The organism is Conexibacter sp. CPCC 206217, assembly GCF_030646165.1.
Lineage (GTDB): Bacteria > Actinomycetota > Thermoleophilia > Solirubrobacterales > Solirubrobacteraceae > Conexibacter.
On the sequence record NZ_JAUTDO010000005.1, the window covers coordinates 56,470 to 114,140 of the forward strand.

At 71.6% G+C, this 57,671-nt stretch carries 42 protein-coding genes and 1 tRNA gene (2 of these 43 only partly in view); 32 read left to right on the top strand and 11 right to left on the bottom strand.

Features of this window, described 5'->3' with window-relative positions; genetic code table 11:
- Positions 1-1,279, bottom strand: the 5' portion of a protein-coding gene (locus Q7L65_RS14445; RefSeq protein WP_304722162.1) for a cytochrome P450. 167 nt of this gene lie to the left of the window's left edge; the window shows 1,279 of its 1,446 coding nt (coding positions 1-1,279); its start codon is at positions 1,277-1,279; its stop codon lies off the left edge, out of view.
- Between the two features lie 113 nt (positions 1,280-1,392).
- Between Q7L65_RS14445 and Q7L65_RS14450 the strand changes: the two genes are divergently transcribed.
- Positions 1,393-1,466: transfer RNA gene (locus tag Q7L65_RS14450), tRNA-Asp, on the top strand.
- A gap of 242 nt (positions 1,467-1,708) precedes the next feature.
- Complete coding sequence (locus Q7L65_RS14455) at positions 1,709-1,993, top strand: AAA family ATPase (RefSeq protein WP_304722163.1); 285 nt, start codon at positions 1,709-1,711, stop codon at positions 1,991-1,993.
- A gap of 390 nt (positions 1,994-2,383) precedes the next feature.
- Here Q7L65_RS14455 and Q7L65_RS14460 read toward each other — a convergent pair whose 3' ends face one another.
- The 5 genes from Q7L65_RS14460 to Q7L65_RS14480 all read right to left on the bottom strand — a co-directional run bounded on the left by Q7L65_RS14460 (position 2,384) and on the right by Q7L65_RS14480 (position 4,623).
- Positions 2,384-2,620, bottom strand: a complete 237-nt coding sequence (locus Q7L65_RS14460) for a hypothetical protein (protein ID WP_304722165.1) — start codon at positions 2,618-2,620, stop codon at positions 2,384-2,386.
- Positions 2,605-2,868: a hypothetical protein gene (locus Q7L65_RS14465; protein ID WP_304722166.1), complete on the bottom strand. Its 264-nt coding sequence runs from the start codon at positions 2,866-2,868 to the stop codon at positions 2,605-2,607. Before Q7L65_RS14465 ends, Q7L65_RS14460 begins: the two co-directional genes overlap by 16 nt.
- A gap of 47 nt (positions 2,869-2,915) precedes the next feature.
- Complete coding sequence (locus tag Q7L65_RS14470) at positions 2,916-3,164, bottom strand: hypothetical protein (protein ID WP_304722167.1); 249 nt, start codon at positions 3,162-3,164, stop codon at positions 2,916-2,918.
- A gap of 120 nt (positions 3,165-3,284) precedes the next feature.
- Positions 3,285-3,683: a hypothetical protein gene (locus tag Q7L65_RS14475; RefSeq protein WP_304722169.1), complete on the bottom strand. Its 399-nt coding sequence runs from the start codon at positions 3,681-3,683 to the stop codon at positions 3,285-3,287.
- A gap of 55 nt (positions 3,684-3,738) precedes the next feature.
- Positions 3,739-4,623: a LysR family transcriptional regulator gene (locus Q7L65_RS14480; RefSeq protein WP_304722170.1), complete on the bottom strand. Its 885-nt coding sequence runs from the start codon at positions 4,621-4,623 to the stop codon at positions 3,739-3,741.
- 306 nt (positions 4,624-4,929) lie between these two features.
- On the opposite strand from Q7L65_RS14480, the gene Q7L65_RS14485 reads away from it, so the two are divergent.
- The 12 genes from Q7L65_RS14485 (at position 4,930) to Q7L65_RS14540 (ending at position 26,749) form a co-directional block, all read left to right on the top strand.
- Positions 4,930-8,514, top strand: coding sequence for a lamin tail domain-containing protein (locus tag Q7L65_RS14485; protein ID WP_304722171.1), 3,585 nt, complete (start codon positions 4,930-4,932; stop codon positions 8,512-8,514).
- A 5-nt stretch (positions 8,515-8,519) separates the two neighbouring features.
- Positions 8,520-11,861, top strand: coding sequence for a hypothetical protein (locus Q7L65_RS14490; RefSeq protein ID WP_304722172.1), 3,342 nt, complete (start codon positions 8,520-8,522; stop codon positions 11,859-11,861).
- Positions 11,861-13,081, top strand: coding sequence for a hypothetical protein (locus tag Q7L65_RS14495; protein ID WP_304722173.1), 1,221 nt, complete (start codon positions 11,861-11,863; stop codon positions 13,079-13,081). Before Q7L65_RS14490 ends, Q7L65_RS14495 begins: the two co-directional genes overlap by 1 nt.
- Positions 13,060-14,427 (top strand): hypothetical protein, encoded by a 1,368-nt coding sequence (locus tag Q7L65_RS14500; protein ID WP_304722174.1) that lies wholly within the window; start codon positions 13,060-13,062, stop codon positions 14,425-14,427. Before Q7L65_RS14495 ends, Q7L65_RS14500 begins: the two co-directional genes overlap by 22 nt.
- Positions 14,424-16,202 (top strand): hypothetical protein, encoded by a 1,779-nt coding sequence (locus Q7L65_RS14505; RefSeq protein ID WP_304722175.1) that lies wholly within the window; start codon positions 14,424-14,426, stop codon positions 16,200-16,202. Before Q7L65_RS14500 ends, Q7L65_RS14505 begins: the two co-directional genes overlap by 4 nt.
- Positions 16,203-16,475: 273 nt before the next feature.
- Positions 16,476-18,305: a dicarboxylate/amino acid:cation symporter gene (locus Q7L65_RS14510; RefSeq protein WP_304722176.1), complete on the top strand. Its 1,830-nt coding sequence runs from the start codon at positions 16,476-16,478 to the stop codon at positions 18,303-18,305.
- Positions 18,306-18,494: 189 nt separating this feature from the next.
- Positions 18,495-19,583: a hypothetical protein gene (locus tag Q7L65_RS14515; RefSeq protein WP_304722177.1), complete on the top strand. Its 1,089-nt coding sequence runs from the start codon at positions 18,495-18,497 to the stop codon at positions 19,581-19,583.
- A 79-nt stretch (positions 19,584-19,662) separates the two neighbouring features.
- Positions 19,663-22,410: an Ig-like domain-containing protein gene (locus tag Q7L65_RS14520; protein ID WP_304722179.1), complete on the top strand. Its 2,748-nt coding sequence runs from the start codon at positions 19,663-19,665 to the stop codon at positions 22,408-22,410.
- 27 nt (positions 22,411-22,437) lie between these two features.
- A complete protein-coding gene (locus Q7L65_RS14525) occupies positions 22,438-23,814 on the top strand; it encodes an aminotransferase class V-fold PLP-dependent enzyme (RefSeq protein ID WP_304722180.1) in 1,377 nt (458 codons plus the stop codon).
- Positions 23,815-23,924: 110 nt separating this feature from the next.
- The gene (ppk2, locus tag Q7L65_RS14530; RefSeq protein WP_304722182.1) at positions 23,925-24,722 is read left to right on the top strand and encodes a polyphosphate kinase 2; all 798 of its coding nucleotides are present in this window, start codon (positions 23,925-23,927) and stop codon (positions 24,720-24,722) included.
- 165 nt (positions 24,723-24,887) lie between these two features.
- Positions 24,888-25,895, top strand: a complete 1,008-nt coding sequence (locus Q7L65_RS14535; protein WP_304722183.1) for an ATP-binding cassette domain-containing protein — start codon at positions 24,888-24,890, stop codon at positions 25,893-25,895.
- Positions 25,892-26,749 (top strand): ABC transporter permease, encoded by an 858-nt coding sequence (locus Q7L65_RS14540; protein ID WP_304722184.1) that lies wholly within the window; start codon positions 25,892-25,894, stop codon positions 26,747-26,749. The genes Q7L65_RS14535 and Q7L65_RS14540 overlap by 4 nt, the downstream gene beginning before the upstream one ends.
- A gap of 51 nt (positions 26,750-26,800) precedes the next feature.
- Here Q7L65_RS14540 and Q7L65_RS14545 read toward each other — a convergent pair whose 3' ends face one another.
- Entirely contained in the window at positions 26,801-30,043 is a 3,243-nt protein-coding gene (locus tag Q7L65_RS14545) for a BTAD domain-containing putative transcriptional regulator (RefSeq protein WP_304722185.1), read from the bottom strand.
- 63 nt (positions 30,044-30,106) lie between these two features.
- Positions 30,107-31,096 (bottom strand): aldo/keto reductase, encoded by a 990-nt coding sequence (locus Q7L65_RS14550; protein WP_304722186.1) that lies wholly within the window; start codon positions 31,094-31,096, stop codon positions 30,107-30,109.
- Between the two features lie 102 nt (positions 31,097-31,198).
- Here Q7L65_RS14550 and Q7L65_RS14555 point away from each other — a divergent pair, with 102 nt between their 5' ends.
- A complete protein-coding gene (locus tag Q7L65_RS14555) occupies positions 31,199-31,780 on the top strand; it encodes a TetR family transcriptional regulator (protein WP_304722187.1) in 582 nt (193 codons plus the stop codon).
- 32 nt (positions 31,781-31,812) lie between these two features.
- Here Q7L65_RS14555 and Q7L65_RS14560 read toward each other — a convergent pair whose 3' ends face one another.
- Positions 31,813-32,685 (bottom strand): hypothetical protein, encoded by an 873-nt coding sequence (locus Q7L65_RS14560; protein ID WP_304722188.1) that lies wholly within the window; start codon positions 32,683-32,685, stop codon positions 31,813-31,815.
- Positions 32,686-32,809: 124 nt separating this feature from the next.
- Here Q7L65_RS14560 and Q7L65_RS14565 point away from each other — a divergent pair, with 124 nt between their 5' ends.
- Both Q7L65_RS14565 and Q7L65_RS14570 read left to right on the top strand, forming a co-directional pair.
- Positions 32,810-33,361: a hypothetical protein gene (locus tag Q7L65_RS14565; RefSeq protein WP_304722189.1), complete on the top strand. Its 552-nt coding sequence runs from the start codon at positions 32,810-32,812 to the stop codon at positions 33,359-33,361.
- 145 nt (positions 33,362-33,506) lie between these two features.
- A complete protein-coding gene (locus tag Q7L65_RS14570) occupies positions 33,507-35,345 on the top strand; it encodes a hypothetical protein (protein WP_304722190.1) in 1,839 nt (612 codons plus the stop codon).
- Positions 35,346-35,366: 21 nt separating this feature from the next.
- On the opposite strand, the gene Q7L65_RS14575 is transcribed toward Q7L65_RS14570, so the two are convergent.
- The gene (locus Q7L65_RS14575) at positions 35,367-37,007 is read right to left on the bottom strand and encodes a chitinase (protein WP_304722191.1); all 1,641 of its coding nucleotides are present in this window, start codon (positions 37,005-37,007) and stop codon (positions 35,367-35,369) included.
- The gene (locus Q7L65_RS14580) at positions 37,004-39,505 is read right to left on the bottom strand and encodes a glycosyltransferase family 2 protein (RefSeq protein WP_304722192.1); all 2,502 of its coding nucleotides are present in this window, start codon (positions 39,503-39,505) and stop codon (positions 37,004-37,006) included. The genes Q7L65_RS14575 and Q7L65_RS14580 overlap by 4 nt, the downstream gene beginning before the upstream one ends.
- Positions 39,506-39,782: 277 nt before the next feature.
- Here Q7L65_RS14580 and Q7L65_RS14585 point away from each other — a divergent pair, with 277 nt between their 5' ends.
- The 15 genes from Q7L65_RS14585 to Q7L65_RS14655 all read left to right on the top strand — a co-directional run.
- Entirely contained in the window at positions 39,783-41,024 is a 1,242-nt protein-coding gene (locus Q7L65_RS14585) for a CaiB/BaiF CoA-transferase family protein (RefSeq protein WP_304722193.1), read from the top strand.
- Positions 41,021-43,261 (top strand): hydantoinase/oxoprolinase family protein, encoded by a 2,241-nt coding sequence (locus Q7L65_RS14590; RefSeq protein ID WP_304722194.1) that lies wholly within the window; start codon positions 41,021-41,023, stop codon positions 43,259-43,261. Before Q7L65_RS14585 ends, Q7L65_RS14590 begins: the two co-directional genes overlap by 4 nt.
- 17 nt (positions 43,262-43,278) lie before the next feature.
- Positions 43,279-45,699 (top strand): hydantoinase B/oxoprolinase family protein, encoded by a 2,421-nt coding sequence (locus Q7L65_RS14595; protein WP_304722195.1) that lies wholly within the window; start codon positions 43,279-43,281, stop codon positions 45,697-45,699.
- A gap of 90 nt (positions 45,700-45,789) precedes the next feature.
- Entirely contained in the window at positions 45,790-46,926 is a 1,137-nt protein-coding gene (locus tag Q7L65_RS14600) for a substrate-binding domain-containing protein (RefSeq protein ID WP_304722196.1), read from the top strand.
- Entirely contained in the window at positions 46,923-48,527 is a 1,605-nt protein-coding gene (locus Q7L65_RS14605) for a sugar ABC transporter ATP-binding protein (protein WP_304722197.1), read from the top strand. The genes Q7L65_RS14600 and Q7L65_RS14605 overlap by 4 nt, the downstream gene beginning before the upstream one ends.
- Positions 48,524-49,561: an ABC transporter permease gene (locus Q7L65_RS14610; protein ID WP_304722198.1), complete on the top strand. Its 1,038-nt coding sequence runs from the start codon at positions 48,524-48,526 to the stop codon at positions 49,559-49,561. The genes Q7L65_RS14605 and Q7L65_RS14610 overlap by 4 nt, the downstream gene beginning before the upstream one ends.
- Positions 49,558-50,544: an SMP-30/gluconolactonase/LRE family protein gene (locus tag Q7L65_RS14615; RefSeq protein WP_304722199.1), complete on the top strand. Its 987-nt coding sequence runs from the start codon at positions 49,558-49,560 to the stop codon at positions 50,542-50,544. The genes Q7L65_RS14610 and Q7L65_RS14615 overlap by 4 nt, the downstream gene beginning before the upstream one ends.
- Positions 50,544-51,878 (top strand): acyclic terpene utilization AtuA family protein, encoded by a 1,335-nt coding sequence (locus Q7L65_RS14620; protein ID WP_304722200.1) that lies wholly within the window; start codon positions 50,544-50,546, stop codon positions 51,876-51,878. The genes Q7L65_RS14615 and Q7L65_RS14620 overlap by 1 nt, the downstream gene beginning before the upstream one ends.
- Entirely contained in the window at positions 51,875-52,237 is a 363-nt protein-coding gene (locus Q7L65_RS14625) for a hypothetical protein (protein ID WP_304722201.1), read from the top strand. Before Q7L65_RS14620 ends, Q7L65_RS14625 begins: the two co-directional genes overlap by 4 nt.
- Positions 52,234-53,172: a phosphate acyltransferase gene (locus tag Q7L65_RS14630; RefSeq protein WP_304722202.1), complete on the top strand. Its 939-nt coding sequence runs from the start codon at positions 52,234-52,236 to the stop codon at positions 53,170-53,172. The genes Q7L65_RS14625 and Q7L65_RS14630 overlap by 4 nt, the downstream gene beginning before the upstream one ends.
- Complete coding sequence (locus Q7L65_RS14635; protein WP_304722203.1) at positions 53,172-54,278, top strand: Zn-dependent alcohol dehydrogenase; 1,107 nt, start codon at positions 53,172-53,174, stop codon at positions 54,276-54,278. The genes Q7L65_RS14630 and Q7L65_RS14635 overlap by 1 nt, the downstream gene beginning before the upstream one ends.
- Before the next feature lie 11 nt (positions 54,279-54,289).
- Complete coding sequence (locus Q7L65_RS14640; protein ID WP_304722204.1) at positions 54,290-55,096, top strand: SDR family NAD(P)-dependent oxidoreductase; 807 nt, start codon at positions 54,290-54,292, stop codon at positions 55,094-55,096.
- 49 nt (positions 55,097-55,145) lie between these two features.
- Positions 55,146-55,853: a GntR family transcriptional regulator gene (locus tag Q7L65_RS14645; RefSeq protein ID WP_304722205.1), complete on the top strand. Its 708-nt coding sequence runs from the start codon at positions 55,146-55,148 to the stop codon at positions 55,851-55,853.
- A 21-nt stretch (positions 55,854-55,874) separates the two neighbouring features.
- Positions 55,875-56,885 carry an MBL fold metallo-hydrolase gene (locus Q7L65_RS14650; protein WP_304722206.1) on the top strand — a complete coding sequence of 337 codons (1,011 nt, stop codon included), beginning with the start codon at positions 55,875-55,877 and terminating at the stop codon, positions 56,883-56,885.
- A 27-nt stretch (positions 56,886-56,912) separates the two neighbouring features.
- Positions 56,913-57,671, top strand: partial view of an NADH:flavin oxidoreductase/NADH oxidase gene (locus tag Q7L65_RS14655; RefSeq protein ID WP_304722207.1) — the 5' portion only. 306 nt of this gene lie beyond the right edge of the window; only the first 759 of its 1,065 coding nucleotides appear in the window; the start codon lies at positions 56,913-56,915; its stop codon lies beyond the right edge, outside the window.

A 57,671-nucleotide genomic window follows, 5' to 3' on the forward strand; every position in this document is an offset into this window, starting at 1 on the left:
GGCCGAAGCGCATCCCGATGCAGGTGCGCGAGCCGCCGCCGAACGGTATGTAGGCGCCCTTCGGCAGCGCGGCCTTTGAGGCGGGCGCGAAGCGCTCAGGCACGAACGCCTCCGGCTCGGGCCAGACGTCGGGCAGGCGGTGACTGGCCCAGGAGGAGTAGTTGACGTAGGAGCCGGCCGGGACGGTGTGCCCGCCGAACTCGAACGTCTCGACGTTGCGGCGCGGGCCGACCCAGGCGGCGGGATAGAGCCGCAGCGTCTCGTCGAGCACCATCTCCAGCTCGGGCAGCGTGCCGCCGGTGAGGTCGGCGGCGGTCGGCGTGCGGCCGGCGAGGACGCGGTCCTGCTCGTCCAGCAGCTTCTGCAGCGCGGCCGGGTGGCGGGCCAGCTCGTAGAGCATGAAGGAGACGGTCGAGGTGGTCGTGTCGTGGCCGGCGAAGAGGAGGGTCATGACCTGGTCGCGGACCTCGCGGTCGGTCAGCGGCTCCTCGCCGTCGGCGTCGCGCGCGTCGAGCAGGAGGGACATCACGTCGCTGCGCTCGGGGTCGGGGTCGCGCCGGCGGCGGGCGATCTCGGCGTAGACGATCTCGTCGAGCGTGCGGCGGGCGTGCTGCATCCGGTGCCACGGGGTGTGCGGCCCGCGCAGCACGCGCATCGCGAAGTCCTCGCCGTAGAAGGAGAGCGCGCGCTCGAAGTCGACCGCGGCGCGCTGGCCGGCGCCCCGCTGGTCGGGATCGAGCCCGAAGAGGGCTTTCATCGCGACGCGCAGGGCCAGCTCGCGCGCCCAGTGGTAGACGTCGACGAGTCTGCCGGGCTCCCAGTCGTCAAGCGCCCGCAGCGTTTCGGCGACCATCGTGTCGCCGGCCGCGGCGATCCGCTCGCGATGGAACGCCGGCAGCATGATCTTGCGCGCGCGGCGGTGGTAGGCGCCGTCGATCGTCAGCATCCCGTCGCCGAGCAGCGGGATCAGGTCCCCGAAGCTGCCCTCGCGCCAGTGGAAGTTGTCCGCGTGGGAGACGGTGATGTAGTGGTTCGCCGCCGGCCCGAGCATGAACACGACGCGCCCGTGGAACAGCCGCATGCTGAAGATCGGCCCATATTGCTGGTACGCGGGCAGCAGGATCGGCAGCGGATCGCGCACGAAGCGGAAGGTCCGCTGGATGTTGAAATCGCCCGGCCCCGGCGGAAACGGCACGTCCGCCGTCCGCTCCTCGTAGAGGTCGACCAGGATCCGCCGAAGCGGGTTGCTGGAGAGCTGATCCGGCGCTGTGACGGACATGCGCCCACCTTACTGGCCAGCCAGCCAGTTTGCGACCGCCAACCCGGCGGCGATCCCTCCGGGAGACGAGCAAGCACCGATCCCACCCCTCGTGGCATACTTCCTCACCCCGAGGGGGCGTAGCTCAGTTGGTTAGAGCGCCGGCCTGTCACGCCGGAGGTCGCGGGTTCGAGTCCCGTCGCTCCCGCCTTTTACACCCGGATCTCCGATCGGTGTTTCAGGCATTTCCCCGATCGCTTGGGTGTGCGCGACAGTGGCGAAGTACCGCGCGAGGGGTGCGCGGGGTCTTACGGCGATGATGACGCCGCCGCCTTATCAGCCCTGGTCGAGCAACTCGCCGAGCGTTCTGCTCGCTGGGGTCGTTCTCGATCTCCCGGAACCCTGGCGGCCGAGGGCCGGCTCAGCAAAGCGGTCCGACGGGCCTTCGGAGTGCCGATCCATGTCAATCGGGCCGGCGGATCCCAACTGCATTTGCACTTGGGCGCGCCAGACATCCAACCGCGGCTTGACAGCGTTGAATATCTGAACGCGCTCGATGGGCTGCCTCTCGTGCCGGACCAGGGCGACGGCATGCGCTCGTTCATCGGGCTGCTGCTGACCATCCTCAGCTCATCTCATCCGCTGATTCTCGTCGACGAGCCGGAAGCGTTCCTGCACCCGCCGCAGGCCGTGAGCTGGGGCGGCAGCTTGCCGCGCCGGAGGGGCAGCAGCTGATCGCCGCGATCCATTCCGTCGAAGTGCTGCTGGGGCTCCTCGACCGCGCCAGATCGGTCACTGTGATTCGGCTGACGCGTGATGGCGATCGCCTCGCGGGGACGGAAACGAAGTGGCGAGACGCCTGATTGCCGCACTTGCCGCGATCGGGCTGTTCGTCGTCGACGTGGGGGCGCTGGAGGGTTGGGCACCGGACCTCGGCGGCCATGGCCCCTGATTCGTCGACCGCGCCCTGAAAGAGGGACGGCACGTCACGCACATGCCGTTGAGCAACTTCGTCGCATCGGTGGCGGCGTTCGTCCGCTCCGCCGAGACGACCGAGGAGGAGGCATTGCCAAGAGTCGGGCAACCGCCGACGAGTCAGGACGCCAGCGCGGAGGAAGCAACGGCCTAGGCCGCTGGTGCCTGCTCGGCGAGGATGCGTTCGCGGCCGTCGGGGGAGACGAGGACGATGGCGTAGCCGTCGTCGAGCGCGGCGGTGATCTCGCGGCCGGCGTGGGGTTCGTCGGCGTCGATGAAGGCAACGCGCTCGGGGTAGTGCGATCTGCGTCCGGCGAGGTCGTCCGCGATCGCGCGCTCCATCGCGGTTGCGCTGGGCGATGTGGGGGTGTTCAGCTTGCGCGCCATCCGTCGATCATCTCGCGGTAGTTGGACTGGATCGCGAGTATCGCGATCCGCATGCCTTCGGCGAGTGTACCGCCATGGAATCGCTCTGCCGGTGCTTTGCCGCGGCTTCGGGCGTGGCGGTGCATGTCGTTGACGCCGTGTGCTCCGTCGTAGACGCGAACCGTCTGTTTGGACCCGCCGTGCTGGACGACGAGTACGACCGCGTAGTCGACGACCTCGCCCGAGTCGTGCGCGTAGCTGACGATCATGCGGGCGCCGAGCTCATAGTCGAGCACACGCCGCCAACCACGCGTTGTCATCTGATCCCGAACTCGGCCTTGAGGTCTTCGAGCGGTATCGACTCGATACCTCGCTCACGATCGGCGAGGGCTTCCGCGATCGCTTGGCGCTCATCGTCTGTCAGGGGCTCATCGTCGGGCGGGACGTGGTCAAGCATCCACTTGAAGGCATCGCCGGATGCTTCGGCGAGTGTGACGAGCGCGGCCGCAGCTTCGTCTTCGGTCATGACGTCGACCGCGTGACGCAGGCGTTCCTTCGCATTCATCGGTCGACCGTATCGCTGGCGCGCCAGCGGTACGCCAGACCGAAAGACGGGTGTGGTGCGCTCAAAGCCGGATATTGATCCGAGGTGTAAATCGCGGGTTCGAGTCCCGTCGCTCCCGCCTTAGGGAAGCCCTGCTCCGGCAGGGCTCTTGTCTTTCTTGGGGCGGATGCCGCGCTGGTTGTCGCGCTCGGCGGCAACGGCGGCCTCCGCGCGCTCGCGCTCGACCTGCTCGACCATCTCGCCGGCCGCGACATGGACGGTGCGCTCGTCGAGCGAGCCGACCGGCGTGCGGCCTCTGGGTATGAGACGCCTGAAGCCGTAGATGATTCGGTATGGCCCCGCCCAATTCGGAATGTCCACGGCGACGCTGACGGGCGCGCCCGCGTGGGACGACCAGGAGAACTGGTCGACGACTCTGCGAAGAGCGATGTCGTTGGGGCCGTGGCGCTTGACGCCGGCGACGTTGCCGATCGGCGATCTGTACGTGTAATTGACCGTGACCTGCTTGTACCACAACACGCGGTGCGGCTTCGCACCCGTCGCTCGCGCTCGAACAGCGACGTGAGAGGCTCGCCTAGGTCGCGGGCAGGCCGAGCAGATGATTCACGAGGGAGGTCAGCAGTTCGTTCGGGAGGCCGGGTCGGCCGATCACCGTGACGGGCAATAGGAGGGGTGGGTCCATCGGCAGGGCGGCGAGGCCGGCGGTGTCGATCGGTTTGAGGTCGCGGGACAGGACGACGGCGGCCGCGCCTTGCAGGCGCGCTGTGTGGAGGAGGCCGGCGCGGATGGTGCCGATGCGGGGCGCGACGACGTACGGCAGGTCGGCATCGCCGTGCAGTCGCTCGACCGCCGCGCGGTGGTGATCGGTGCGGCCGATTTCGCTGACGACGACGGGAAGGTCGCGCAGGTCGCCGGCGCGGACGGTCTCCTGTCCCGCGGCGGGGTGCGTGTCGGGGAAGACGACGACGGTGGGCTCGTGTCCGACGAGCACGCTGCGTGGCTCGTCCTCGCCGATTCCCACGAGCAGGACCAGGTCCAGCCGCCCGGCGCGGACGAGTGACAACGCCTCGTCGGGCGCGCGCCGTTCGAGCACCGCCACGCCGGCGCGCTCGCGCAGCCACGCGTCGATCCCGGCGTCCCATTCGGTCGTCAGGTCGGTGCTGATGCCGATCGACATCCGTCCAACGGTGGTGGCGCGCTGCACGGCCCGCACGGCCTCGTCCATCGCGTCGAGGACGGAGACGGCACGCACGCGCAGTTCCGCGCCCGCCTGTGTGAGCTCGATGCGACGGGTCGTGCGCATCAGCAGCGGCGTCGCGAGCTGACCCTCCAGGCGTCCTATCCGCTTCGAGAGCGTGTGGCGCGAGATGCCCAGCCGCTGCGCGGCGATGCCGAAGTGCAACTCGTCGGCGAGGACGAGAAAGCTCGGTACGAGATGCCACGACAGCGTCGCGATCACCGCTGGCGACCCGTCGTGGTCGTCGTGAACGTCAAGGGGTCAGCGTCGCCGCCAGCGACTTCGGTGCTCGCCTCCATCCGGCGCAAGCTACGGCACGTGCACGGTTGTCGTTCCGGGTTTTCACAGCATGGATACGTGGAGGGCCGATTGGGTCTGTGAGCGTCACCGTTTGAGCCGAAATTCGCCCAAGTTGGATACGTGATGGTCACGGAATCGGTTGTTGTGCCGCCGACAATTCGCCGGCTCGGGGTCCACGCGTTGCTCGTTTCGGCACGTGTCGCGCCCCCCAACGAACCCAGGAGTCCCGTGTCACACCGATCGCTTCGCTGGCCGTCACGGGCCGGCGTCACACCGTCCTCGCGCAGCCCGCGCGGTCACCGCGCCCGCACCCGACTGCCGTCGCAGGCGCGTCGTCTGGCGTCGGCGCTGCTGGCGCTCGTGCTGCTCGCCGTGGCGCTGACCGCCACCAGCGGGACGGCGTTCGCTGCCCCGACCGATCCGGTCACGGTTCCGGACGCGAGCTTCAAAGCGGTGATGAACAAGGCGATCGCGTCAGCGACGAGCACCACGCGCACGCCGGAGCAGACGATCACCGAGGCGGATGCGGAAACGGTCACGACGCTCGACGACCAGGACTATGACGCGCCGACGATCTCGGACTTCACGGGCGCCGAGGCGCTGAAGAACGTCACGAGCTTCTCCCTGGCGCGCCCCTCCGGCTCGGCGTCGTCGTTGCAGCCGTTCGCGGGCCTCACCAGGTTGACGCAGCTGACGATCGTCGGCTCGGAGATCTCGGACCTGGGCCCGCTCGGCGGGCTCGCGAGCCTCACCAGCCTCATTCTCCCCGTCGGGAGGTTGACCACGCTGCAAGGGATCGAAGGGCTCACGAACCTCACCTACGTCGAATTCGCGGCCAACGAGCTGACGGACGTGGCGGCGCTGGCGACGCTGCCGAACCTCTCCTACGTGGGCCTCTCGACCAACCGGATCACGGATCTGTCGCCGCTCGCCGGTCTGACCAAGCTCGAGAACGTCGTCGCGGACGAGAACCGGCTGACCAGCATCGACTTCATCCTGAACCTCAAGCTGCTCACGAGCCTGTCCGTCTACAACAACCGCATCTCCGACGTGTCGGTGTTCGAGCAGATCCCCACGTTTGCGCAGTCCGGTCACCGGATCCGCTCGGTCAACTCGTCGATCAACCTGATGGGGAACCGGATCCGCGACCTGAGCGCGCTCGGCATCTATCCCGGGTCCAGACAGCAGGACAACGGGGCCAACATCCAGGCGTACGAGGACATCTACGTCGGCCCGTACCAGGCTGGCGGGATCACGCTGGACCCGAAGCTCCTGGGCTTCACGACCATCTCCGGAACGAAGCCCTCACCGAACATCGGCACGCCCGGAACGGGCACCTACTCAGAGGACGGGCAGCTGACGCTGACCAATCCGGCCGCGCCGTTCATCGAGCTGCGCTCCGGCACGATCAACTGGACGGTGCACTTCTCGGAGGATCCGGCGAAGCTCGCCGATCTGAAGATCAACGAGGTGGAGTCCAACGGGGACGCCGTCAACGGAGACTGGCTGGAGCTGTACAACCCGTCGAGCACGGCGGTGGACGTGTCGGGCCTGGTCCTGTCCGACAGCGACGACACACACAAGCTGACGCTCCCCGCGGGCAGCAGCGTGCCGGCGAGAGGGTACGCGGCGTTCCGCACGGACGACCCGGCGGTGACCGGGAACTTCGGGCTGGGGGCCGCGGATTCGGTGCGGGTGTTCGCGCCGGGGACGACGGACCTGGCGTCGGCGACGGCGATCGACTCGTACTCGTGGACGTCGCACGCGACGACGACGTATGGTCGGACGGCGCCGGGCGTCGGAGCGTGGGCAACGACGGATCACGGCACGTTCGCGGCGGAGAACGTGTTCCCGCTGCCGGTGTCGATCCCGACGGTCACTGTCTCGGGCGATGCGGCGAGCACGGATGGCCGGCCGAGCTTGACGGCGACGGTGCGCAAGCCGGGCGGCAGCGACGTCGCCACGGATGCGACGGGCACGGTCGTGTTCAGCGTCGACGGGCAGGCGGTCAGCGGCCCAGTCACTGTGAGCAACGGGGTGGCGAGATGGACGCCGTCGGCGGCGCTGACGGGCTCCCCGTCGGGGACGGCGCATGCGGTCACGGCGAGATACGTCTCGGCGGGTGACAGCGATCCGTATGACGATTCGGCGGGTGCGAGCGATCCGTTCACCGTCACGGTCACGATCCTGGAGTTCGGCAACGCGACCATCGAGCTCTCCACGCAGACGCCGCACATGTGCCAGTCGGTCCAGACGACCATCTCGGGCTGGGGAGCGACCGCGCCTGACACGATCACCTACCAGTGGCAGATTCAGAGTCGGGACACGCTGCAGTGGAGCATGGCGCCCGGGGCCGGCAAGACCCAGGCGGCGTTCACTCCCTCGTATGAGTCGTACGACCAGCCGCTGCGCGCGTTGCGTGGCGACTTCGGGACCTACCGGCTGCAGGCCACGGGCGTCAAGGCGGGGTACGCGCCCAAGATCGTGATCGGGCCGACCGTCACCGTCAACGCGCAGACGCAGTTCACCGCGACGCCGGCGGCCACGCTGGACGTCACGGCGCCGAAGGTCGGGCAGAGAGTGACCGCGACGCATCCTGCCTGGTCGTCGTGCCTGCCGAGCAACTACGACGGGGTGAAGTACGACTACCAGTGGTTGCGTGATGGGCAGCCGATCGCGGATGCGACTGACACGATCACGGGCGATCCGAAGCAGGTCTCCTACACCGCGACCGTGGCCGACGCCGGGCACGTGCTCTCGCTGCGGGTGTCCGTGTCGGCACATCAGTTCCTCGAGAACACCTCGGTGACGTCGGCGGAGACGGCGAGAGTCGCCGACGGCGCGTTCACCGCGGCACCGGTGCCGACGCTCGACAACCTCTCCCCGAAGGTCGGGGAGACGCTGAGAGCGTCGGCCGGCACCTGGGCGCCGGCCGCCGCGTTCGCGTACCAGTGGCTGCGTGACGGTCAGCCGATCACGGGCGCAACCGACACGACCTACACCACGGTCGCGGCCGACGGCGGCCACGTGGTGAGTGTGAAGGTCACCGGCAGCGCGACGGGCTATGTGGCGACTGCGAAGGAGAGCGCGGCGACGGCGAGAGTCGCCGACGGCGCGTTCACCACGACGCCCGTGCCGACGCTCGACAACGCCGCGCCGAGAGTCGGGGAGACGCTGAGAGCGTCGGCCGGCACCTGGGCGCCGGTCGCCAGCCTGGAGTACCAGTGGCTGCGTGACGGCCAGCCGATCGCCGGCGCGACCAGCGCCACCTACACGGTGGTCGCGGCCGACGTCGACCACACGATCAGCGTGCAGGTCACCGGACGCGCCACCGGCTACGCGACGGTGGTCAAGGTGAGCACGGCGACCGGCAAGGTCCCCGCGCTCCCCGTCGATCCCCCCAAGCAGGACCCGCCGGTGGAGAACCCGCCCGTGGTCAACCCGCCGGTCGTGAACCCGCCGCCGGCAGCGGACGGCGGCGGCAAGAAGGACGACACGCCGAAGGCCTCGTCGGTGCGCCCGTCGATCAGGGTCGCTGCTGTCAAGGGCGCCAAGGTGCAGGTGACGGTGTCGGTCAAGGGGCTCGCGAAGTCCCTCATCAGCCAGCGCGTCACGGTGAAGATCGCCGGCATCAAGGGCTCCTTCACGGTCGCGCTCAAGCAGGGCACCGCCACGTTCAAGCTGCCGGCAAAGGCCCGCACAGCCAAGAAGGCGAGACTCACCGTCTCACTGACGAAGTTCACCAAGCGGGCGGGCGGGAAGACCTACCTCGTCCGCGCGGCCACCAAGACGGCGACCGTCGGCGTCCGGTAGCCGTGATGCCTCTCCTCGCACGCTCACGCGGCGACCGTCCGGTTCGGGCGGTCGCCGCCGCGCTCGCCGCGGCGCTGCTGCTCGCCCTTCCGGCGGCGGTCGTCCCGCAGGCGGCGCATGCGGCCGACGGTGACGCCGTTCGGATCCCCGACGCGCCGCTGAAGGCCGCGATCAACGCCGCGCTGGGCGCCGGGCGCGCCGCCGACCAGGACGTGACGGTCGCCGAGGCGCGGACGATCACGTCGCTGACGGTGTCCGGCGACGACGGCGTCTCCAGCCTCGTCGGTGCCCAGGCGCTGACCGGGCTCAAGAGCCTGATCGTCTCCGCCGACCGCGGGCTGACGGACGTCAGCCCGCTCGCGGGGCTCGGCCTGACGCGGCTGACGATCGCCGGCGGCGCATTGCAGGGAACGCTGGAGCGCATCGGCACGCTGAGCGCCTTGACGACGCTGGAGCTGACCGACGATCGCGTGCAGGACGCCGCGCCGTTGCGAGGACTGGCAAAGCTGGAGATCCTCGCTCTCTCGGACAACGAGATCGCCGACGTGGCGCCGCTCAACGACCTGAGACTCCTCACGTCGCTCAACCTGCGGGCCAACCGCGTCGCGAGCATCAGCGCGCTGACCGGCCTGTCGAGACTGGCCAACCTCGACGTCTCGGGCAACAGGATCGAGGACATCTCGGTGCTGTCGCGCTACACGTCCCAGCTCGGGTTCTCGAGCCTGGCGAACAACCGGATCAGCGACTTCTCGGTCCTCCTGCCCGCCCGCGTGCTGCCGGCCAGCACCGGGCAGCAGGTGTACGTCGGCCCGTACCAGGCCGGCGGGATGCACGTGCCGCTGGAGCGCGCCGAGGGCATCCCCCTGACGATGAACCCGGCCGAGGGCAGCTACGACTCGGCGACGGACACGCTGACGCTGAGAGACCCGACGGCGCCGAGCGCCGCGGTGCAGCCGAACTGGACGGTCAACTTCGCCACGCCGCCGGTCGACCCGAGCATCACCGGCACGGCCGAGGTCGGCCGGACGCTGGGCGCCGAGCTCGGCAGCCTCGCCAAGCCCGGCTGCCTGGCGCGCTACCAGTGGCGCCGCGAGGGCGTCGACATCGCCGGTGCGACCGCCGCGACCTACGTCCTGGCCGCGAGCGACATCGGCAGCCGGATCAGCGTCCTGGTCGGCTGCGGGGACGCGCAGGCGGTCACGTCGTCGACCGCGTCGGTGGTCGGGGCGCCCGACGCGACGCCGATGATCGAGCTCAGCGCCAGAGTGCAGACCGGGGTGGTGGGCGATCCGACCAACCCGGGCGTGACGGTGCGGGTCGGGCAGACCGACCTGGACGGCCAGCGCGTCGCACCGTCGAGGCTGCAGGTGACCGCGAACGTCACCGGCAGCACAGCGGTGATCGACAACGCCGGGGTGCGCATCACCGGCGCCGGCCCGACGCGGACGGTGTCGCTGGAGCCCAGCCAGCGCGGGATCTCCTCGGTGACGTTCACGGTGACCGCCCCGAGCGGCAAGACCGCGACCGTGCCGATGGACTACTACTCGTCGATCAGAACGACGCCGACGAGCCGCGTCCTGATCGGGCAGGGCGACTCCTCGACCGCGATCCCCGCCGGCGACGGCCACCTGCTGGTGGCCGACGACGAGCGCGGCGAGATCGGCCTCTACGACCCGCGCGTGTCGGGGCCGGCGATCACGGAGTTCCCCTCGCCGCAGGACAGCGAGATCGACTACGAGTCCTCGGCACGGCTCGGCGACTCGATCTTCTGGTTCGGCTCGCACGGCAACAAGAAGGACGGCGAGATCCAGAGCAGCCGCTACTTCGTGTTCGAGAACACGGTGACCGGCAGAGGCCGCGACACGAAGCTGACGCCGACCGGCGCCCCGTACCGCGGGCTGCGCTCCGACCTCGTCACGTGGGATCGCGCCAACGGCGACCGGCTCGGGTTCTTCGCGGCGACGCGGGAGGGCGTGCAGCCCGATCTGGCGACCGGCTTCAACCTCGAGGGCGCGGAGTTCTCGCCCGACGACAGCGAGCTGTACCTCGCCTTCCGCTCCCCGGCCGTCAGAGTCGACGGGCAGGTCCGCGCGGTGATCGTGCCGGTGCAGAACCTCCCGGCGCTCACCCAGGGCAAAGCGTCCAGAGCTCGCTTCGGCGAGCCGATCCTGCTCGACCTCGGCGGGATGAGCATCCGTGAGATCCGCAAGAACGCCGCCGGCCAGTACCTGATCATCGGCGGCACGCCCGGGATGTGGACCGGCGCGAGCGCGCAGGCGCTGTTCGCGTGGACGGGCTTCCGCGAGGACCCGGCCGTGCGGCTCGACACGACGCTGCCGCCCGACCTGGAGCCGATGCACACCGACAACGCCGGCGCCTGGGAGGGCATCGGGGAGCTGCCCGAGGACCTGGCGGACGGATCGCAGGTGCGGCTGATCATGGACCAGGGCTACGACGTGCTGTACAGCAACAGCGACAACGAGAACAAGAAGTTCCAGCTCGCGGCGCGCAAGGCGCGCACCGACACGTTCACGCTGACGGGCAACCTCGGGCTGAAGGGCGAGGTCTCGGCGATCGGGGCGTTCGGAGCCCAGGCGGCCAACACGATCGGGGCTCCGCAGACGGTCACGATCACCAGCACCGGCTCCGAGCGGGTGCGCGTGAGCAAGGCGTACGTCACCAGCGCCAGCGGTCAGGCCGACGACTTCCTGATCAGCACCAACAGCTGCGCGTATGCCGACCCGGGGCCGGGCGCGTCGTGCGCGATCAGCGTGCGCTTCGCGCCGACGCAGCCGGCCACCAGCTCGACAGCGCAGCTCGTGATCGAGAGCAACCTGCCGGGCGGCAACCGCACGATCGCGCTGACCGGCACCTCCACGACCCTGCCCAGGGGCGAGACCGGCACCGACGGCAGAGACGGTCCGCAGGGACCGGCCGGTCCGCTGGGTCCCGTCGGTCCGTTGGGTCCGGTGGGTCCGTCGGGTTCGGTAGGTCCGGTGGGGCCGGCGGGCGCGGACGGCAAGCCGGGGACGTTCACGTTCGCGGCGGTCAGCTCCAAGGTCTCGGTTCGCCGCGGCCGGTCGGTGAGCATCGCGCTGCGGCTCGCCAACGACACCGCGCAGGCGGTCGGCGCATCGACCGCGACAGCCAGAGCGCCGCAGGCGCTGCGGGTCTCCGGCAAGCGGTCGCTCAAGGTCGCGTCGCTGCGCGCGGGGCAGGCCACGACCGTGCGGCTGCGGCTGCGGGTCGGACGCACGGCGAAGGTCGGCGCGCACCGCGTCGCCGTCTCGCTGAAGGTCGGCGGTCGGACCGTGACGCGCACCGTCACGGTCCGGGTGACCCGCTGATGCCCGGCCAGCGCACGCTCGGCGCGCTGCTGGGCGCCGCGATCCTGGCCGCGGGCGCGACGTCGGCCCGTGCGGCCGACGTCGCTCCGACGCTCGCCGGCCCGCTGCAGGTCGGCACCTACGTCGACCGCGTGGGTGGGTGCAGCGGGCCGCAGCGATGGCTGCGCGACGGTGACGCGATCGATCGCGCGACGCAGGCGTCGTACATGCTCAAGGCCGCGGACCTCGGCCACCACATCACCGTCCGGGTGACGTGCACGGACAGCGGGGGCACCGTGCAAGCGACGTCCAGCGGCGTCGTGACGAGCACCGCCCCGGAGCTGCCGGTGATCGAGTGGACGCAGACGCCGCCCCTGGGCGGCAACCTCTTCTACCTCGCGCAGTCCAGCGTGCTGGGGGATCCGACCGATCCGGGCATCGGGCTCAACGTCGGGCAGCTCGGGGCCGACAACGCCACGCCGGTCGATCCGACCGAGCTGCAGATCGGCGTCGCGGTGCAGTCGAACGGCAGAGACGTCGTGCCGATCGATGCCGCTGGGGTCGAGATCATCGGCAGCGGCAACGCGCGGCGGGTCGTGTTCCATCCGCAACGGCAGGGCGTCGCCAGGCTGGTCTTCACGGTGACCGGGACGACCGGCAAGACGGCGTCGTTCGGGCTGGACTACTTCGCGTCGACGGCGACGACGCCGACCAGCCGGGTGCTGCAGATGGCCAGCGACGCGTCGACGGCGATCGGCGTCGGCGACGGCTACATCATGGTCGCCGACGACGAGCGCGGCCCGATCGGGCTGTACGACGAGAACAGGTCGGGCGCTCCGCTGGCGTACTTCAACGTCGGCACCGGTGCCGGCGAGGTGGACTTCGAGTCCTCCGCCCGCAACGGCGACGCGGTCTTCTGGCTCGGCTCGCACGGCAACTCCAAGAAGGGCGTGATCGAGACCAGCCGCCATACGGTCTACGAGTCCAGACTCGAAGGCTCCGGCGCCAACGCGACGCTGACGGCGGTCGGCTCCTACGCGAACCTGCGCAGGGACCTGCTGACGTGGGACCAGGAGAACGGCAACCGCTTCGGGCTGGTCGCGGCCGCCGCGGCGGGCATGGCACCCGACGGGGTCGACCGCTTCACATCGAGGGCGCGGAGTTCTCGCCCGACGGCCGCGAGCTGTACCTCGGGTTCCGGGCGCCGCTGGCGCCTCGCGTGCCGGGCGGCAAGGCGCTGATCGTGCCGGTGGAGAACATCCAGGCGCTGACCCGGGGGCAGGCGACGAAGGCGCAGTTCGGCGAGCCGATCGAGCTGGCGCTCGGCGGGCACAGCATCCGCGAGCTGCGCCGCAACGACGCCGGCGAATACCTCATCCTCGCCGGCGACGCCGTCCCGGACGCGAGATCGGTCGACCAGTCGCTGTGGTACTGGGACGGTCGCCGCGAGACCGCGCCGCAGCGGCTCACGACGGAGCTGCCGCACGACATCGAGCCGTGCACCTTGCAGACCGGGGCGTGGGAGGGCATCGGCGAGCTGCCCGACCGCCTCGATCCCGGCGCGCAGGTGCGGCTGATCATGGACCAGGGCTACGACTGCATGTACGCGCCGCCGAATCTCCCGGGCCAGCCGGTCACCGACGGGACCCGCACGGAGAACAAGGACGTCACCCAGGAGCTCGTGCGCAAGTCGCGCACCGACACGGTGACGCTGTCCGGCGCGCTGGGCTTCGAGGCCGGCATCCGCGCGCCTGATGTGTTCGTCGATCAGCTGGTGGGCACGGTCTCCGCGCCGCGGCAGGTGACCGTGACCAATACCGGCATCAAGCCGCTGGTGCTCGGCGATGTCTCCCTGGTCGACGAGGGCGCCCGCTCCGCCGCCGAGTTCCGGCTCGGGGACGGCACCTGCGAGGGCACGACGCTCGCGGTCGACGCGTCGTGCACGATTGACGTGCGCTTCGCGCCCACGCAGGCGAATGCGACCTCGAGCGCGCAGGTCGTGGTCGAGGGCAACGTCGAGGGCGGCCGCGCGACCGCGGCGCTGACGGGCAACTCGGTCGCCGCGCCCGTGGAGGACCCACCGGTGGTGGATCCGCCCGCGGAGGACCCGCCGGTGGTGGATCCGCCGGTGGTGGATCCGCCGGTGGTGGATCCGCCGGTGGTGGATCCGCCGCTGCCAGGTCCTCCGCTGCTGACGCCGCCGGTGCTGGGCCTGCCGTCGCCGGATGGCGCCGGCAAGCGACCCGAGCGGCCGGCGCGCACGACGCTGCCGGTGCGCACGGCGGTGTCGGTCACGTCGCTCAAGGGCCGCAAGCTCCAGCTCGCGGTGTCGGCGAGGGGCGTGCCGCGGGCGCAGCTCGGCCAGCGGCTGACGGTGCGCGTGAAGGGGGTCGAGCGCGCGTTCTCTGTGCGGTTGAAGCAGGGGCGGGCGACGATCTCCCTGGCGGGCCGCGGCGCGCGGGCGGTGCGGACGGGCCGGCCGGTGTCGGTGTCGGTGTCGCTTCCGGCGTTCTCGGTGACCTCGGGGACCACGATCCTCCGGGCGGCGAAGGCGACGAAGACGGTCCGTGTGACCGTCCGCAGGTGAGCGCGGTGCCGGTGGGCGGGGTGCCGCTGGGCGCGGTGCCGGTGGGCGCGCCGCCGCTGGGCGGGGTGCCGGTGGACGCGGCGCCGCTGGGCGGGGTGCCGGTGGCCCGCGACCGCTCCCGGCGGCGCCCGGCGGCGGCAGCGTCCCTGATGGCCGGCGTGCTCGCCGCGTCGCTGTGGGCGCCTGCCGGCGTCGCGCCCGCGGGGGCGGCGATCGCTCCCGAGGCGTGGCCGGGCGGCACCGCCGTCTCGATCGTCGACGGCTCCAATCCGTTCGGCACCGACCTGTCCGGCCTCTCCTACGAGGCCGGCGCGACCCCGATGACGAGCACGCTGTGGGCGGTGCGCAACAAGGCGGGGACGCTCTTCAAGCTGCGCCGCCAAGGGGGCTCGTGGGCGTTGGACAGCGGCGCGGGATGGTCGGCGGGGCGGTCGCTCGGGTACCCCGGCGCCAGTGGCGGCTACGCGGACACCGAAGGCATCGCCCTGACGGACGCCAGCGCCGCCGGCGGCATCTACGCCGCCTCCGAGCGCAGCAACCAGAGCAAGGACGTCAGCCGTCCCTCGGTGCTCCGCTACGACGTGTCGGGCGCCGGTGCCTCGCTGCATGCCACGCATGAGTGGAACCTGCGCGGCGATCTGCCGGCCGTCGATTCCAACAGCGGGCTGGAGTCGATCGCGTGGGTGCCCGACGCCGACCTGACCGCGGCGGGGTTCTTCGACGAGCGGACGGGCAGGCCGTACGCGCCCGGCGACTATCCGAACCACGGCGCAGGGCTGTTCTTCGTCGGCCTGGAGGCGACCGGGACGATCTACGCGTACGCGTTGAACCACAGCAGCGGCGGCGGGTTCGATCGTGTCGCGGCGATCCCGATCTCGGCAGACGCCCGCGCGCGCGGGTTCGCGACGCTGATGGACCTGCAGTGGGACGCCGACAACAAGCGGCTGTGGGCGATCTGCGACGACCACTGCGGGTCGCGCGCCGCGACGTACGAGATCGCGGCGACCGGCCCGACCGCTGGCCGCTTCGCGATCACCCACGTCTACGACCGGCCGACCGGTCTGCCCAACGGCAACACCGAGGGCTTCGCGTTCGCGCCGGAATCGGCGTGCGTCAACGGATACAAGCCGGTGTGGTGGGGCGACGACGGGGCCACCGCCGGCCACGCGCTGCGCGAGGGGACGCTCGCCTGCGCGGCTCCCGCGGCTGAGCCGGAGCCCGATCCGATGCCCGAGCCCGAGCCTGGGAGCGGGTCCGATCCGACGCCTGAACCCGATCCCGGGCCTGAAGCCGAACCGACGCCCGAGCCTGAGCCAGCACCCCACCCCGAGCCCATGCCCCCGCCCGTCCAGGGCATCCCGACACCGCCGATCCTCCTCCCGACGCCGATGCCGATACCGCCGGCCGCGGCGGCCGGCATGCGTCCCGGTGCGAACCGCTCGCCGACGCCGGCCGGGCGGTCGTTGACAGTCCGTTGGTCGGTGTCGGCCGAGGCGATCCCCGGGCGCCGGCTGCAGCTGCGGATCGCGGCGAAGGGCGTGTCGCGGCCGAAGCTGAACCAGGCGCTGACGGTGCGCGTCACGGGGGTGCCGCTCGCGTTCTCGGTGCGGCTGAAGCAGGGTCGCGCCACGGTGCCGCTGGCGGACTGGAACGTGCGGGCTGGCCGCGTCGTGTCGGTCACCGTCTCGCTCCCCGCCTTCACCGTGACCTCGGGGACCACGACCTTCCGGGCGGCGAAGGCGACGAAGACGGTCCGCGTAAAGCTCCGCCGCTGAGCGGCGGGCGCGCGTCATGACCCTGGAGGTACGCGTGCGCGTTCCCTGAGACGCCGCGCCGGAGAGGATCCCTGGGGCCGACGTGCCCCGGCGAAAGCGGCCGGCCCCCGCCGTTTCTGGGGAGCGATCTCGATCTTCCATGAACTGAGGAATTCCTGCTCAGCGGCGCGAAATCGAGCCTACGTCGAATCCGTCTGACTAACTCGACCAACTTGGTGTAGTTTTAACCGCGGTCGGAGGTCGCATCGGGGTCTACGGAGGAACGAAGGCATCATGAACGTGAACGGGTCAGGACTGGCGACGCTCGCCGCAGTGGCGGTGAGTTGGGTCGCCATCTGGTACCTGCGCAAGCGTCGCCTCAACTTCAGCGTCGTGGCGCTGTTCGCTCTTGTCGTGGGGGTCCCGATCGGTTTGGTCGCGAAGGCGAACGTCGACACGATCGCCCCGATCGGCGAGATCTACCTCAACATCCTGCTTGCGACCGTCGCTCCTCTGATCCTCGTGGCGATCATCTCGTCGATCACCTCGCTCGGCAGCCTGGCGAAGCTGCGCAGCATCGGTCTGCGCTCAATTTTCTGGCTGCTGCTGAGCAACGCCCTCGCCGTCGTGCTCGCAATGGGCCTCGCGCTCGCGTTCCAGCCGGGCAAGGGGATTCATCACCAGCTCGGCGGGCTCTCGACCGACACCGTCCAGGGTCAGGTGCAGAACTTCAGCCAGGTGGTCGTGGGCTTCTTCCCGACCAACGTAATTCAGAACTTCAGTGCGAATGACATCATCCCGATCATCCTGATCGCAGTCGTGCTCTCGGTGGCCTACCTGGCGATCGCCGAGAAGGAGCCCGCGCAGGTTCGGTCGTTCCGCGACGGTGCCGAAGCGCTCAAGCTCGTGATCTTCAAGGTCGTCGGTTACGTGATCCGCGTCACGCCGTACGCGGTCGTCGGGCTCACCGCGCACATGGTCGGCACCAGCACCAACCTCGGGGACGACTTCCAGTCGCTCGTCGGGCTGCTGGCACTCGTCTGGGGCGCGTGCTTCCTGCACACGTATCTCGTCAACGGCGCGATTCTGATGGCGTTCGCGAACGTCCCGGTGATCGCGTTCTTCCGCAAGATCTTCCCGGCGCAGTTGACCGCGTTCAGCACGCAGAGCAGCATCGGCTCGCTGCCGGTGACGACGGCGCGGCTCACCCGCAAGGTCGGCGTCCATTCGGAGATCGCGCACTTCACGGCGCCGCTCGGCGCGACGATCGGGATGCCCGGGTGCGCGGGGATCTGGCCGATCATGATCGCGGTCTGGGGCATCAACGCGTACGGCATCCAGTACTCGGTGAGCGACTACGTCGTCCTCGCGATCCTCGGCATCATCGTCTCGATCGGGACGGCCGGCGTGCCCGGCGCGGCCACGGTGGCGGCCGCCACGGTCCTGTCCGCCGCCAGACTGCCGCTCGAGTTCGTCGCGGCGACGATCCCGATCAGCATCATCGCGGACATGGCCCGCACGACGACCAACGTCACCGCGGCGGCCGTGAGCGCGACCGTGGTCGCGCGGCAGACGGGGCTGCTCAACGACGAGATCTTCGCCGGCCGGGTCCAGTTCTACGACGACGACGAGCTCGCGGAGTCGGAGGTCGTCGGGAACGCGGCGGCGTACGTGCCCGGCGGTTCGTACTACCGCCCGGGGCTTCCGGCCCCGGCGCCTCCCCAGCCGGTCGGCTCGTATCAGGGCGTCCCCGAGGCGACGTGGCCCCAACAGCCCGTCGGCTCGTATCAGGGCGTCCCCGACGCGACGTGGCCCCAACAGCCCGTCGGCCCGTATCAGGGCGTCCCCGACGCGACGTGGCCGCAACAGCCGGCCGGTCCGTATCAGGGCGTTCCTGACGCGACCTGGCCGCAGCCCGTCGGTCCGTACCACCAGGGCGTGCCCGACGCGACATGGCCGCAGCCGGCGAGTCCCGGACCGTACCCGCGCGTCTACTGGGGAGCGAACCAGCTCGCCGTCACCAATGGAAGCGCCGCCGGCACGGCGCCGTCCGGTGCGGAGCCAGCGCCAGACGACGACGCCGCGCCGCTGCCGCCGGCCCCGGTGGGCACGACGACCTCGTAGCGCGTCGTCTGACCGAGTGCCCGCGCCCATTGCAGATCGCATGGGCGCGGTCGGCTGTACCCCGATCGATGAGCAGCGCGGCATGCGCAGCCCCCCTAAACGAGACAACCAGGAGAGAAGACAGTGAAGTCCTTGAACCGTTGGACGCGAGCGGCGAACGCCATCCCCGTTGGCGGTGTCGTGTTGGGCGTGGCCCTGTTCGGGGTGGCTCCCGCTGCGCAGGCCATCACGAACCCGGCCCAGAACCCGGCTCCGATCACCATCACGATCGACGGCCAGACGTACCACGACGGCGAGGACACGCTGCCCGGGTTCGACGACGAGGCCTGCACGGCGATCCCCAACGTGCAGTACGACTTCAGCTCGAACGAGATCCAGTACTACGACAACGACGGCGGGCTGGTCGACACCGCGTCATGGACCGAGTGGTCGCGGATCAGCTCGTACAGAACCTGGCTCGATCAGCAGAACGGCAGCAGAACCCCCACCACGACCACGCCGAGAACGGATACGCCGAGCACCGGCTCGACGACCACGAGCCCGGCTCCGTCGAGCCCCGCCCCGTCGAGCCCGGCTCCGTCCAGCCCCGCCCCGTCGAGCCCGGCTCCGTCAAGTCCCGCCGCCACGAGCAGCCCGGGGACGACCACGAGCTCCGGCTCCAAGAGCAGCGGCTCCGGTTCGAAGAGCAGCGGCTCCGGCTCCAAGAGCAGTGGCTCCGGTTCCAAGCGCAGCGGCTCTGGCTCGAAGACCACGAGCTCCGGCTCCAAGAGCAACAGCTCCGGCACGAAGACGACGAACTCCACGAAGTCCACCTCCACGAACTCGGCCAGCACGAACTCCAGCGCCGGGAACTCCTCCTCCGCACCGTCCACGACGTCGGGCACGACGACGAAGTCCGCCTCGTCGAGTGCCAGCAAGGGCGGCACGTCGACGGCCTCGTCGGGAAAGCACAACGGCGCGACGAATCCCGCCGCCGCGGGGGCGTCGACGGGCGGGGGCGCGTCGGAGGGTGACGCGGGCACGGACGGCTCCGGTGCGGCGGGCGGGGCCTCCGGCGGCGGCGACACGCCGTCGTCCGGTTCTGCCGCCTCCGCGTCGGGCGCGAACACGGAGACCGCGGCGGACTACAAGCTCGCCAGCTCGCCGACGGGCACCGACACCCAGCTCGCCGGTGAGCTGATCCTCGCGGCGCTCGCCGGCCTCGGCGGTCTCGCCTTCCTGTTCGGCTCCGCCAAGCGCTCGTTGGGTCGGCGTGGCGGCGGAGGGACGCCCACGTGACCACCACCTGATCTCACCACCTGCGCAGTCCCCGGCGTCCCCACCGTCCACCACACCAGAGATACGAAAGAGGAAGACCGTGAAGGTCCTCACCCGCTGGAAGCGATCGGCTGCCGTGCTGGCAGCGATCGCTCCGCTTGCCATCGCCGCAACGAACGCCAGCGCGGCGCCGTTGCGCACCGCCGACACCACCGACTACACGACGGCGAGATTCCTGCAGGCCACGCTCGGCCTGCCGGCGAACGACACCGACCCGGCGATCGAGCCGGTCACGTACGACCACTTCCAGTGGCTGCTCGAGCAGCCGGGCAACTTCGCCTTCCTGATCGGCGACCCGGCCGAGGACGCGAGCTTCAAGGACCGCGCCCAGGACGTCGAGGCCGCCGCCAAGGCTGCCGGGGTCGAGGAGGTCTACTGGTTCGATCCGAACCTCTCGGGTAACGCGAGAGTGGGCGACATCACGCAGCCCAACCTCGACATCCGCGACCCCGCGGGCATAACCTCGCTGCCAGAGATCTCCCAGAGAATCTATGGCAACGCGTGGCTGAACTTCGTCGGTCGCTTCCTCGGCAACGGCGTGACGGCGACCGTCCACGACGCCGGTGAAGAGAGCTCGACCGTCACCGCCGTGTTCGACTCGACCACGATCAACGACGCCGGCGCCACCGCCGGCCAGAGCACGGAGGTCGGTGACACCTCCGGCGGCGCGCTCTACGACTACACGAGCGGATCGGCGCCCGCGGACGTCGAGGACAGCTTCTTCTTCATCTACAACAAGGACAACAGAACCGGCGGCGGCCAGCCGTTGAAGATCCGCTCCTGGGTCAACCTGACCGACAAGGCCGACTCGGCCGCGGCGAGAGCGGACGTGACGACGGCGATCGGCAGAGCGGGCGCCGCAAACATTGCGGAGCGCGACCAGTTCGCATGGTGGAAGTCGGAGGTCAACGAGCGGCAGGCCATCCAGGCGCCGAGCGCCGCCCAGGGCGTGAACGTCGCCCCCATCACCGACGCCGCCGACGACGACGGCTGGCGGGTCGAGCAGATCACCTACCCCGAGCTGGTCCATCTGCTGAAGAGCGACGCGAGCAGAGACGCGGTCATCCTCTTCGGCGGCACGTGGTGCCCGAACACGCGGCCAGTGCTCCCCGCGATCAACAGATACGCGCAGCAGAACAACGTCCACGTCTTCAACTTCGACACCGTCCTCGACGGTGGGAACGTCGGCGGCTCCACGACGAGCTCGGTCAACCCGTTCCAGGTGCGCAACACCGCTGCGTACGCACCGAGAGGCGGCACGGCGACGCCGAACGCCAACCCGACCTTCCTGTACGGCGAGCTCTTCGACCGGTACCTCAAAAACGCCGTCACGGAGTACGACGCCTCGAGAGGCGGCTCGCAAGCGGTGACGTACTTCCCGGGCGCCGATCCGGATCCCAGCAGATTGACGTCGACCAGCAAGCTCCAGGTACCGTTCGTGATCGGCTACCGCGCCAGCGCAGGCGACGCTCCCAACGACGGCGTCGTCCGTCAGTGGATCCAGAACAACGGCAACGGCAGATACACCGAGTACATGTCGCAGTGGTGGTTCACCAACCCCCAGCCCAACCAGCTCGGCATCACGCAGATCCCGCTCGGCGCTCCGATCTGGTCCACGATCAACTCCCAGCTGGCGTCGTTCACGTGGCAGACGGATCCGGCGACGGTGTACCCGAACACGGGCACCGACGCCGACGCTGCGCAGTATCTCGTCGACACCGACACGGCGACCGTGACGTACGTCGCCCCCAGCGGGAGCAGACCTGCCTCGGTGAGCGTCACCAGAAGCGGCCCGACCAGCATCAGCCCGGCAGCTCTGTCGGGAGCGCTGGCGGCTCTGGGCGGGTCGGCTCCGGCGAACTACGCCGCAGCGCGGACCGCCTTCATCGCCGCGTCGACGGCTGACCCGCAGGACGCGGCGCTGCTCGCGAACCTGCGTACGGTCGTCGGCGCCTGGGGCAATTCTCAGACGCGCAAGACCAGCCTCACCAACGCCTGGGGCGCCGTCGACGGTGTCTCCGGCGTCGCCGGAGGCCAGGCCGCCGTCCGCGAGCTGGATATCTTCTTCGGTGGTCTGCCGGGCGCCGTTGTCTCAACGCAGACCGTCACCGCCAACTCGGTGACCGTCGGCACCGCGCCGCGGATCGACGTCGCGATCTCGAACCCGTACGGGCGCGTCCCGACCGGCAACGTCTCGCTCGTCGTAAAGCAGGGCGGCGCGACGGTCGCGTCGGCGTCGACCGCGATCGCCAACGGCGCGGTCTCCTACACGCTCCCGGTCCTGGGCGCGGGAACGTACGACTACACGCTCTCGTACGCGGGTGACGATCAGATCATCGCGTTCACCAAGACCGGCTTGCTCACGGTCTCGCCGGCCGCGGACGTCCCGGTTGGTCCCGGCCCGACCCCGCCCGGCCCGACCCCGCCCGGCCCGACCCCGCCCGCCCCGCAGCCGCCGGTCACCAAGCCGCCGGTGAAGGCCGTCAAGAGAGTCAAGGCGAGAAAGCTCGCGGGCGCCGTCGCGAAGGCCCCGACGCGCAAGAAGGCCGGCACCTACAAGGTGACGATCACCGCGCCGAGGGGCGGGGCGAAGGCCACCGGCAAGGTGACGATCAAGCTCAAGAAGGGCAAGGCGACCAAGACGATCAGAGCCACGCTCAAGAAGGGCGCGGTGACCGTCAAGCTGCCGAAGCTCGCCAGAGGCACCTGGAAGGTCACGATCTCGTGGGCGGGTGACGCTCGCTACCTGGCCGCCTCGGCGACCGGGCCGTCGATCAAGGTCAAGTAGTCGCCGAACAGGCAAGGAAGGCGCATCATGTCTGCAACGCAGACGCATGCCCACGCCGACGAGCTCGAGCGGCTGCTCGAGCTCGTCGGCGGGGACCTCGAAGTGCCGCTCGTCGGTGGCGAGTGGGTCCGCTACGCGAACCTCGACATGGCGGCGAGCGCTCCGGCGCTGAGGCAGGTCGCCGACATCGTCGCGGAACTGCTGCCGTACTACGGCAGCGTGCACCGCGGCGCGGGGTTCGCGTCCGTCGTGAGCACAGAGGCGTACATCCGCGCGCGTGAGATCGCGCGCGGGTTCGTCGGAGCGCGCGAGGACGACCTCGTGCTCTTCACCCGCAACACGACCGACGCGTTCAACCTGCTGGCGAGCGCGCTGCCGCCCGGCACGACGGTGCTGACGTTCGCGGGCGAGCACCACGCGAACCTGCTGCCGTGGCGGCGCGGCGACGTGCGCCACCTGCCGATCCCCGCAAGCCCCGCGGACGCGCTCGACGCGCTCGACGCGGCGCTGCGCGGGCTCGGCGCCGGTGACGCGCTCGTCGCGGTGACCGGCGCCTCGAACGTGACGGGCGAGCTGTGGCCGATCCAGGAGATCGCCCAGGTCGCGCATCGTCACGGCGCGCGGGTCGCGCTCGACGCCGCGCAGCTGGCGGCGCACCGTCCGATCGACATCGCCGCCTGGGACGTCGACTACGTCGCCTTCTCCGGCCACAAGGTCTACGCCCCGTACGGCGCCGGCGTCCTCGCCGGGCCGGCGGACTGGCTCGACGCCGCGCCCCCGTACCTCGCGGGCGGCGGCGCCGTGCGCAACGTCACCGTCGACGACGTCGAGTGGACCACCGGCGCGGCGCGCCACGAGGCGGGCACCCCGGCAGCGCTCGGCGCGGTCGCGATCGCGGCCGCCGTCAGCGCCCTGAGCGCGACGGGCTGGGAGCGCATCCAGGCCCACGAGCAGGAGCTGCTCGAACGTCTGCTCACGGGCCTCGACGCGATCGGCGGCGTGCGCACCTACGAGCTGTGGGAGCGCGGTCACGACCGTGTCGGCGTGGTGAGCTTCAACGTCGCCGACGTCGATCCCGCGCTGCTGGCGGCGGCGCTGTCGGCCGAGCACGGCATCGGCGTGCGCGACGGATCCTTCTGCGCGCACCCGCTGATGGAGCACTTCGCCGCACGCGACGGCAGACCCCGGCAGGCCGTCCGCGCGAGCATCGGCGTCGGCACCAGCGCGAGCGACATCGACCGTCTGCTGCGCGCCGTCGAGCGGATCGCACGCGACGGCGCGAGCTGGAGCTACGTCGAGCACAACGGCTACGTCTGCCCCGACCCCGACCCGCGCCCCCGTCCCGCGCTGGGCGGCTTGCTCAGCGGGCCGGTCGCGGGTGGGGGGTCGGCGTGTCGCGGGTAGGTTCGGTGCCGTTCGCGGGCGCAGGCGTGCAGCCCGCGCCGGACGACCACAACGGCGCCACGTTCGGCGAACTTGTTCGTCTGACAACCGCGGCGAGGTAGAACAGCGGGGTGACGACCTCCCCGCAGCAGCTGACGAAGAAGCAGTACGAGAAGGAGCTGGAGCGCCTGCAGACCGAGCTGGTCGGGCTGCAGGACTGGATCGTCGCGGCCGGGTTGAGAGTGGTCGTCCTGTTCGAGGGTCGTGACACCGCGGGCAAGGGCGGCACGATCAAGCGGATCGCGGAGAAGACCAACCCGCGCGTCGTGCGCACGGTCGCGCTCGGCACGCCGACCGAGCGCGAGCGGACGCAGTGGTACTTCCAACGCTACGTCGCGCACCTGCCGGCGGCCGGCGAGATGGTCCTGTTCGACCGCAGCTGGTACAACCGCGCCGGCGTCGAGCGCGTGATGGGCTTCTGCACCGACGACGAGTACACCGACTTCATGCGCGCGGCGCCGCGCTTCGAGCGGCTGCTGATGCGCTCCGGCATCGTGCTGATCAAGTACTGGCTGTCGGTCAGCGACGAGGAGCAGGAGCGCCGCTTCAACGCCCGCATCGGCGATCCGACCAAGCAGTGGAAGCTGAGTCCGATGGACCTCGAGGCGCGGGCGCGCTGGGTCGACTACGCGGAGGCGAAGGACGAGATGTTCGCCTACACCGACACGAAGGAGTCGCCGTGGTTCGTCGTCGAGGCCGACGACAAGCGCACGGCGCGGCTGAACCTGATCAGCCACCTGCTGGAGCAGGTCCCGTACGAGCCCGTCAGACGCGAGGCGATCACATTGCCGCCGCGCCAGCAGCGCGCCTACGTGCGCCCGCCGGCCGACACGCAGACGTTCGTCCCGACCCGCTACGTGGTCAGCTGAACCGACCGGGCCGGCCATTGCGCGTGACCACCACGCGCTCGTGCTGACCTTCGACGCAGTCATCGTTGCGCGCGCGAAACCGTCGTGAGGGGGCGGTGAAACCGGGGGTCCTTAGCTTCTTCTCGGCAGGCTGGATCACCGACCCGGCCGTGAAAGGAGCACACGATGACCTCCGCAGTCCATGCAACCGGCCTGGTCAAGGCCTTCGGCGACCTGCGTGCCGTCGACGAGATCGACCTCGACGTCCGCCAGGGCGAGATCTTCGGCGTCCTCGGGCCCAACGGGGCCGGCAAGACGACGATGCTGAAGATGCTCGCGACGCTGCTCACGATCGACGCGGGCAGAGCCGAGATCTTCGGCGTCGACGTCGCCCGCGAGCCGCACCGCGTGCGGCAGCTGATCGGCGTCACGGGGCAGTACGCCTCGGTCGACGAGAACCTCACCGGGATCGAGAACCTGCGGCTGTTCGGCCGTCTGCAGGGGCTCTCGAAGGGCGCCTCGCGTGAGACCGCCGCCACGCTGCTGAGCCAGTTCGGCCTGCAGGAGGCCGCCGACAAGCCGATCTCGCAGTTCTCCGGCGGCATGCGCCGCCGGCTCGACCTCGCGGCCAGCCTGATCACCCGTCCGCCGCTGATCTTCCTCGACGAGCCGACGACCGGCCTGGACCCGCGCACGCGCGGGCAGATGTGGGACACGATCCGCGGCCTCGTCGCAGACGGCTGCACGGTCCTGCTGACGACGCAGTACCTCGACGAGGCCGACCAGCTGGCCGACCGCATCGCCGTGATCGACCGCGGCCGCAAGGTCGCGCTCGGCACGCCCGACGAGCTGAAGACCTCCGTCGGCGACTCCACCCTGCAGCTGAGACTGGCGGCCGACGCCGATCAGACGCTCGCGATCGAGGTCGTGCGGCGGGTGCTCGGCGAGGAGCCGGCGCTGACGCCGGAGTCGGGCCGCATGAACGTCGCGCTCGACGTCGCCGACCGCGCCGCCGACGTGCTGATCGGCCTGCGCCAGGCCGGCGTCGGGATCGACTCCGTCAGCGTCGCGAAGCCGACGCTCGACGAGGTCTTCCTCGCGCTGACCGGCCACGACACCGGCGAGCACGACGGCGACGACCGCCAGACCAGCTCCGCAGATTCCGACGACTACGCCCTCGAGGTGACCCGATGAGCACGTTCACGCTCGAACCCGACACGCCGGTCGCGCCCGCGGGCGCCGCCGTCGACCCCGCGACCGCGGTCGCCCACGCGCGCCCTCGCAACACGCTGCGCGAGACCGTCCACCAGACGCTCTCGATGGCGGGTCGCGCGCTGAAGAAGATGCGCCGCAACCCGGAGCAGTTCTTCGACGTGACGTTCCAGCCGCTGCTGTTCACGGTCATGTTCGCCTACATCTTCGGCGGCGCGATCTCCGGCGACGTCAAGAGCTACCTGCCGCTGATGATCCCCGGCATCCTCGCCCAGACCGTGCTGACGACCTGCATGGCGACCGGCGTGCAGCTGCGCGAGGACATGGACAAGGGCGTCTTCGACCGCTTCAAGGCGCTCCCGATCGCGCGCATCGCACCGCTCGCCGGTCCGATGGTCGCCGATCTGCTGCGCTACACGATCGCGGCGACGCTCACGTTCGCGACCGGGATGGTGATCGGCTACCGCCCCGACGGCGGCGTGCTCGGCGTGCTCGGCGCGATCGCGCTGGCGATCTTCACCGGCTGGTCGCTGGCGTGGGTCTTCACCTTCATCGGCACGATCGCCCGCAGCGCCCAGAGCGTGCAGGGGATCTCGATGATGATCCTGTTCCCGCTGACGTTCCTCTCCAACGCGTTCGTCCCCGTCGACACGCTGCCGGGCTGGCTGCAGTCGTTCGTCAACGTCAACCCGGTCTCGCACCTCGTCTCGGCGGCGCGCGATCTCGCCAACAACGGCGCCGTCACCGCCGAGGTCGGCTGGACGGTGCTCGCGAGCGTGGTCGTGATCGCGGTCTTCGCGCCGCTGTCGGTGCGCAGCTACAAGCGGCACCTGTAGGGCGCGCGCCCGCCGGCAGGCCGCACGCTCCCGCGGCGGGCGGGGGCTGGATCAGCCTGACAGCCGGTCGAGCAGCGCGCTCGCGTGCTCGACCAGCTGCGGCTGCGTCCAGCCGTCCAGCTCGGCCCGCACCGCCGCGACGGCGCCCGGCGCGCGCGCCTCGGCGTGCGGCTCGATCCGCTCCCACGCCATCGTCGGGACCGTGCGGTTGTAGGCGAACCGCTCCGACAGCACGAGCAGCCGCACGGCGTCGCCGGCCGGCGGTCCCTCGCGCAGCACGCCCCAGGCGCCGAGCGCGAACAGGATCGTCCCGGTCACGGGGTAGTCGAACTCGAGCGGCTCGGCCCGCAGCGCGGCGGCGCCGTGTCTGCGACAGGCCAGCAGCAGCCCGCGCGCGTCGTCCTCGTCGTCCGGCCCGCCGTGGTAGGCGAACGCCGCGAGCGCCGCCGCCTCGCCGAACAGGACCCACGGCTCCAGCCCGTTCAGCGACACGCCGGGGAAGGCGAGCGCGCGCAGCTTCGCGACCGCGGCGAGGTAGCGGGCCAGGCCACGCGCCACTTCGCCGCGCGCGAGCGTCAGCTCGGCGCGGCTGACCTGGACGGTGACCATGCCGCCGAACAGCGTGTCGGCCTCGTCGATCTGCTCGATCAGGTCGATCTCGGCGGCGGCCTCGTCGAGCCGGCCGTCCGCGATCGCGCACAACGCCAGCAGCGCGCGCAGCTGCACGAGGTCGTCCTTGGCGCTGAGCCGCTCCAGCACCGGCAGCGCCGCGCGCGCGTATCCGGCGACCGCGTCGCGGCGGCCCAGCTGCGCGGTCAGCTGCGCCAGCTGGGTGCGCAGGATCGCCGGCAACCATGGACCGTCCTGCGGCCGCGCGAGCGCGAGCGCCTGCTCGGCGGCCGCGGCGGCGCCGTCCTGGTCGCCGAAGTTCTCGCGCACGACGCTGAGCCAGTGGCACGCCATCTGCGCCGTGTGGCGCTCGGGCGAGGCGGCGAGCGCCTCCAGCCGCGGCATCAGCGTCGCCGTCTCGCGCGGGTCGTAGGCGAGCGTCACGCGCACCATCGCGGCGAGCTGCGGATCGTCGGACCCGTCCGCGCCGAGCCGCTCCAGCAGATCCCGCACGGGCGTGGCGTTGTCGTCGAGCGCGATCATCGCGTTGCGCAGCGTCATGCCCATCGCGGCGCGGGCGCAGTCGGCGAGCTCCGCGGGCGGCGTCCAGCCGTCGACCGCCCCGGAGATCGCCTCCGTCAGCACGAGCATGCGAACGTGGTCGCCGCGGATGGACCAGAGCGAGCCGAGCCCGGCGATCAGCTGCACGGCCGCCGCGGGGTCCGGCTCCGCGAGCGCCTCGCGCAGCTCGTCGGCGAGGTTGCCCTCCTCGGCGCCGAGCGTGTCGATCGCGTCGAACTGCTCGGCGCTGAAGACGCGCTCGCCGTGGCGGCGCGCGTAGGCGGCGGCCCATGCGCGCAGCGCCGCGTGCGCCTCGGCGTCCTCGCCCGCGTGCTTCAGCTGCAGGCGCCCGAACTCGCGCACGGTCTCCAGCATCCGGTAGCGCACGCCGCCGGCCGTCTCGCGCACGCTCAGCAGCGACTGGTCGGTGAGGCTCTGGAGCGCGTCGAGCGCGTCGCCGCCGAGCACGTCCGCGGCGGTGTCGAGCGTGAAGCCGTCGTGGAACAGCGCCAGGCGCCGCAGCGCGCGCCGATCGCCGTCGCCGAGCAGGTTCCACGACCAGTCGATCACGGCCAGCAGCGTCTGGTGGCGGTCCGGCGCGCTGCGATCGCCGCCGCGCAGCAGCGCGAAGCGGTCCTCCAGGCGCCGGTCGATCTCCTCGACCGACATCGCACGCACCTTCGCGGCCGCCAGCTCGATCGCGAGCGGGAGCCGGTCGAGGCGCTCGACGATGTTACTCACGAGCGGGTCGTCGAGCTGGACGCCGGGCCGCGCGGCGACGGCGCGGCGGCGGAACAGCTCGACCGCGTCGGCGGGCAGCAGCGCGTCGAGCAGGTAGACGTGCTCGGCGCCGATCGCCAGCGGTGCGCGCGTCGTCGTCAGCACGCGCAGGTCCGGCGTCGTCGCGACGAGGAACGCGACCAGCTCGGCGACCGCCTCGACGATGTGCTCGCAGTTGTCGAGGATCAGCAGGCTCGGGGCGGCGGCGAGGTGCTGCGCGATGCGCGAGCGCACGTCGGCGCGCTGCTGCTGCGTCAGCGCGCGGCGGCCCGTGACGGAGTCGCGCACGCCGAGCGCGGAGCCGACCTCGCCGACGAGGTCCTCCGGCGCCGTCACGCCGACCAGTTCGACGACGTGCACGACCGGCTGCGCGGCGACGCGCGCGAGCACGTGCGCCAGCCGCGTCTTGCCGAGCCCGCCGGGGCCGACGATCGAGACGACGCGCTCGCTGGCCAGCAGCGCGCGCAGCCGCTGCACGTCGTCGTCGCGGCCGAGCAGCGCGGTGGCGTCGAAGCGCACGCCGCTGCGGACCGGGTTGTCGAGCGCGAGCAGGTCGCGCTGGACCTGCTGCAGCTCGTCGCCGGGGTTGGTGCCGAGCTGGTCGCGCAGCGCGCGGCGATGGCGCTCGAACCGCTCCAGCGCGGCGCCCGGTCCGCGCACGGCCGCCTCGCTGCGCAGCAGGTCGGCGAGCAGCGACTCGTCGTCGGGCTGCGCGGCGTGCGCGGCCTCCAGCAGCGGCAGCGCTTCGGTGTGGGCGCCGCCGCGACCGGTGGCGCGCGCGAGCACGAGCCGCGCGGCGGCGACGTCGCGGGCGGCCGCGCGGCGGACGTCGGCGAGCGGGCCGTCCTCGTCGGCGCCGACGGGCGAGAGCGCCTCGCCGAGCGCGATGGCCGCGCGTGCCGACGCGGCCGCGTCGAGCGGGTCGGACGCGCGCGTCGGCGCACTGAGCCGACCGGGCGCGGCTGCCGTGAGCCGGTCGGCCGCGCGTGCCGACGCGTTCGCTCCCAGCGGATCGGACGCGAGCGCGCGCCGGGCATCGGCGACGAGCGCCGCCAGCCGGCCGCTGTCGACCTGCTCGGGCGCGACGCCGAGTCGATACCCCTCGCCGTCGCGCACGATCGCGTCGCCGCCGCACGCCGCGCGCGTGCGGGAGACGACGACCTGCAACGCCTTGGCCGCGTTCGCGGGCGCATCCTCGCCCCAGATCAGCTCGACGAGCCGCTCGTTGCGGATCGGGCGGCCACGCTGCGCGGCGAGCGCGGCGAGCAGCGCCTGGGAGCGATCGCCGACGACCGGCGCCCCCTGCCATCGCACGCCGTCCAGGAGAGTCAGGATGACGGGCACGCGGCCAGTCTAGTGCCGGCCGCGCCCGGGCCAGAGTTTCGCCCGCTTGCGGCCGACGTCTGTTCACCAGCTCGGGAGATGCGCCTCCGGGTAGCGGCTGCCGTAGGAGCCGTGGGGGAGGATCTCGTCGACGCGCTCGAGGTCCGCGCGCGTGAGCGTCACGTCGGCCGCGGCCGCGTTCTCCGCCAGGCGCGTCTCGCTGCGGGTGCCGGGGATCGGCACGACGTCGTCGCCCTGCGCGAGCAGCCAGGCGAGCGCGAGCTGGGTGACGCTGATCCCCTTCTCCTGCGCGAGCGCGCTCAACTGCTCGATCGCCGCGACGTTCTTCTCGTAGTTGCCCGGCTGCCAGCGCTCGTCCCAGCTGCGCATGTCGTCGGCGGGATACTCGCTCGCCGGCTTCACGGCAGAGGTGAGGAAGCCACGGCCGAGCGGCGAGTACGGCACGAAACCGATCCCCAGCTCGCGCACCGCCGGCAGCACCTCCGCCTCGACCGCGCGCTCGAAGATCGAGTACTCCGTCTGCAGCGCGCTGACCGGCTGCACGGCGTGGGCGCGGCGGATCGTCTCGGGGCCGGCCTCGCTGAGGCCGAAGTGGCGGACCTTGCCGGCCTCGATCAGCTCCTTGACGGCGCCGGCGACCTCCTCGATCGGCACGTCCGGGTCGACGCGATGCTGGTAGAGCAGGTCGATGTAGTCGGTGCCGAGGTGTCTGAGGCTGCTGTCTGTGACCTCGCGGATGTGCTCGGGGCGGCTGTCGAAGCTCTCGCCCAGCGGCGCGCCGCTGGTGAGGTCGAAGCCGAACTTCGTCGCGATCACGACCTCGTCGCGGAACTCCTTGACGGCGCGGCCGAGCAGCTGCTCGTTGGAGCCGGTGCCCATGCCGTACAGCTCCGCCGTGTCGAAGAACGTGATCCCGAGCTCGTGCGCGCGCCGAATCGTCGCGACGCTGCGCTCGTCGTCGTTGTCGCTGCCGTAGGCCATCGTCATGCCCATCGTGCCGAGGCCGAGGGCGGAGACCGTCAGGCCCTGCTGTCCAAGTCTGCGCTGCTGCATCGCGGTCGTGCTCCCAAGGAGTAAGTAACTAGATAGTTCGCATTCAAGCAGCCCTGCCGCCCGTATGCAACTAACTGGTTACTTCCCTGGTACGCTGCCGCGATGGCACGCGACTCCGCCGCCACCCGCGCACGCATCCTCGACGCCGCGATCGACGAGTTCTCCGAGCACGGCCTCGCGGGTGCCCGGATCGACCGGATCGCCGCCGCGTCGGGTGCCAACAAGCGCTCGATCTACGTCTACTACGAGAGCAAGGAGCTGCTCTTCCGGGCGGTGATGCAGCGAGCGATCGCCGAGACGGTGGAGGCGGTCCCGCTGACGGTCGACGACCTGCCCGGCTACGCCGGCCGCCTCTTCGACCACATCCTCGCGCACCCGAAGGCGTTCCGGCTGGAGTTGTGGCTGAAGCTCGAGCGCCCCGCGGTCGGCGCCGACGAGGCCGCCGCAGCCTACGCCGAGAAGCTCGCGACGATGACGGACGCCGGCGGCACCGCCGCGAACGGGATCGCCGCGGCCGACCTGCTGATGCTCGTGATCGGTCTCACGCGCGGCTGGTTCCTCGCCTCCGACGCGCTGCTCGCGGCGGCCGGCGACGACGACGGCGAGGCGTCACCGGAGCGCGTCGCGGCTCATCGCGCCGCGCTGGTCGAAGCGGCGCGCCGGATCAGCGCGCCGCTCGTGTGACGCCGGCACGCACATGGAGGCGTGCCGCCATGTCACGTTCGCTCGCCGCGCTCTGCGGCCCGCGCGCTGCCCTTGACCTGCTTCGTCGCGCCCACGCCGATCGCGATCAGGCCGGCGCCGAGCCACCACGGCCCTGCGTCCATCGACAGCGCGATCACGCCGACGATCGAGATCCAGGGCGTGACCATCGCGACGAAGTCGCCGATCGGCGGGACGCGCGCCTCGCCGCCCTGCGCGACGATGCCGAGCGCGCGGACGCGCTGCGGGTACCAGAGCGTGAACTGCGCGGCGACGATCATCGGGAACGTCTGGATGATCCAGCCGGTCCAGATGTTGTTGGAGTCGTCCAGCACGAGGTCGCCGTAGAAGCCCGACGCCGCCTCGATCAGGAACGCGATCGCCCACGCCCACGTGATCAGGTAGTTGGTGCGCAGGAAGACGGGGTTCTTCCACAGCTCTCTCGGCGCCGACTCCTTCGCGTACGCGAGCGTGAACGGCTGGCGCACGAGGATCGAGCCGACCGCGATCACGACGAGCGCGATGTTGGCGACCTCGCCCGACCAGCGCTCCAGCCACGCGTGCGTGTCGTCGGAGGCGACCGCGACGAAGATCGCCAGCCCGCCGAAGAAGATCACGTCGGAGTACTCGAGCAGCTTCGGTCTGCTGCCGCGCAGCACGCCGAGCATCAGGAACACGAGCGCGATCCCGAGCGCGACCGCGGCCGACTCCTCCAGCCGCCCCTCGCCCTCGACCAAGCTGTACACGATCCACGGCGCGAGGCCGATCAGCGGGTTCGCGAGCACGACGTCGAGCATTCTCGTCAGCGCGTTCTCGCCGCCGCGATGGGCGTGCCAGCCCCCGCTCGTCGGCGCGACTTCGGGTTGGTCTCTCGTGACTGTGCTCATGGCTCCTGGGGTGGTCGCGCCGCGGTGCGGTGTTTCGGCTCGGCGCTTCCTTCATCGGCAGCGGCCGCCGGGCGCTTGAGCCGCGGGTCCGATCGTGTGACGGCGCGACGCTAGTCTGGTCGGCGTGGGTCGCGGCACGGTACGGATCGAGTTCGTCAAGGGTGAGACGCGGCGCTATCGGTCGCTGCTGCACCGTCCCGACGGCGTCGACGTCGAGTTCGAGGGCGGTTCCTACAACAAGGTCGGCGGGCCGGCGGGGGAGCTGCCGCACGACCTCGCGCACCTGATCGTCGAGGACGAGCTGATGCTGTTGCACGGCGTCTGGGGCGTGCTGGTCGCGGGCGGGATGTTCAGACTCGCGACCGTCGTCGCCGGTCGCCGCGCGCCGCATGCGACCAGACGCGGCCGCGCGCTCGTCGCGGATGCGAGTGAGCGGGTGAGACAGGCTGAGGTGCTCGTGCGCGCGGTCTGCGGCGTCTGCGCCGGCGAGTATCCGGCCGACCCCGCGGCGCTGGAGCGCGGGATCGGGGCGCGCTGGTGGAGTGACACCGTCACCCGCGAGGCACTCGCGCGTGCGTGCGAGCGGCTGCGCGCGGCCGGCGAGCAGTGGGCTCGTCTGGCGCCGGGCGCGACGCTCGAGGGGACGTGGCCGCACGCGCCGGTGCGCGCGCGCTGAGCCGACGGGCAGCCGGGGCGGTTGCGCGCGCGTCTCTGGCAAGGGGGTCAATTGTGGGTACGGGCCGCCCGTGGCCGTTGGGATCGCGCGGTCGGCGTCGAATTCGCCCGCGATATTCCCGTGAACCGGTGTTAGACATTGGCCCGTGCGAAGAGCCCTCCTCACCACGTTCACGCTGCTGTGCCTCGTCTCCGCCGCCGCGCTGCTGCCCGCGGCCGCGGCCGCCGACGCGACGCCCGAGTACTTCAACCTGCCGGACGGCAACAACGCGGGCGGCGGGATCGCCGCCGCGCCGGACGGGACGATCTGGTTCGGCGCCGGCAGAACGTTCGGCGCGCCGACGATCGGGCGGCTGATCCCGTCGCAGGGCTCGCCCGGCACGACGAACGGCATGACGCTGTTCCCGACGCCGACGATCCCGGGCACGAGCTGCTGCGCGAACATAGTCCGCAGCGTTGCCTTCGACGGCGAGAGAAACCGCGTCTGGTTCACGCAGAGCGACGGGATCGTCGGCTGGGCCGACGCGGCGCTGGTGACGCCGGGCAGTGACGACGCGATACGAGCGACGCTCGTCAGAACCGCGATCAGAGGCGGCGGCGCCTTCACGCCGGACCTGTGGGACATCGCGATCGGGAGAGGCGGGCTCGCCTGGTTCACCGAGCGCAGCACCTACAACGTCGACCCGTACCCGGGCGCGCGGATCGCCTCGATCGACAAGGACCTGACGATCACGGAGCTGTCGAACATCGCGCTGCAGGACAACGCGAGATCGCTCGATTCGACCCGCTACGACGCGCAGCCGACGGGCATCACCGTCGACGCGGACGGCAGGCCGTGGTTCGCCGAGTCCAACCCGGGCTTCCCCGGCTGGCGGATCGCCACGCCCAGAGGCGGCGGTCCCGACTACGACGAGTACCTGATCACGCCGTGCGCGGGCTCGCCCTGCTCCGGCTCCAACACCGGCACCGGCGCGACCGACGTGGCGGTCGCGCAGGACGGCACGATCTGGTTCACCAACCAGCTCAGAAACGAGATCGGCCGGCTCGACGTGGCGGGCGGCACGTTCACGAACTACAGCCTGCCGGTGATCGACAGAGGCTTCGCCGGCGGCCGGCCGATGGCGATCACCACGGCGCCGGACGGCACGCTGTGGGTCGCCCAGTACGGCGGCATCACGCACCCGAGCGGCAACGCGATCGTGAAGATCGTCCCGGACCCGCTCGCGCCGACGACGACCGTCTGGCACGTCGGCGCCGGCAAGTACCCGCTGGCCGTGACCCCGGACGGCGCCGGCAACATCTGGTTCGCGCTCTCGACAGACACCGCGCCGGGCCTGGTCGGACGGCTCGCGGGCGTCGTTGCCGGCGGAGGCGGCGACGGACCGGACGGGCCGGCCGGACCCGGTGGCGACGGTACGCCCGGTGGCGGCGGTGCGCCCGGCGGAGGCAGCGCGCCGGGCGGCGGCAGCGGCCCCGCGGGCGGCGGTACGACGAGACCGCTCGTCCCCGTCAGCGTCGGCGCGGCACGGGCAGGCACGCCGTCGGTCAACGGCGACTCGGTGAGAATCGACCAGATCTGCGTCGGTCCGCCCGAGGCGCGCTGCTCGCTCGTCTACATCCTCTCGGCGGGCGAGTACGTGACCGGCTTCCCCGGCGCGAGATCCGACGACCGCGACAGAACCCGCGCGGTCACAGCCGTCGTCGCGTCAGCGTCAGCGAGCGCGAAGGCGAGACGCCGCGGCAGAGCCAGAAGAGCGAGACCGAAGCCGCTGATCCTCGGCCAGAAGACGGTCACCCTGCGCGGCGGCCAGAGAGCCGAGGTCAGACTGACGCTCAACGCCAGAGGCCGCAGACTGCTCAGAAGAGCCGGCAGGCTGAAGCTCTTCTTCACCGTCACCGAACGCACCGCCAGCGGCAGACCGAAGCGCGTCAAGGCGCTGAGAGTCACGCTCAGACAGCCCGTCAGAAGAGCGCGCAGACGCTGAGCTGAGCCGCGTCGGTGCGCGTCAGCCCCCGGCCCGATCAGGCGCTGACGCCGGATCAGGCGCCGCCACCGGCTCGCCCGGAACGCGGTAGAGCGGTCTCCACGGGGAGATCGTGCCGTTGGCGGCGGGCTCGCCGGGGACGTCGCCCTGGGTCCACCACTGCGCCTGATAGGGGAGGCCTCTGTAGAGCACCTTCGCGCCGGCTCTGAAGACGCCGGCCGGCGACCACGCCGGATAGGTGCCGGCGGGCAGCTTCGGGATCACGGGCGCTCTGTCGGTCCGCAGCACGGGGCCGACGAGGCGCCACGGCGACTCGCCCGCGGGGGTGTTCTCGGCGTCGGGCGTCTGCCCCTGGGAGAACCACTTCGCGACGTAGACGGCCTGGTGCCAGACGACCTTGTAGCCCTCGCGGTAGGCCTGGTCGGGCTGCCAGATCGGATACGGGCTTCTGGCCGGGTCGTCGGTCGTGGCGGTCGTCGTCTCGGGCGTCAGGTCGGAGGTCGTGACCGCCGCGGAGGTCGCGCGGACGCTCCCTCTCAACGCTCCGTTGAACAGTCTCGTGAACTGCAGCGGTCTCTGAACGACGCCGCTGCAGGTGTTGGAGAGCGTGCCGGTGACGGCGAAGGTGACGCCGCACTGCTGGTCGCGGTTGAGCGACCAGGTCGAGACGCGGCCGACGCCGTGCTCGAGCGCGTAGTCGGCGACCGCGCGCGCGTCGCTCACGGTGACGCGCTCGGCTCTGACGTCGTTCTGGCCGATCATCACCGTGACGCCCACCTTGCGCCAGAGGTGCTCTGAATTCAAGGCGGCCCCGGCGCGCGCGTAGACGACGGAGAGCTGCTTGCGCGTCGCATCGACCGAGGAGAGGATCGCCGCGCGCATGTCCTTCGCCGCGGACGGGACGCCGAAGTCCATCGCCATCACGTTGACGCCGGCGAGGTCGACTCTGGCGTCGAGCATCGCGTCGACGACCGCCAGCGCGTCGGGGTTGAGGCCGTCGGGCGTGACCGGCAGCGTCAGCCACACGGCGAGGCTGCGTCTGGCGGCGCGCGCGTCGTCCTGGATCGCCTTGACCGCCAGCGCGCGACGCACGTTCGCGGGCTCGTCGGCGAGCGCGGCGCCCTCGACGTCGAAGTCAACCGTGTCGGCGTCGTAGCGGTCGATCGTCGCGCTGTAGGCGGCCTGCAGCCTGTCCTGGTCCTCGCAGGCGATCGCCAGCTCTCTGTTCGCCTGGCCGCCGAAGGAGACGACCGCGTCGCCGCCCTGGCCGCGCAGCTGCGCGACGCGGCGGTCGAGGTCGATGCTCGTCGCGGCGCCGTCGAGCGTCTCGTACGTGCCCCACGTCGGCGTGCACGCCTCGTCAGCGCCTCTGCCGGCGACGACGAACCCGAGCACGACGTTGCGCGAGGGGTTGGAGGCGCGGTCCTGGAAGGCGACGGTCGGTGTCAGCGTCACATCGACGTAGGGGGCGAACCACGGGCCCCTGGCGGCGGCGGACTGCGCCTTGGCGGGCGTCGTCTCGGCGACGTCGCGCACGACGAAGAAGACGCCGCCGCCGATCGCGAGCAGCACCAGCAGCGCGGTCAGCACGCGCCACGGCGACAGCTGCGGCTTCGGCTCGTCGGGCAGCGTGGAGGGATCGGGCGGGGTCGGAGCGCTCATCGCCAGCCTTCGGTCTCGGTCGTCGCGGGCTGGCCGTCGTCGTCGGCGCGCCTGCCGCGCTCGGGCGCCCTCGGCTCGCGGTCGTCGGCGCGACCGCTCGGGCGGTCGCTCGCGCGGCGGCCCATGAAGGCCGCGACGTCGGTCTCGCGGCGGCCGGGTCCGTCGCGGCGGTCCTCGACCGCGCGGCGCTCGTCGACGTCGCGGTCCAGCGCGGAGCCGTTGCGACGGTCGGCGGCGCTGCCGCTGCGGCCGGAGCGGGAGCGGCGCTCGGCGCGGCGCACGCCGTCGGCGGGTGCGTACGCGAGTGTCTGGGACCAGTGCGGGGCGGGCGGCACCGCGGCTGCGGCGGCGCGGCGCGCGGCGCGTTTCACGCGCGCGGACTTCTGCGGCTTGTAGAGCCAGCTGGTGACGTTGGTGTAGACGTCGACGACGGAGTGGAAGAGCCCGATGTAGGCGACGATCGCGTAGCTGGCGAGGACGGCGTTGAGGCCGGCGAGCGTGACGTTGACCCAGCGGTCGCGGTCGAGGTCGCTCAGCAGCGTCAGGACCGAGAAGACGACGAACACGTACGGCATCACGATGAACGTCAGGCCGGGCGTGGTGCGGCTGCGGACCTTCGGCGTGCGCTTGAACGCCGGTCGCCCGCCGACCAGCACCTGCAGCAGCGACGCGCCGACGCCGGCGATGTTGACCGCCAGCAGCACGAGGTTGAAGCCGTACAGCCCGAGCACGTCGCTGCGGCGATAGCCGCAGTGCTTCAGGTCGACCGCCATCATCGCGAAGTAGGGGATCGAGATCAGCAGCACGAGCGGGCTGATCAGACGGTCGTTGAACTGGAACAGCAGCAGGAAGATGAGTGCGATCGAGCTCCAGCAGATCGACGCCATGTAGTTGATCCGCAGGAACGTCTCGCCGAACTTCTGGCGCTCGCCGCGGGCGCGCCGCGTGCGGATCTGGCGCCACAGGCCGGGCAGGATCAGCAGGCCGCCGTTGGCCCAGCGCTGGCGCTGGATGCAGAGCGCGCCGAAGTCCGGCGGCGTCGCGCTGTAGCTGAGCCGCTCGGGGTAGTTGAGCAGCCGCCAGCCGTGCACGCCGAGGTCGATGCTCGACTCCGTGTCCTCGATCACCGTGCGGTCGGAGATGAAGCGGCTGATCGACCAGTCGCCGTCGTGGCTGACGTCGCGCAGGTCGTCGATCGCGCGCTTGCGCAGGACCGCGTTGGCGCCGACCCAGAAGGTGGCGTCGTAGTGCGTCATCCCCTGGTGGACCATGTGCTGCAGGTCGGTCGTCGCGCCGGCCATCCGCTCCAGCCGCGTCGCGGCGCCCGGAAAGGCGGTGTACGGCGCCTGCGCCACAGCGACCCTGCTGTGCTCCTGCTGCTGCAGCAGGTGCACGATCCGTAGGCAGTACTCGGGCAACAGGAGGCTGTCGGCGTCGAGCGTCAGCACGTAGTCGGGATTGCGCACGACGAGGTCGGCGTCGCCGTCGGCATGCAGCAGCGCGAGGCCGCCGCCGGGCACCTCGACCTCGTTGTAGCTGCCGCCCATCAGCCCGATGTAGCTGTTCAGGTTCATCGCCTTGTTCGGCTCGTGCGAGAGCGAGACGAAGCGCTTGCGCTGAAACGACGTGATGCGCGCGCCGAAGATCCAGGTGAGCCGCTGCAGCAGGTGGCGCAGGTGGTCGTGCGTCAGCCTCGCGCCGTCGCCGGCGGCCGCGCGCAGCGCCTGCGCGCTGGCCTCCATGTCCTCGGCGAGGCCGAGCAGCACTCTGTCGACGAGGAAGCGGTCGGCGTGGTCGATCACCTCGTAGCCGCCGCCGTACCGCGCCAGCCACTGCGCGGCGTGCTCGTACTCCCTCGCGACGTCCCAGATGTCCTCGACGTTCGGCTCGCCGCCGCCCAGGTACTTCGTCTCGAAGCAGTCGAGCGCGATCTGAAAGCGCCCCTTCGGCTCGCCCAGCAGCGCCTCGATCTCGCCCGGCAGACCCTGCGCGTCGATCAGCATCTGCGCGGGGCGCGCGTAGCGCGGCTGCGGCGGGTCGTCGATCAGCAGCACCAGCTCGAGGTCGGGGTACTCCTGCAGCGCGGCCGACAGCAGCGTCATGCGGTTGACGCGCATGTCCTCCTGGTAGGAGGGGATCAGCACCGTCAGCGTCGGCGCGGAGCGCTCGAACGGCTGGCTCAGCTCAGCGCGCGTGGCGCGCCGGTGGCTGCGGGTGCGCGAGTAGTAGCCCAGGCGCGTCGTCAGGTACGCCAACGCCGAGCACGCCAGCAGGGTCATGATGACGATGTAGAGGATCGTCGAGACGCCCAGCGCCGGAGCCCCGTCGTCACCGCCGCCGAGCGAGCTGCGCGTCAGCGTCGTGATGACGAACAGCGCCCATCCGATCACGGTGACGGCGATCGCGAGCTGCCCGATCAGCATCGTGCTCTCAGAAGCGGGCGCGGGCACGACCGGCAGTGCGGAGCGCGTGTCGCTTCCCCATTGGCGCTTGGGCATGGAAGGCATTGCTCCGGTAGATCGGCAGTTCGCGGCGGGACGTTGAGAGAAACACCCAACACGGCGCATGCGCCTGCCGTGTTACGGCGTTGTTGCCAGGGCGCGAACAGCGCAGACCGCCGGTCGTCCGAGGAGTGTCGAACCGCCACGTCGGCGAGAGCGGTTGACGGCCGACCAAAGAATGCATTAGATTCGCTTTTAGGCATGAAACACGTCTTCAAGCATCAAATCAGCAATAAGGCATGGTCGTTCCAATCACGCATGATCGGGATCGCGCATGAGCACCGCTGACGAGACCGCGGCCGGCAACGGCAGCGCGGGCGACGGGCTCGCGCTCCCCCGAGCGGCCGCGCCGACGACCGCGACCGGCCCGCTCGCAGGGGTTCGCGTCGTCGCCGTCGAGCACTCCGTCGCGGGGCCGCTGTCGACGCGGATCCTCGGCGACCTCGGCGCCGACGTGCTGAAGGTCGAGCGGCCCGCCACCGGCGGCGACTTCGCGCGTCACTGGGACCACAACGCCGGCGGCGAGGGCGCGCAGTTCTGGTGGCTCAACCGCCGCAAGCGTAGCATCGCGCTGACGCTCGACGAGGAGGGCCGCGCGCTGCTCGGCGAGCTGCTCGCCGACGCCGACGTGCTCGTCCACAACATGTCGCCCGCGGCCGCGGCGCGCGTAGGCTTCGACGCCGAGACGCTCGCGGCCGCGTACCCGCGCCTGATCGCCTGCCAGATCTCCGGTTACGGCGCCGACTCCGACAGCGCGCCCGACCGCAAGGCCTACGACATGTTGATCCAAGCCGAGGCCGGGATCATGTCGCTGACCGGCACGCCCGACGAGGTCTGCCGCGTCGGCGTCTCGATGTGCGACGTCGCGACCGGCCTCTACGCGGCCGTGCTCGTGCTCGCCGCGCTGCGCCGGCGCGAGCAGGACGGCGCCGGCGCGCAGCTGGACCTGACGATGTTCGACGTCGCGCTCGAGTTCGTCGGCCCGATGCTGATCAGCAACCTCAACTCCGGCGTCGAGTACAGACGCTCGAGCGCGCGCCACCACGCGATCGCGCCGTACGGCGTGTTCGAGTGCAGGGACGGCGCGCAGATCGTGATCGCGATCGAGCAGGACGGCGAGTGGCGCGAGCTCGCGACCGAGCTGCTGGGCGACCCGGCGCTCGCCGACGACCCACGCTTCGCGACCAACGCGCAGCGGATCGCGCACCGCGGCCTCGTCGACGCGCTCGTCGAGGCGCGCCTCGGCGCGATGGACGTCGAGGACGTCGTCGCCGCGTGCGAGCGCCACCGCTTCGCGTACGGGCGCGTCAACGACGTCAGCGCGGTCGCGCACCACCCGGTGCTGGCTGAGCGCGGCGCCGTCGAGCAGGTCCAGTCGGCCGCCGGCGCGGCCGTCCGCAGCATGGTCGGGCTCGCCGAGCGCGCGTTCGACACGAGCACGACGGGCCGGGTGCGCCCGCCCCAACTTGACGAAGACCGAGGAGCGGTGATGCAACGACTGGAGCGGGCGACGTGAGCGGCACGGCGAGCAGCGGGCGCTTCCGCATCGGCCTGGACATCGGCGGGACGTTCACCGACCTCGCGGTGCACGACGCCCTCGACGGCAGCCTGCTGCAGGTCAAGAGCCCGTCGACGGTCGACCCGGTCGAGTGCGTCACCGCCAGCGTCGACAAGGCCGCGGCGACGTTCGAGCTGGACCGGCGCGGCTTCCTGGAGGCGGTCGACCGCGTCTTCTGCTTCGGCAGCACGCACGGGCTCAACACGCTGCTGACCGGGCAGGGCTCGAAGGTCGGCATCGTCACGACCAAGGGCCACGGCGACGCGTACACGATCGCGCAGATGAACCGCCACGGCATCCACGACATCCGCGACGCCGCGGAGGGCACCTTCTCGCCGCTGATCCCGCGCAGCCGCATCCGCGAGGTCGACGAGCGGATCGACTCCTCGGGCGCGATCGTCGTCGAGCTGGCAGAAGCGCAGGTCCGTCGCGTGATCACGGAGCTGGTCGAGGAGGAGGGCGTCGAGGCGCTCGTCGTCGCGTTCCTGTGGGCCCACCGCTGGCCGATCCACGAGCGCCGCGTCGCCGAGCTGGCGCGCGAGCTGTACCCGGACCTGTTCGTCACCGCCGGCTCCGACATCGCCGGCACGCTCGGCGAGTTCACGCGCCTCTCGACCGCGGTCATCAACGCCTACATCGGCAAACGCGTGCAGATGCAGTCCAACCGCCTCAGCGACTTCCTCGCGCGCGAGGGTCTCGGCGTGCCGGTGCTCGTGATGCAGATGCTCGGCGGCGTCGCGCCGATCGAGGAGATCTCCGAGCGGCCGGTCGCGCTGCTGAAGAGCGGCCCGGTCGGCGGCACCGTCGCCGCAGCGGCGGTCGCCAAGCAGCTCGGTCAGCAGGACGTCGTCTGCATCGACATGGGCGGCACGAGCCTCGACGTCTGCCGCATCACGGCGGGCGAGATGCAGCTCAGCCGCGGCTTCAGCATCCTCAAGCACCCGATCACGATCCCCGGCGTGGAGATCGAGTCGGTCGGCTCCGGCGGCGGCAGCATCGCCGTGCTGGAGGAGGCCGGCGGGCTCGCGCGGCTGCGCGTCGGACCCGAGAGCGCCAGCTCCAAGCCCGGTCCCGCCTGCTACGGCCGCGGCGGCACGCTGCCGACCGTGACCGACGCCAACCTCGTGCTCGGGATCCTCGACGACGCGGTCCCGCTCGGCGGCGAGATCCAGCTCGACCGCGCGGCGGCCGAGTCGGCGCTGCGCGAGCGGATCGCCGATCGCCTCGGGCAGCAGCCGGTCGAGAGCGCGTGGGGCGTCTACCAGGTCGTGACGGCGCAGATGGCCGACGCGATCGAGCGCTTCATGGTCTCCAGCGGCGTCGACCCGCGCCAGTATGCGCTGATGGCGTTCGGCGCCGCGGCGCCCGCGCACGCGCTGGCGATCGCCGCGCGGCTCGGCTCGCCGCAGGTCGTGATCCCGGCCGCGAGCCCGATCTTCTCGGCGTACGGGCTGATGATGACCGACATCCGCCACGCCTACGAGGTGACCGACGACTCGGTCCGCTTCCCGATCGACGGCGCGAACGTCGTCGTCGACGCGACCCACACCGAGCACGTGCGGGAGCGGCTCGCCGGCGCGTCGGAGCGGCCGCAGCGGCTGCTGGACCGCGAGCAGGTCGACCTCGCCGCGCGCGAGCTGTCGCTGTTCGTCGACATGCGCTACTCCGGCCAGGAGCTGCAGCTGTCGATCGAGGTCCCGACCGCGCTGCTGGACGGCGACGCACCCGACGACGCGCTGGAGCAGATCGTCGCGGCGTGGCGGCGCAAGTACGACCAGGTCTACGGCGCCGGCGCCTCCTGGAGCGAGGGCGCGATCGAGATCGTCAACTACCGCGCCGTCGCGGTCGGGCGGCTGACGCCGGTGCAGGCGGTTGGTGCAGCTGGTGCGGTCGGCGCTGCGAACGGCAACGGGCGCGCGCACGCCGCAGGCGCGGGCGCCGGCGCGTCCTCGCCCGTGCTCGCGCCCGAGCGCCGCGAGCCGGCGCCGTCCGGCAGCCGCGAGGTCTACCTCGGCGGCTGGCTGACGGCCGACGCCTACGTGCAGTCGGAGCTGATGCCCGGCGACGTCGTGCGCGGCCCGGCCGTGATCGACGGCGAGCTGACGACGACGGTGCTGGGCGCGGGCGACGAGCTGACGGTCGCCGCGACGGGTGACTTCGTGGCGGTGCCGAGCGCGGGTGGCTGGAGATGGTGAGCGGAGGAGACGAGCAGATGTCCGGAACCCAGGCGACGGGCGCGGCGCAGACGCAGGCGCCGGCGAGCGGCGAGAGCACGATGCAGGCCGACGCCGTCGCGCTGCAGGTCGTCCACAACCGCTTCGAGACGCTGATGCGGCTGATGACGAGCACGCTGGAGCAGCTCGCCGGCACGGCAGTCGGACGCGAGGCGGGCGACTACTCGACCGCGTTCATGGACGCCGACGGCCACGTCGTGGCGTTCGGCAGCGCCGTCTGCACGCACCTCGGCCACGAGATCAAGATCGTGCCCTGGATCCTGGAGAACGTCGGCCGCGACAAGATCCGCGACGGCGACATCTTCATCAGCAACGACCCGTACACGGGCGGCTGCGTGCACTCCAACGACGTCGGCTGCGTCGCGCCGGTCTTCGCCGACGAGGAGCTGCTCGGCTGGGTCTTCTGCGACATGCACTTCGCCGACGTCGGCGGGATGGTGCCCGGCAGCTTCGCGCCGGACGCGATCGACGTCGTCGCCGAGGCCGTGCGCTTCCCGCCGACGCGGATCTACGCCGCCGGCGAGTACCGCGAGGACGTCGTGCGGGCGTTCATCAACAACACGCGCCTGCCGACGCAGATCGCCCGCGACATCGCGTCGGAGGTCGGCGCGCTGCACTTCGGCATGCGCGCCGTCGGCGAGCTGGCCGAGAGCTACGGCACGGCCGAGCTGAAGCGGCTGATGGAGGCGCTGCAGGACTTCTCCGAGCAGGCTTTCCGCGCGCGCCTGCGCGAGCTGCCCGACGGCGTCTACGAGGCGGCCGACTACATCGAGGACGGCTACAAGACGCCGCTCGTCTACCGCGCGCTGCTGCGGATGACGAAGCAGGGCGACGAGTTGTACCTCGACTATCGCGGCTCCTCGCCGGCCGCCCCGGCGCTGATCAACTGCTCGGAGGCCGGCCTGATCGGCGGCATCATGGGCCCGCTGATCCAGCAGCTGGCGACCGGCATCCCGTTCAACGCGGGCGTGATGCGGCCGGTCCACCTGACCGCCGACGAGGGCTCGTTCGTCAACGCCGTCTATCCCAGCCCGCTCGGGATCGCGACCGGCTACGGCGCCCACGCCGTGCAGGACGCGCTGTTCGCCGCCGGCTCGACGGCGCTCGGCGCCAGCTCGAACGAGTACCTGCAGCTGCGCGCGACCGCGCAATGGGGCGCGGTCCACCCGTGCTTCATCTTCAGCGGCGCCAGCAACCAGTACGGCGACTACTCGATCTTCCTCAACATGGACGGCCCCGGCGCGCAGGGCCAGGGCGCGATGCCCGGCCTCGACGGCGGGCGCGGAAACCTGATCTGCCTCTACGGGTCGGTGCCGAGCATCGAGGCGCACGAGGTGACCGAGCCGTTCCTGTATCTGTCGCGTGAGATCGGGATCGACTCGGGCGGACCGGGGCGCTGGCGCGGCGGCTTCTCGCTGCGCGCCGCCGGGATCGTCTGGGGCGAGCTCAGCAGCGAGCAGAGCGGCACCTTCTGCACCGGCCGCAACGCGGTGCCGACGCACGGCGCCGCCGGCGGCTATCCGTCCTCGGGCGTGTACTACGGGCCGCTCGCCGGCTCGGGCGTGCACGAGCAGCTCGCCGACGGCCACGTGTCGACCTGGCACGAGCTGATGGAGGAGCACGGCGACGGCTTCGAGTCGCTGCCGTCGAAGGCGACGTGGGAGGGGACGCGGGCGCTCGGCAAGGGGCCGGGCTCCGAGGTCTTCATGATGACCCACCCCGGTGGCGGCGGCTACGGCGACCCGCTACTGCGCGACGCCGCGGCGGTCGCCGCCGACGTCGCGGAGCGCTACGTCTCGCGTGCCGCCGCCGAGGGCGCCTACGGCGTCGTCGTCGGCGACGACGGGGCGGTCGAGGAAGCGGCGACGACGGCGCTGCGCACGCGGCTGGCGGCCGAGCGGTTCGCCCGCGCGGGCGAACCGCTGAAGCGGTGGAGCGCGCCTGCGGGCGCGGGCGGGACCGACGCGGGGGATGCGGGTGCCGGCGCGACCGGCGCCGGCGCCGGCGACGCGAGCAGACCGGCGGACGAGCTGGCGCTCGGCTCGGTCACCAGCTCGCTCTCGCGCGGGACCGTCTGCTGCGCGCAGTGCGCGGCGGCGCTGTCGCCGGTCGACGCCAACTGGAAGGACCACGTGCCCGCGTCGCGCGGGCCGGCCGCCGATCTCGGCGAGCGCGGCTTCGGCGCGACGTATCGGGTCGCGCCGAACGAGTCGGTCGAGGTGGCGGAGCTGTTCTGCCCCGCCTGCCACGCCGTGCTCGCGGTCGAGCTGTACCTGAAGGACGAGCCGTATCGCTGGGACTACCAGCCGCTCGCGGTCGCGCACGCCGGGGGTTACGACCCCGCCGCGGAGTGCGCCGCCGACGCAGCCGGCTGGATCACGTTCGTGCCGCGCCGCTGAGCAGTTCGCGGCGGCGCGAGCCGGTCGTCGCGTCCCGCCCACGGCGGGGCGCCACGGAGGAGCTAACGGAGTGGAGAGATGAGGAACCAGGTGAGTCGCATCACTGAACGGTCACGCGCGGCCGCAGGGCTGGCGCTGGGCATCGGCATGCTGGCGTTCGTCGCCGGCTGCGGCGGCGAGAGCTCGTCGAGCAGCAGCACCAGCACCCCCGCCGCCACGGCGCAGACCCCCGCCGCGACGGATGCCGCGAGCACGACCACCGCCGCGGCGAGCGACGGCAACAACACGCTCTGCGTGACCTCGAACGTCAGCTTCGGCCTCGCGCCGCTGTTCTTCGAGGGCTACAAGGAGATCGCCAAGCAGTACGGCCTCGACTACGTCCAGAAGATCGCCTCGCCCGACGGCAACCTGCAGTCGGCGGCGACCAACATCCAGCAGTGCATCAACGCGAAGCCGAAGGCGATCGTCGGGATCGCGACCGAGAGCGCGGCCGTCGCCGCCCCGATCGCCGCCGCCGAGAAGGCCGGCATCCCGTACATAGCGGACCAGTCCGGCTCGCCGGTGCCCGGCGTGCGCGTGCAGATCTGGGGCAACGAGTACGCCAACTCGGCGGCGCTCGTCGGCTACCTGCTGACCAGCAGCGACAGACCGCAGAACATCTATGTGCTGAGAGCGAGCGCGCTGCCGGTCGTCGCCCGCCGCACCGCCGGCCTGCTGGCCGCGCTGCCGATCGAGAGAACGCAGCTGAAGCTCGCCGGCAGCTCCGAGCTGGACCTCGCCGACGTCGCCAGATCGGCGACCGAGAAGACGCTCGCCGCGGTGCGCGCCAACAAGGACGTCAACGTCGTCGTCGCGCCGTGGGACGACCCCGCCGCGGGCGCGCTCGCCGCGCTCAAGCAGCTCAACCGCGACGACGTGAAGATCATCACCTACGACGGGCTCGACTCGACCTACGAGACGATGCGCGGCGGCGAGAGACGGATCGCGGCGATCGCCGCGCTGCCGGCCGAGGCCTTCTTCAACGTGCGCAAGCTGCTCGTCGGGCAGATCCTCGACGGCTCGCTGCCGCCGAGCGTCAACGCGCTCTGCTCCGGCCCGCTCGTGACGCCGGACAGCATCCCCGCCAAGGGTGAGCTGACACCGGGCGGCTCGTGCATCCTCAACGGCAGAGTCGAGACCGCCGACGAGCTGAGAGCGGCGGCCGACGCGGAGCTCGCCAGACAGTGATCGCCGCCTCGACAGCCGATCGCGGAGCGCCGGGCGGCGCCCTGCTGAGCGCTCGCGGCGTCGAGAAGCGCTACCCCGGCGTGCACGCGCTCAAGGGGGTGGATCTCGACATCCACGCGGGCGAGGTTCATGCGCTGCTGGGCAGCAACGGCGCCGGCAAGAGCACGCTCGCGCGCATCTTCGGCGGCGTCGAGGCGCCGGACGCCGGCGAGGTGCTGTTCGACGGCAGTTCGCTGCTGGGACTGCGACCGGATGAGGTCGCCGCGCGCGGCCTCGCGGTCGTGCACCAGGAGCTGCGGCTCTTCCCCGACCTCAGCGTCGAGGAGAACCTCGCCTTCCTGGTCGGCTATCCGACCTCGCACGGCTTTGCCGCGCGCGGGCGGATCCACCGGCAGGCGCTCGACGCGCTGAGAGTGCTCGGCCATCGCGAGATCGACCCGCGCGCGCAGGTCGCCGACATCTCGGTCGCGGAGGCGTGGCTGGTCTCCGTCAGCGCGGCGCTCGTGCGTGAGCCGCGGCTGCTGCTGTTGGACGAATCGACCGCGGCGATGTCGGCGCGCGACGCGACGGTGCTGTTCGACTTCCTGCGCGAGCGCGCGGCCGCGGGCCTCGCTGTGATCCTCGTCAGCCACCGGCTGCAGGAGGTGCGCGACGGCGCCGACCGCATCACGATCCTGCGCGACGGCCGCATCGGCGAGACCGTCCCGTCCTCGACCAGCCGCTCGCGGCTGATCGAGATCATGTTCGGCGAGGGCAGCCGCGAGGCGCAGGAGCAGCGCGAGCGGACCGCCGTCGCGGACGCCGCCGCGGCGGACGCCGACGGTGCGGCGATCCGCGTGACCCGCACCGACGCGGCGCCCGCCGACGGTCCGCCGCTGCTGCAGGTCGTCGACCTGCACGCCGGCTCCGCGCGCGGCGTCTCGTTCGAGGTCCGCCCCGGCGAGGTGCTGGGGATCGCCGGCGCCGTCGGCTCCGGCCGCACCAGCACCGCGCGCGCGATCGCGGGCGAGCTGCCGCTCCAGTCCGGCTCGCTGCTGCTGGACGGCAGAACGTACCGGCCGCGCAACCCCGCCGAGGCGGTCCGCCGCGGCGTCGTGCTGCTGCCCGAGGACCGCGACGCCAACGGCGTCATGCCCGGCATGTCGCTGCGCGAGAACATCTCGATCGGCGTGATCGACGACGTCGGCCGCGGCCCGCTGGTCGCGCGTCGCGCCGAGCGCGGCATGGCCGCGAGCGTGATCGCCGACCTGAACATCAAAGGCGTGCCGGGGCAGGAGATCACGACGCTCTCCGGCGGCAACCGCCAGAAGGCCCTGCTCGGCCGCGCCCGCTGCATCGGCGCGCGCCTGCTCGTCCTCGACGAGCCGACGCGCGGCCTCGACTTCGCCGCCCGCGGCGACCTCGAGGCGACGATCCGCAGCTTCGCCGAGGCCGGCAACGGGGTCGTCGTGATCTCGTCCGAGTTCGACGAGCTGGCGACGCTCGCCACCCGCGTGATCGCGATCCGCGACGGCGAGAGCGTCGATTTCGAGCTGCGCGACCCGCACAGCAGCGACGAGGGAGCCATCGCACAAGCGTCCTATGGAGGTCAGTCCGCGTGAGTCAGAAACTGAAGCCCGCGCCGGCCGGCACCGCCGCCGGCACCATCGCCGCCCCCGTCGCCGAGCCGCGCCGGGCGCTGCAGCCGGCGCGCTACGCGACCGTCGGCGCGCTCGTGCTGATGGTCGTCGTCTTCTCGATCCTGAAGCCGGGCGACTTCGCGACGTGGGACAACTGGCGCTCGATCCTCAGCCAGGGCGCGCTGCTGGCGATCATCGCCGGCGGTCTCACGCTGTGCCTGATCCAGTGGGACTTCGACCTCTCGATCGGCGCGATGGCGACGCTCGGCGGACTGACCGCGGCGCTGCTGGTCAGACACGGCTGGGCGCTGCCGCTGGCGATCGTCGCGACCGTCGCGCTCGGCTGCCTCGTCGGCCTGGTCAACGGGATCGTCGTCGTGCGCTTCCGCGTCTCGGCCTTCATCGGGACGCTCGCGATGATGTCGATCCTCGGCGGCGTCGGGCTGTGGTGGACCGGCGGCACGCCGGTCCCGATCACCGACATGGCGTTCCAGAGACTGGCCTTCCGCCAGGTCGCGGGCGTGCCGCTGCCGGTGATCGTCGCGATCGTCTGGTACCTGGTGCTGTGGGTCGTGCTGGAGCGCGGCAAGCTCGGCCGCAAGCTGTACGCGGTCGGCTCCAACCGCGAGGCCGCGCGCCTCGCCGGCCTGCGCGTCCCGCGCATCCGGATCCTCGTCTTCACCGTCTGTGCGGCGGCTGCCGCGGCGGCGGGCGTGCTGCTCGCCTCGACGCTGCAGGGCGGCTACCAGGGCGCGGGCGACGCGTTCCTGCTGGACGCCTACGCGGCCGTCTTCCTCGGCGCCGTCACGTTGCGGATCGGCAAGTTCGACATCTTCGGCACCGCCGTGGGAATCCTGATCCTGGCGGTGATGACGAACGGGCTCAACCTGCTCGCACTGCCGACGTACCTGATCAGCATCATCAAGGGAGTCATCCTGATCGTCGGTGTCGCGGCAGCCGCCGGGGCGACGCGCGGCGGACGCACGAGCGGCGGCGGAGGAGGGCTGGGCGGATGACCACCCGTCACGCGACTGAGGGCGCGACCGCGCCGCTGCAGGTCAGCGACGCCGATCCGCGCGTGCACGAGCTGTTCGCCGGCGATGTCGTCGAGACGCTCGTGGACCATGGCACCGGCCTGCTGGAGGGCGTCACCTGGCTGCCCGGCCGCAGCATGCTGGTCTTCAACGACATCGCCGGCGCGACCACCTACGGCTACCGCGACGGCGTGCTGAGCGTGCTGCGGCGCGGCAACCGCCAGTCGAACGGGATGACGCTCGACGCGCACGGCCGGCTGCTGATCTGCGAGCACGCGACGAGCGCCGTCGTGCGCCAGGACTACGACGGCAGCTTCGAGGTGCTCGCCGAGCGCGTCGGCGGCAAGCAGCTGAACAGCCCCAACGACGTCGTCGCGACGACCGACGGGCGGATCTACTTCACCGACCCGTACTTCGGCCGCGAGCCGTACTTCGGCGTCGAGCGCGAGCCCGAGCTGGACTACTGCGCGGTCTTCATGCTGCCGGCCGGCGGCGGCGGGCCGATCGCCGTCGCGGACGACTTCAGCGGGCCCAACGGCCTCTGCTTCTCGCCCGACGGCAGACGCCTGTACGTCAACGACACGCTGCGGATGCAGATCCGCGTCTTCGGCGTGCGGCCCGACGGCCGCCTCGACGACGGCGAGCTGTTCGCGCAGATGCCCGGCGAGCCCGACGTCGGCGCCGGCGTCCCGGACGGGATGAAATGCGACGAGCGCGGCAACGTCTACTGCAGCGGGCCGGGCGGGCTGTGGATCTTCACCCCTGCGGGCGAGCGCCTCGGGATCGTCCACGTGCACGAGCGCGCGGTCAACTTCTGCTTCGGCGGCCCGCACCGCAACGAGCTCTTCATCGCCGGCGCGAACGGGCTGCTGGACCCGGGCACCGATCGCGGCTGGATCTACCGAATCGAGATGGCGGTGCGCGGGGCTGCCCCCGCGTACCTCGTGGAAGGAATGGACGTTTGATGAGAATCGGATGCGCGGCGGCGACCGAGCAGGACCGCCTCGACCTCGGTGTCGAGATGACGCAGGAGGACGTCGAGTACCTCGGGATGGACTGCCTCGCCGAGCGCACGCTCGCGCTCGCGCAGCTGCGCAGAATCGCGAACCCGGACGCCGGCTACAACGAGATGCTGCCGGCGCGGATGCGCGGGATGCTGCCGGGGCTGAAGAGAAACGGGATCAGACTGGCGTCGAACTTCGGCGCGGCCAACCCGGAGGGTGCGGCGAAGGCGATCGCGGCGGTCGCGCAGGAGATCGGCGTCAGCGACCTGAAGCTCGGCGTGATCACCGGCGACGACCTGCTGGAGCGCGTCGACGACTTCGAGTTCGACTTCAAGGAGACCGGCGGCGGGCTGGAGACGCTGCCCGGCAAGGTCGCCTCGGTCAACGCGTACATCGGCGCCGAGCACGTCGCGCAGGCGCTCGACGGCGGCGCGGACGTGGTCGTCGGCGGGCGGATCGGCGACCTCTCCCTGTACCTCGGCTGCATGATGCACCACTTCGGCTGGGCGATCGACGACTGGCAGCGGCTCGCCGCCGGCTCCGCGGTCGCGCACCTGATGGAGTGCGGGCGCTACGTCGCGGGCGGGGCGTTCTCGGAGCCCGGCTGGCGCAAGGGCGTCCCGGGCCAGACGAACCTCGGCTTCCCGCTCGGCGTCGTCGAGGAGGACGGCACCGCGACGCTCGGCAAGCAGGCCTCGCGCGGCGGGATGCTGACCGTCGACACGGTCAAGGAGCAGCTGCTGTACGAGGTCCACGACCCGGGCAACTACATCTCGCCCGACGTCGTCACCGACGTGCGCGAGGCGCGCCTGGAGGCGGCCGGACCGGACCGCGTCCGCGTCTCCGGCGTGCGCGGCCTGCCGCGCACCGACACGCTGAAGGTGCTGGTCGGCGTCGAGGAGGGCTTCATCGCCGAGGGCGAGGTCTCCTTCAGCGGCCGCGGCGCGGTCGCGAAGGCGCAGGAGTCGCGCGAGATCGTCGAGGCGCACCTGCGCCAGCGCGGCCTCTGGAGCAAGCTCGAGGGCTGGCGCGTGGACGTGATCGGGATGCAGTCGATCCTCGGCGACAGAACGCTGCCGCTGAACGGCGAGCCGACCGACGTGCGGCTGCGCTTCGCGACCCGCTGCGCCGAGCGCGAGACCGCCGACGCGGCCGCGTTCGAGTTCCAGGACCTCTGGTTCGGACCGGCCGGCGGCGGCGGTGCGCGCTCCGGCGTGCGTCAGATCATCAGCCTCTTCTCGGCGCTCGTGCCGCGTGAGGAGATCCCCGTCAAGGTGGAGGTCAAGAGCCTGTGACCCGCGTCAAGCTCGGCGACATCGCCCACTCGCGCTCCGGCGACAAGGGCGACATGGCCAACGTCAGCGTGATCCCGTGGAACCCCGAGGACTACGAGCACGTGCTGAAGCACGTGACGGAGGAGGTCGTGGAGGCCGCGTTCGGCGATCTCGTCAAGGGCACCGTCACGCGCTACGAGGCGCCGGGGATATCGGCGCTCAACTTCGTCCTCGACGAGGCGCTCGACGGCGGCGTCTCACGGTCGCTCAACCTCGACATCCACGGCAAGGCGTACTCGTCGGTGATGCTGGAGATCGAGATCGAGGCGCCCGTCAGGCTGCGCGACGGCAACGGGAACGGCGACGGCGCGGCGGCGTGACGCAGCTGACGATCAGCGATCCGGCGGCCGACGCCTTCGCGCTCGACTACGCGTCGCTGGCCGCGCGCGTGGCGGGCGGCGGCGCGCGGCGCGTCGGCCTGCTCGGCTGTCGCAGCGCGGGCGCGCGTGCGACCGTCGAGCGGCTGCTGGAGCTGGGCGTCCAGTCGGTCGAGGTGTTCGAGACGGTCGCGGCGGCCAGCGACGTGGCCGCGACCTCGCTGTCGGCCGGCGCGTACTGGTCGCGCTTCGCTGACGAGACGAGCGCCTGCGCCGCCGCCGCCGTGCAGTGGCGCGCGGGCCTGCTCGACGGCCTCGCGAAGTGCGAGCTGTCGACCGCGACCGTGCTGCGGGAGGTGCTGCGCGAGCAGCGCGGCAGCTGGTTCGCGCACCTCGGGCTGGTGCTGCAGGAGCACGACGGCAGCGCCTTCGTGCTCGCCGACGCGGGACTCAACCGCAGCCCGTCGGTCGAGCAGCTGGCGTTGATCGTCAGGCGCGCCGCGACGGCCGCGCGGCGGCTCGGCTGCGCGCGCCCGCTGGTCGGGCTGGTCGCGCACACCGAGCACGTCGACCAGTCGGTGCCCGGCAGTGCGCTGCTCGACGAGCTGCGCCGCGGGCACGGCGAGGCGTTCGCGCGCGACGGCGTCGAGCTGGTCGGGCCGATCGCGCTCGACGTCGCGCTCGATCCCGACGTCGCGAGCGCCAAGGGCACCGGCCTGCGGCGTCGCTGCGACGTCGTGATCGTGCCCGAGATCGTCGTCGGCAACGTGCTGTTCAAGGCCTACATGCTGCGCGAGGACTGCCTCGTCGCCGGCGCCGTCTTCGACGGCGAGCGGCGCGCGATGGCGGTCCCCAGCCGCGCCGCCAGCGTCCGCGAGCGCGTCGCGTCGCTCGCGTTCGCGCTGGCGATCACACAGAACGAGGAGAAGGTCCACTGATGCTGTCGAGAGCCGCCGTCCTGTTCGAGACCGGCGCGCCGCTGGAGATCCGCGAGATCGAGGTCGACGCGCCCAAGCAGGAGGAGGTGCGCGTGAGGGTCGTCGCGTCCGGCCTCTGCCACAGCGACATGACGCTGATGGCGGGCAAGCTGCCGCATCCGCTGCCGCTGATCCCGGGCCACGAGGCGGCCGGGATCGTCGAGTCGGTCGGCCCCGGCGTCACGTCCGTCGCGCCCGGCGACCACGTCCTGATCGTCTACCGCGGCCACTGCGGCCGCTGCCGCTACTGCGCGATGGGCCGCCCGGTGCTGTGCCAGCTCGGCGCGCGCATCCGCGCGACCGGCACGCTCGCGGACGGCACCGTCCGCTACCACGTCGACGGGCGCGACGTGTTCCACTTCACCGGCGTCTCGGGCTTCAGCGAGCACGTCGTCGTGCCCGCCAGCGCAGCGATCAAGGTCGATCCGGCGCTGCCGCTCGACGTCGTCGCGGTCGTCGGCTGCTCGGTCCTGACCGGCGTCGGCTCGGCGCTCAACGCGGCCGGTGTGAGCGCCGGCGACGCGGTCGTCGTGATCGGCTGCGGCGGCGTCGGCCTCAACGTCCTGCAGGCGTCGCGGCTGGCGGGCGCCCACCCGATCGTCGGCGTCGACGTCTCGCCGCAGAAGCTCGAGGCCGCGCGCGGCTTCGGCGCCACGCACGTGCTCGACGGCGCGCGCGACGACGTCGCCGAGCAGGTGCGCGCGCTGACGGGCGGCGACGGCGCCGACTTCGCCTTCGACGCGGTCGGGCGCCCGGCGCTCGTCGACGTCGCGCTCGACGCGCTGCGTCCCGGCGGCGCGGTCGTCGTGATCGGCGTCCCCGACGCGACCGAGAAGATCGAGGTCGGGCAGCTGATGCTGCTGGCGCAGGAGAAGCAGCTGCGCGGGTCGCTCTACGGCAGCAGCAACTTCGGCGTCGACGTGCCGCGGATCCTGACGCTGTGGCAGGCCGGCAAGCTCGATCTCGAGGGCCTGATCGGCAGACGGATCGTGCTGGACCAGATCAACGAGGGCTTCGAGGCGCTGCACCACGGCGAGTCCGGGCGCACCGTCATCCAGATGGGCTGAGGGAGGAAGCGATGAGCAGGCAACTCGAGGGCAAGTCGGCGGTCATCACGGGGTCGGGCAGCGGGATCGGCCGCGCGACCGCGCTGCTGATGGCGGCTCGCGGCGCGCGCGTGACCGTCTCCGACGTCGACGACGCCAACGGCGAGGAGACCGTGCGGCAGGTGCGCGAGGCCGGCGGCGAGGCGACCTACGCCCACTGCGACGTGACCGACGGCGAGCAGGTGCTGGCGCTGATGCGCCACGCCGCCGAGACGCACGGCGGGATCGACGTGCTGCACAACAACGCGGGCATCCACGACACCGCGATCGCCGGCGACACGTCGAGCGAGACGATCAGCGAGGAGGCGTTCGACCGCGTCTTCGACATCAACGTGAAGGGGACGTGGCGCTGTGCGCGCGCCGCGCTGCCGTACCTGCGCGAGGCACCGCAGGGCAGCGGCACGGTCATCAACTCGGCCTCGGTCGTCAGCTTCGTCGCGTTCCCGATGGGACCGGCGTACTGCGCCAGCAAGGGCGCGATCATGCAGCTGACGAAGTCGATGGCGACCGACTGGGCGAAGTTCGGGATCCGTGTCAACGCCTACGCTCCGGGAGTGATCGAGACCGCGATGGTGTCGAAGTACTGGGAGACGGCGGAGGACCAGGCGGCGGTCAAGCGCGAGCTGGCCTCGACGAGCCTGATCCCGCGGCTGGGACAGGCCGAGGACGTCGCCGCGATGGTCTGCTTTCTCGCCTCCGACGACGCGGAGTTCCTGACCGGCGGCATCTACCTCGTCGACGGCGGCATGCTCGCCTGGCGCGGCGCGAACGAGGTCTGAGCGCGGCTATATTCCGCGCCCCTCCGAGACCAGAACAGGCGTGCCCTAGATGAGCGACAGCACGGCGAACGAGCGCAGCGAGAGATCCCCCACGAAGGCGGGCCGGATCGCTGACGAGCTGCGCGAGATCATCGCCTCCGGCCAGATCGAGCGCGGCACACGGCTGCATCAGGACGTGCTCGCCAAGCAGTTCGACGCGAGCATCACGCCGGTGCGCGAGGCGCTCAAGCTGCTGCAGGCGGAAGGGCTGCTGGAGGCGCAGCCGCACCGCGGCGTGCGCGTCGCGCAGCCGAACGTCGACGAGATCGCGTCGATCTACGTGATGCGCCGGCTGGTCGAGCCGCACGCCGCGCGGCGTGCGGCGCGGCGGCTGTCGCGGCGTGACTACGACATCGCGCGCAGGCTGAACGAGGAGTACGCCGCCGCCAGCAGTCAGGAGCAGGCGCGCCGCGCCCGCCAGCTCAACCACGACTTCCACTTCGTCGTCTACAACGCGTGCGGGCTGCCGACGCTCGTGGCCGAGATCGAACGACTGTGGACCGGCTTTCCGTGGGCCACCCTGCAGGTGCGCCGCGGCCGCCAGAACTCCTATGACGAGCACCTGCGGATGCTGGAGGCGCTGATCGCCGACGACCAGCCCGCGATCCAGCAGCTGTTCGAATCGCACATCACGCGCGGCTTCGCGTCGCTGATGGAGCACATCGACCCGACGCGCACGATGGACCCGTTCGACGACGAGTCGCCGCTGCGCCCCTGAAGACTCACTGCGGAGGACCCCTTGCAGGACCCCACGAAGGTCACCGTCACGAGCATCACCGAGAACTACGTCGACATGCTGCTGGCCGACGAGGAGCACATCAGCCGCGCTGGCCTGTTCCACCACTTCGACCCCAAACGCACGCCGCCGATCGGCGAGAACGGGATCGCGCTGCTGGTCGAGGTCGAGTGGGGGCGCTACTCCTACCGCGCGCTGTTCGACACGGGCATGACGGGCAAGGTGCTGCTGCACAACGCGGCCGCGCTCGGCGTCGACCTCGGCCAGCTCGACCACGTCGTCGTCAGCCACGGCCACCCCGACCACTACGGCGGACTCGTCGGGCTGCTGGAGTCGCGCGAGGCGTCGCTGCCGCTGTCGATCCACCCGGAGGCGTTCCTGCCGCGCTACCTGCGGCTCGCCTCCGGCGAGGTCGCGCCGTTCTACAACAGCGACCTCACGCGCGAGCACCTGGAGCGGCTCGGCGGCCGCGTCGTCGGCCACCGCGAGCCGCTGGAGGTCGGCCCCGGGCTGATCGCGACCGGCGAGATCCCGCGCAACGTCGCCTTCGAGCAGCCGTCGAGACGGATCGACACGCCCAACGCGCTGATCCAGGTCGCGCACGACGGCTGCGTCCACGCCGACGTCGTGCCCGACGACCAGGCGATGGCGATCAAGCTCGGCGACGGCATCATCGTGCTCGTCGGCTGCAGCCACGCGGGCGTGGTCAACTCGATCAGACACGCGCTGGAGATCACCGGCGCGCAACGCGTGCTGGGCGTCTTCGGCGGCTTCCATCTCGGCTTCCCGGGCGTGCCGCAGGAGAGAACGACGGCGACGATCGAGGCGCTGCGCGAGCTGGAGGTCGAGATGCTCTGCCCGATGCACTGCACCGGCATGCAGGCGATGATGGAGATGCGCCGCCAGCTGCCCGACGCGTTCGTGATGAACTGCACCGGGACCCGCGTCCACTTCGACGCGGCGCGGATCGAGCTGAGCGCGAAGAACGGGCCGGGCGGGGCGCGTCGCAGCTGACCCTCGCGCGGCGCCTACATTCGAGGGATGAGCCCCCATCTCTTCTCGACCTTCGACGTGCGCGGCGTGCGGCTGCGCAACCGGATCGCCGTCTCGCCGATGTGCCAGTACTCGGCCGACGACGGGCTGGCGCGCGACTGGCACCTGGTCCACCTCGGCTCGCGCGCCGTCGGCGGCGCGGGGCTCGTGATCGCGGAGGCGACCGCGGTCGTGCCGGAGGGTCGCATCAGCCCGGCCGACCTCGGCATCTGGAGCGACGCGCACGCCGCGGCGCTCGCGCCGATCGCCCGCTTCGTCAGCGCGGAGGGCGCGGTGCCGGGCATCCAGCTCGCCCATGCCGGGCGCAAGGCGAGCACGCAGCGGCCGTGGGAAGGCGGCGGCAGGGTCGACGCGGCCGACGGCGGCTGGACGCCCGTGGCGCCGACCGACGCGCCGTTCTCCGACACGTATCCCGTCCCCCGGGCGCTCACCAGCGACGAGATCGCCGCGCTGCCGGGCCGGTTCGCGGCCGCGGCACAGCGCGCCGTCGGGGCTGGCTTCCGCTGGCTGGAGGTCCACGCGGCGCACGGGTACCTGCTGCACGAGTTCCTGTCGCCGCTCTCCAACGCCCGCGCCGACGCCTACGGCGGCGATCTCGCCGGCCGCGCGCGGATCGTGCTGGAGGTCGTGCGCGCCGTCCGTGCGGCGGCCGGCGACGACGTGCCGGTGACCGTGCGCGTGTCGGCCAGCGACTGGGTCGACGGCGGACTGACGATCGAGGACACCGTCGTGCTCGCGCGCTGGCTC

Bases quoted from the DNA above. Each gene is read 5' to 3' on its own strand.
- Q7L65_RS14460 (WP_304722165.1), bottom strand. From the start codon at position 2,620: ATGGCGCGCAAGCTGAACACCCCCACATCGCCCAGCGCAACCGCGATG.
- Q7L65_RS14465 (WP_304722166.1), bottom strand. From the start codon at position 2,868: ATGATCGTCAGCTACGCGCACGACTCGGGCGAGGTCGTCGACTACGCG.
- Q7L65_RS14470 (WP_304722167.1), bottom strand. From the start codon at position 3,164: ATGAATGCGAAGGAACGCCTGCGTCACGCGGTCGACGTCATGACCGAA.
- Q7L65_RS14490 (WP_304722172.1), top strand. From the start codon at position 8,520: ATGCCTCTCCTCGCACGCTCACGCGGCGACCGTCCGGTTCGGGCGGTC.
- Q7L65_RS14495 (WP_304722173.1), top strand. From the start codon at position 11,861: ATGCCCGGCCAGCGCACGCTCGGCGCGCTGCTGGGCGCCGCGATCCTG.
- Q7L65_RS14510 (WP_304722176.1), top strand. From the start codon at position 16,476: ATGAACGTGAACGGGTCAGGACTGGCGACGCTCGCCGCAGTGGCGGTG.
- Q7L65_RS14525 (WP_304722180.1), top strand. From the start codon at position 22,438: ATGTCTGCAACGCAGACGCATGCCCACGCCGACGAGCTCGAGCGGCTG.
- Q7L65_RS14535 (WP_304722183.1), top strand. From the start codon at position 24,888: ATGACCTCCGCAGTCCATGCAACCGGCCTGGTCAAGGCCTTCGGCGAC.
- Q7L65_RS14540 (WP_304722184.1), top strand. From the start codon at position 25,892: ATGAGCACGTTCACGCTCGAACCCGACACGCCGGTCGCGCCCGCGGGC.
- Q7L65_RS14550 (WP_304722186.1), bottom strand. From the start codon at position 31,096: ATGCAGCAGCGCAGACTTGGACAGCAGGGCCTGACGGTCTCCGCCCTC.
- Q7L65_RS14555 (WP_304722187.1), top strand. From the start codon at position 31,199: ATGGCACGCGACTCCGCCGCCACCCGCGCACGCATCCTCGACGCCGCG.
- Q7L65_RS14560 (WP_304722188.1), bottom strand. From the start codon at position 32,685: ATGAGCACAGTCACGAGAGACCAACCCGAAGTCGCGCCGACGAGCGGG.
- Q7L65_RS14575 (WP_304722191.1), bottom strand. From the start codon at position 37,007: ATGAGCGCTCCGACCCCGCCCGATCCCTCCACGCTGCCCGACGAGCCG.
- Q7L65_RS14580 (WP_304722192.1), bottom strand. From the start codon at position 39,505: ATGCCCAAGCGCCAATGGGGAAGCGACACGCGCTCCGCACTGCCGGTC.
- Q7L65_RS14585 (WP_304722193.1), top strand. From the start codon at position 39,783: ATGAGCACCGCTGACGAGACCGCGGCCGGCAACGGCAGCGCGGGCGAC.
- Q7L65_RS14595 (WP_304722195.1), top strand. From the start codon at position 43,279: ATGTCCGGAACCCAGGCGACGGGCGCGGCGCAGACGCAGGCGCCGGCG.
- Q7L65_RS14615 (WP_304722199.1), top strand. From the start codon at position 49,558: ATGACCACCCGTCACGCGACTGAGGGCGCGACCGCGCCGCTGCAGGTC.
- Q7L65_RS14620 (WP_304722200.1), top strand. From the start codon at position 50,544: ATGAGAATCGGATGCGCGGCGGCGACCGAGCAGGACCGCCTCGACCTC.
- Q7L65_RS14635 (WP_304722203.1), top strand. From the start codon at position 53,172: ATGCTGTCGAGAGCCGCCGTCCTGTTCGAGACCGGCGCGCCGCTGGAG.
- Q7L65_RS14640 (WP_304722204.1), top strand. From the start codon at position 54,290: ATGAGCAGGCAACTCGAGGGCAAGTCGGCGGTCATCACGGGGTCGGGC.
- Q7L65_RS14645 (WP_304722205.1), top strand. From the start codon at position 55,146: ATGAGCGACAGCACGGCGAACGAGCGCAGCGAGAGATCCCCCACGAAG.